Genomic DNA, 57,671 nt, shown 5'->3' on the forward strand with positions numbered 1-57,671 from the left:
GTTATAGAAAATGACTTCTACGAATCTATTATAAATTCAAACTATAGACTAGTCTATGATGATGTAAATGCATATTTGGATGATGGTGATGAAGAAGTTTATGATGATAATTATTTAAAAGAAGTTTTGACAGACTTTAATGAACTAAGGAAAATTCTTGCAGCTAAGAGAGAAAAACGTGGGTCTATCGACTTTAATTTTTCAGAAAGCCAAATAGACATATCTGAAGATGGTAATGTCCTAAATATTTCTAACCTCAATAGGGGAAGTGGTAACAAACTCATAGAAGAATTTATGCTTGTGGCTAATGAAACAGTAGCAAGCCTATTTGCCTATATGGATTTTCCCTTCTTGTATAGGGTCCATGAGAAGCCAAGTGAAGAAAAGATCGATGGCTTTAAGTCAGCCTTGGCTGCTATGGGCTACACCCTCAAGGGATCAAGCCTCCACCCAAAGGACTTCCAACAAATCCTAAAAGATATTGAGGGGGAGAATGAAGAGTCTATTATAAATATGCTCATGCTTAGAACTATGCAAAAGGCTAAATATTCTAAGGATAGGGGCATCCACTTCGGCCTATCTACAGAATACTACACCCATTTTACATCACCTATTAGAAGGTATCCGGACTTGATTGTCCATAGACTTGTCAAAAAATATATAAATAATAAGTTAACTTCTACGAGTCAAATCAGTCTTGAAAAGAGTCTTGATAAGAAGGCAGATCATCTGTCAATGACAGAGAGAAGGAGCGAGGATACTGAAAGAGATGTAGAAGATATGCTAAAGTGTAAGTATATGAAGAGGTTTATAGGGGATGATTTTTATGGGAATATTTCCTCTATTACAGACTTTGGTATCTTTGTAGAGCTTGACAATACAGTAGAAGGATTATTTATGTACAAGTTTTCACCTAAGAGATATGAATTTCTTGAGGATAAGTTAATGGCCATAGATGTAGATGACAAGATCTACTACAGGATAGGGGATAGGGTAAAGATAAGAGTACTAGACGTTGATATTTATCAAAGAAATATTGATTTTGACTTGGAGGTAAGAGATGAAATTATTAGCTAATAATAAGAAAGCCTACCATGATTATTTTATAGAAGATAAGTTTGAGGCAGGACTTTCCTTATTAGGTAGTGAAGTAAAATCCATCAAGGCTGGGAGGGTTTCAATCAAGGAGTCCTTCATAGGAATGAAAAACGGAGAAGTTTTTATTTATGGAATGCATGTAAGTCCCTATGAACATTCCTATGAAAAGGAAATTGACCCAACCAGGACAAGGAAGCTTTTGCTTCACAAAAAAGAAATAGATAAATTAAATAAGGGTAAGAGCCTTACTGGCTACACAGTCCTTCCCCTTAAGGTATATGAGAGAGATGGCCTTGTTAAGCTTGAAATTGCCCTAGCCAAGGGTAAAAAGCTATATGACAAGAGAGAATCTATCAAGAAACGTGAAGATAAGAGAAAAATAGACAGGGCATTAAAAAATTATAGGTAAGACAATGACAAATTCAAAACTTAAAGTTAAATTATTAAACTACACTCCAAATGGAGAAGAGACCATAGCAGAAGCTGGTAAACTATGCTATAGTAGAGTGGGAGTTGATGAAATATCAGAAAAACTAGACCAAGAGTCAATAGAAAAATATGTAAAGATGCTTGCTAATATGGGCCACCTATCACCAATAGAGCATATTTCCTTTACCTTTGCAGTTGAAGGAGTATCTAGGGTCCTTAGCCATCAACTAGTCCGCCATAGACTAGCATCCTACTCCCAACAATCACAAAGGTATGTAACCTTAGACCAATTTGACTATATAATCCCTCCTGAGATAGAAAAAAATCCTAGGACTAGGGAAATATTTGTAAAAAAAATGGAAGATGACCAAAGGGCCTATGATGAGCTAACAGATATTCTTTATCAGAACCACTATGAAAAATTCATAGATGTAGGTGTGGATGAAGCCAAGGCCAAGAAAGACGCCAATAAAAGGGCTATAGAAGATGCAAGGTATGTCTTCCCAAATGCCTGTGAAACAAAGCTAGTCTTCACAATGAATGCCAGGAACCTCTTACACTTCTTCTCCCTTAGGTCTTGTCTTAGGGCCCAATGGGAGATAAGAGAGCTCTCTGATGAGATGGTTAAGATCGTTAAGGGTATTTATCCAAACCTCTTTGCCAAAGCCGGTCCGTCTTGTATCCACGGCCCTTGTCCAGAAGGAAAGATGACTTGTGGTAAGATCAATGAAGTCAGGGAGAAGTTTAGTAACATCTAAAGAAAGGATAGAGTATGGCATATATTGAACTAGTTGACTTAACCAAGGAATTTAAATCGGGAGATTCAAAAATTCTTGCAAATGATCATATAAATTTTAGCCTAGATGAGGGGAAACTCCTAATTATAGTAGGGGCATCTGGAGCAGGCAAGACCACCCTCCTTAATATGCTTGGAGGTATGGATACAGCAAGCTCAGGAAAAATTATAGTCGACGGTAAAAACTTAACAGAACTTAATGATAGGGAACTTACAGAGTATAGGAGAAATGACGTTGGTTTTGTCTTCCAACACTATAACTTAATTCCCAACTTAACAAGTCTTGAAAATGTAGAAATGGCTTCAGAAATCTCAGATACATCCCTAGATTCTAAAGAAATATTAAATGCGGTAGGACTTTCTAAAAGACTTAACAACTTTCCCTCCCAACTATCGGGTGGGGAGCAACAAAGAGTTGCCATAGCAAGGGCAATATCCAAAAATCCAAAGCTCCTACTCTGTGATGAGCCAACTGGGGCCTTGGACTACGAAACAGGTAAAAACATCCTAAGGCTCTTGCAAGACTCTAGTAGAAAGCTTGGGGCAACGGTCATAATAATAACCCACAACAGCGCCATTAAGCCTATGGCAGATCAGGTAATAGAGCTAAGAGATGGTAAAATCGTAGAAAATTACGAAAATGACAAGCCTAAGCCAATAGATGAGATAGAGTGGTAGTATGAATAAAACATATATAAAAAATATTATCAGGGATATCAAAAAAACTAAGGGCAAGGTGATTTCTATCCTGGTAATGGTAGCTCTGGCAACAGTTGTAGTTGTGGGCTTGTTATTGTCAGGCTCTACAATGAGAAAGTCCTTGGATACTAGCCTTAAGACCTACAAGCACCCAGACATTATAGTAAGGTCGACCTACGGTCTTGACTATGAGGATGAGGTCTTACTCAATAAAGATAATTTGATTGAGACTATTAATTTTACAAAAATTGCTGACCTTAAGCTAGATGATAAGATTATTAAAGTACGATCCTTTGATGAAAATATCCCCAAGGGAGGGCTTACTGAAGGAAGATTTGTAGAAAATCCCAAGGAAATTACTTTAAATCAAGAACTAAAAGACGACTACAAAATCGGCGATAATATTACCTTCTCCTATACGAATGATGATCAAAAAGAAGAAGCCCCTATGGCAGAGATGGAATATGAGGTTGTAGGCTTTTATGAAACAAGTGATCATTTCCTAGATGATATGAAAGAGATGTCCCTTACAGCAAAAAGTGAAGTAGGTGGATATGGCCTAGTAGTAGAATCTAGCTTTAGTACAGATAAGTATGGGGAAGCCAATATCATCTACAAGGACATAAAAGGGCTTGATAAAACTTCCAAAGACTATAGGACTAAGGTAAAGGAGAAAAAACACCACTTAGAGGACCTTATCAAAAACCGACCTGAAGAAGTCCTAGCTGATATAAAGGCTGATGCTAACCAAGAAATAAAAGATGCAGAAGAAGAAATAGCAGATGCAGAAAATCAGCTAGAAGATGGAAAGAGGCAAATCCTAGAGGGAGAAGAAGAACTAAGGCAAGGCTTCAAGGACTATGAAGAGGGAAAAATAGAATACCAAAAAGAAATTAGCGATGGTGAGGCCAAACTTAAGGATGCCTACAACAAACTTTTAGAAGGTGAAAATAAACTCGACCAAGGCAGGAAGGACTATGACCAAGGACTTGCGACCTTTAATAGTGAAATAGCTAAGGGCAAAGAAGAAATCAAATCAAATGAAGAAAAGATAAAGGCTGGCAGAAGAGAACTTGAAGCTGGCAAGAAACTCTGGCAAGAAGGGTCTGATAAATTAGAAGAGACTTATGAAGAATACTCTACAAAACTTGGTAAGGCCTATGAAAAGTTGTTACCGGTTAAAAATGCCATGGAAGAAAAGCAGGAGCAAGTAGAAGATTTAAAAAAGGCCCTAGGTCAATCTTATGAGGGAGAGGATAGTAAAGAAGACCTCATAGATGATGATAACAAGGCTCCTATAAAAATAGAAGAAGAAAAGCCAGTAGTTCCCTATAAACTAGTAGGAAAAGATCAGGAAGTTCAAGGAGGAATTAAGGATAAAGAATTAGGGGCTTTAGCTATAGAAGGACTTGGTAATGACTTAGACCTAAAGGATAAGCTAAACCCAGAAACATTATCCAAGCTTCAAGCAGAGTTTGAAAAGGCCAAGGCAGTTTTTGATAAGGCCTATGGGGAATATGAAAAAAATAAAAACCTAGTAGATACTACCTACAAGGAAAAAAGATCTGAACTCGATAAAAAATATAAGGAAATAGAAGAGGGCCAAGCCAAGTTAGACAGGGGATCTTCTGAAATAAAAAAGGCGAAAGACCTCCTAGCTAGTAAGGAAGCCGAGGGCAAGGCTGAGTTAGATCAGGCCTTAGTTGAGATAAATAAGGGCCAAGCAGACCTAGATGAAGGATGGGCATCTTATAATGATGGCTTAAGTCAATTAAACCAAGGAAAAATTGATGGAAGAAATGAATTAAAAGAAGCCTATGATAAGCTTCTAGATGGTCAAGCAGAATTAGAAGAAGCCAAGGAAGAATATAATTCTAAGAAGGATGAGGCAAAGGAAGATATTAAAGAAGGCAAGGAAGAGATAGCAAATTCAAAAGATGCTATACTTAGGCTTCCTGATCCTGAATATGAGGTAGAGAGTATATTCGATAACCAAGGAATTGACACCTACTATGAAGATTCCTTAAATATCGATAAGCTCTCCAAGGTCTTTCCTGCCTTCTTCTACCTAGTTGCCATGCTTGTAACACTTACAACCATGAAGAGATACATTGATGAGCAAAGAAATATCAACGGAACCCTCAAGGCTTTGGGATATTCCAACTCTGATATAGCCAATAGATTTTACTTCTATGGACTTGTTCCTACAATATTGGGGTCAATAATAGGGGCCTTGGCAGGTAGGTTTATCCTCCTAAAGGTCATAGTTGTGGCCTACTCCACTGGCTTTAATGTGGATGGTATCCGTGTACCAAGTAGTTTGCTTGTTATGGTTGGTTCTATCCTAGTTTCATCACTCCTAATAGGATTTACAGTCTTTATCAGCTCAAGAGATACTGTCAAAGAGCTACCTGCAAGTTTACTAAGACGTAAGTCTCCAAAGATTGGAGGAAAGATCCTACTCGAAAAAATAGATCCATTATGGAAAAGACTTTCCTTCGTGACCAAGATTACCTTCAGAAACATCTTTAGGTATAAGTCAAGGATGTTTATGATAATCTTTGGTGTGGCAGGGTGTACTGCCCTAGTATTCTTTGGTTTTGCTATGATAGATTCTGTAAAGGATACTTCGATTAAGCAAAACAGCGAGATAAGTAATTACTCAGCAGTTGTTTATCAAAATACCAATTCCTCTGAAGAAGAAAAGGCAGAGTATAAAAGAGAAATTGATAAGTTTGATAATATAGAAGTATACTACGAAAATGCGACTCTAATTAACGATGACGATGAGAGAGATATAACTATAGTATCTCCAGAAAATGATAAGGCCATAAAGGACTTTATAGCCCTCCGTACTCCATCCAAGGAAGATTTGGACCTAGCAAGTGTTAAGGCCATTCTAAGTGAAGGAGTGGCACGTGACCTAGACTTATCAGTTGGGGATGTAATTAGGATTAACCTAGATACTCGTGATATGGACATAGAAATAGGTGGGGTAAATGAAAACTATGTAGGTGACTATCTCTACATTTCTAACCCATACTTTAAGGACCTCCTAGGAGAAGAAGTCCCATTAAATGCCAATTTTGTAAATGGGGATGTCGACCAATTAATCAAGGAGATGAAACAATACGAGGGAACTGGGGCGATTTTAAATACCAAGAGTGCCTATGACTCAATGGATGCCTTGATGGAAAATTTAAACCTAGTTATGACAGTAATAACCCTCATGTCAGCCATACTAGCTATGGTAGTCCTCTACAATATAACTAGCATAAATATTGGCGAGAGAAGAAGGGAACTTGCTACTGTAAAGGTCCTAGGATTTTACCCAAGGGAAGTAACAGCTTATATTTATAGGGAAATATTTACCCTAACTATACTGGGTATCTTTGTTGGCTATATTCTAGGTTATATGATGTTTAGGTATATCTGTTATGTAGTAGCTCCTGATGGGGTCATGCTATCATACACAGTCCACTCTAAATCCTTTATAATAGGAGCAGGACTCACTCTAGCTATTTCAATAATAATCCTAGTGTACTTCAATAACAAACTTAAAAAAATTGATATGGCAGAGGCTATGAGCTCTGGCGATTAAGGCTAAAGGCTATGGGAAATATCTCATAGTCTTTTCTTAATTTAAAATAAAGGTAAAATTTGTTATAATTTTATATGAGGTGAATATGAAAATAATTATGGTAAGACACGGCCTAACGACAGCTAATATTGAGGGAAGATTTTCTACCCCAGATACCAAGCTATCTGATAAGGGCCTATATATATTAGATAAAACAAAAACTTTATTAAAGGACTACGAAATCTCAAAGGTCTTTACATCTGAGCTTGCTAGGAGTCAAGAAACTGCAAGGCTACTAGGCTTTGATGACTTTACTCCTGATGAGAGAATAAACGAGATCAATTTTGGATCCTTTAGGGGAAGACTCCTAAAAGAAGTCAGAGAAAATGAGCAGGACTTCTACCAAAGAGAAGGAGCTGACTACTTCAATACATCTTTTCCTGATGGAGAATCAAGGAGTGATCTAATAGAAAGAGTGGGAGATTTCTTGGATGAAGTGTCAAGGACTTATGAGGGTAACATTCTCTGCATATCTCACGGGATAGCTATAAGGGCGTCTTTATTTTGGGTCCTAAAAGACCTAGCTAATTGGAATTCTTTTTGGATAGATAACGGAGCTCTTACTGTATTTAATATAATAAACGATAAAAGACTAATAGAAAGTGTTAACAAGATATGAAATTTATCCACTTGGCTGATGTCCATCTAGGAGATAAGTTTGATATAACTAGCAGCCTTTCTAAGAGGGTGAGGGGGCTTTCTTGGAAGAGTCTTTCCAATATCCTTAATGCGAATAAGGATGTGGACTTTGCCCTTATAGCTGGGGATCTTTTTGAGAGGTCTTATTTTTCATCCAAAGACTTTAAAAGGCTCTTTGAAATATTCGAGAGCTTTGGTAAGGATATCTACTATGTAAGTGGCAACCACGACTACTTTGATGGTTACACAGATATATTTTTCGCTAATGGACCAGCTAACCTCCATGTATTTCCTAGTGATAGGCTAGGAGTCTATGAGGATAATTCTACAAGGATATATGGGATATCCTATAGGGATAGGGTTTTTAACCAAGAAGTTGACCTTGGCATAGACTTGGATAAGAATTTTTTCAATATCCTTCTTATCCACAGTGATGTAGGTAGGGAGGGGTCAAAGTATTGTAATTTAAATGAAGAAGACATAATCTCTTCAGACTTTGGTTATATTGCCCTAGGCCATATCCATAAGGCGCAGGCTATAGCTAAGGCCTTCTATCCTGGAAGCATAGAGCCACATAGCTTTACTGATACTAATAATTATGGCTACATCCGATACGATGATGGGAAAGTTTCCTTTGTTGATTCATCTATTACCAAATTTGTAGATATGAAAGTCAACTTAAGTGATTTTTCTTCAGCCAAAGACTTATTAGCCGTTGTAAATAATAAATTATCCGAGGATAAGAAGAATTTCCTAAGACTTACTATAAGTCTTATGGAGGATATAGACCTAGGTCAACTAAAAAAATATATCGATGCAGACTTTGTAGAAATCATTAAGAAAGAAGACTTTGATTTTGATAAGATAATCTCCCTCTACCCAAACTCCCTCTTGTCCAAGTATTATGATAAGTTCAAGGGAAAAACTAGCGAAAAAGACAAGCTTGCGAGGGATATGGGCCTGGATGCCATACTTAGGAGCCGTAATGACTAGGGTTTATATTAAGAGATTAAATATTATATCCTTTGGGAAGTTTGAAAATCTAATAGTGGACTTTGACTCAGGTTTTAACCTAATATATGGTAAGAATGAAAGTGGAAAATCCACCCTGGCATCTTTTATAGAGGGGATACTTTATGGCTTTGATGAAGGGAAGACCAAGACTAATTTTTCCTACAAGAAAGAAGCCTACAAGCCCAAACTCTCCTATAGGTATGGAGGATCAGTTATTTTTAATAAGGATGGCTATGATATAGAAGTCTCTCGTAATTTTGATGATGGGTCATATAGTATTAGAAATCTTAGCCTAGGAGAAGATATAGAGGGAAAGAAGAGTAACCTAAATTACCCAGGAGAATACCTCCTAGGTCTAGATTACAGCTTATACAAGGCCTATATTGCAAACTTTACCTTTCAAAAATCAGAAGTTATGGCCAAGTCCTTGATTTTAGAAAAACTATCTTCTAAGGACATAGACTTTAACTTTTCACCAGTTAGAGCCATAGAATATCTAGAAAAAAAAGACAGTAACCTAGGAAGTGGAAGGGCCTATACTAGACCCTATGCCAAGACCAAAAAGGAACTAGATGAGGTAAATGATAAGCTCTATGAAATTAATCTAGTTAAGCAAAGATATTATGAGGACTTCAAAAAACTAAAGGAGAATAAAGATAGGCTAAAGGACTTAGAGGCTTCATACCAAGCTCAAAAGAATAAGGTCGACTACTATAGGAATATTAGGGGATCTTCTAACTTTAGAGATTATCAAAAATGGACTAGGGACCTCCAGGCAACTAACGAAGACCTAAAAGAATATAGAGACCTAGTAGGCCTAGATGATAAGTATTTTGAAGATTTAGAAAAAGAAGTCAAGACTACTAAAGAAGATAAATCTTTGATTGATAAAATCATCCACTATTCTAACTATATTTTACTAGGTCTAGTGCCGATACTTGGAATATTAGTCAATAAGTATTTCTTTTTGTTAATAATTCCCATCCTTTATTTGATCATAAGAAATAATAAGGGAGATTCTAGAGATGCTGATGATATGAGGTTCTATAAGAATAAGAGAGCGAGGTATCTAAAGTATAAGGCAATACTAAAGGAGAAGGAAAAAATTGAGGAAGTCTTAGCTATTTTAAAAAAACAAGATCTTATCTACGAGGAAAGTCTAATGGGCGAAGAGGTAGACTTTGATGCCTTGGATATAGAAAAAGAGGAGGAGAGGCTTTATTCTATATTAGAAGATATAAACACTAGTAAAGATAAGATAGCCTCTAGCGAAAAGTCCTTGGTTACTATAGAAGAAAAAATATCTAATGAGCTAGATATCCTTGATAGAAAAAACCAACTTGAAAAGAGACTTTCAGATATAAAAAGACAAAAAGAATCTATAAGGCTCGCTATTTCCACTATAAAAGAAATTTGTAAGGAAAACGAGGGAGATATTGGAAAGATTAATCAGAGGGTAAATGACCTAGTTAGGATCCTTTCGAAAGATAAGTATGAAAGTATAATATTTGATAAAGATTTAAATCCACAGATTAAAAGTAAGGATTCATATTATTTGGACTTAGATCAATTATCAAAGGGTTTTATGGACCAATTATATTTTGCCCTAAAGCTTAGCCTTAATGATGAGGCTTTTTCTAAGATTTTTATGGTATTTGACGATAGTCTAATTAATTATGATATAGAAAGACTCAGATCTGCTATCTTGTTCTTACTAGACACTTCTGAAGATAGACAGGTTATCTACTTTACCTGCCACAAGAGGGAGGAAGAATTTTTATCTTCAGAGGGGATTTCTATTAACTATTTAGATATGGAGAAGTTATGATATATGCACTAGGAGATTTACATTTAGATTATACAGGTGAAAAATCCATGGAAGTATTCGGCGAGGGGTGGAGCAATTACCAGGAAAGAATCTTCACAAATTGGAATGAGATAGTAAGTGAGGAGGATACTGTCCTAATCCCTGGTGATATTAGCTGGGCGATGGATCTAAAGACGGCCCTAGTAGACCTAGAAAAGATTGATAAATTAAATGGTTCAAAAATCTTGATGAGGGGTAACCACGATTATTGGTGGGCATCCCTAAAGAAGATGGAAGCCCTTGATCTAAGGACCATGTCCTTCTTACAAAACAATTCATTTGAAGCCGAAGGCTATGGTATATGTGGGACACGTGGATGGATAGCCAAGGACAGCAATGATTTTAGTGACCATGATCTTAAAATATATACAAGGGAACTTATTAGACTTGAAAATTCTCTAAAGGCTAGTAAAAATAATATGAGAATAGTCATGTTACACTACCCACCCCTAAATGCTGATGGAAGCTTTAATGACTTTTTTGATCTTTGTAAAGACTATGGGGTGAGTAAGTTGATATATGGCCATCTCCATGGAATAGGACATAAGTTAATTAAGGAAGGAAATATTGAAGGGGTCGAAGTAGCCTGTGTTGCAGGAGACTATATCGACTTCAAACCAATAAGGATTGTATAATGCAAAGAGAAATTGAAGTAAAAGTTTTAAATATTGATATTGATGAAATGAAGGAAAAACTTGAAAGTCATGGGGCCAAGCTTATTAACCATGAATTTCAAAAAAATTATACCTTTAAACCAGCTGGCGATAAGGGCTTTGACAATGGTTACCTAAGACTCAGGGAAACAACCTACGAAGACAAGGCCCATAAGGATAGGGAGCTTACCTTCAAGGAAGTTAAGGAAGTAAATGATGTTAGGATCAATAACGAATACACAGTAAATATTGATTCTGTAACCATGATGATTAAAATTTTTCAATTCTTAGGGGTTGAGCTTGAATACGAAGGCCACAAGGAGAGAATATCTTATTCCTACAAGGGTCAAAGATTTGATATAGACATTTGGGATGATAAGACCTACCCTGACCCATATATGGAAATAGAGTTTACCAACCAAAGTAAAATTGATGAAATTATAGATGACCTAGATATTGATAGGTCAAATGTTACAAATAAGTCAATAACTGAGCTTAGAGAAAGCTTATAAATTATAGGCAAGATAAGTTATTGGATGGGGTAGAAGTAAATTATTTAGGAATTTATTATGAGTAATATGAAAAAGAAAAAAGGCTTATTTAAAAACATATTAATTAATTTTACCCTACTTCTTTGCTTATTTGCTTTTCTAACCATAAATAGGGTCCTTGGTTCAGAAAGTAAAAGGGACTTGATGTACTATGGTCTTGAAAAGATAAACCGTAAGACCTTTGAGCTTTATGATATGAAGAAATTAAGATTTGAGAAACTTAGGAAAGATCTGGACCAAGCACGCCAAAGTTCTATGAACCATGTATCTAAGGACTCAGATTTTTACCTGTTAAAGCCTACTCCCTTTACCGTTGAGGAATTAGACAGCGCTCTTATAGGTACTGGTCTTGAAGGTCTGGGTAAGGATTTCAAAGAAGCTGAAGAAAAATTTGGGGTAAACGCCATCCTTCTAATGGCAATGGCAAAGCATGAAACTGGCAATGGAACAAGTGAGCTTTTTAAAGACAAGAACAATCTTTTTGGCTTTAATGCCTACGATGACGACCCATACAACAAGGCTACACATTTTAATAGTCCAGGGGAGTCAATAAATACAGTCGCAGACCACCTAAAGAAGGAATACCTAGCAAAGGATGGAGACTATTATAAGGGGGTTAGCCCTGATGCTATAGGTAAGTCCTATGCTACAGATCCTGACTGGGCCTCCAAAGTTTCTAATATGATGGAAGAAGTAGCTTCTAATATGATAAGTGAATATGAAAGATTAAAGTAAGCTTAATTATTAGGCTTTCTTTTTTTATATAAGCTAATAAGTATAATGATTTAAAGGAGATTAGCATGAGTACAAGAGATTATTTACAAGGAAAATCAATAGATGGATACGAATTTTTCGGAGCCCACAAAAAGGATAAGGGTTATATATTTAGAGTCTTAGCTCCAGAAGCTGAGGAGGTTTTTCTAATAGGAGACTTTAATGACTGGGAAAAAACTCCTATGAGAAGGTATAAGACTGGAGTATTTTCTCTTACAGATAACAAGGCAAAGGTAGGGGACCGCTACCAATATTTGATAAAAACAGATAAGGAAGAGGTAAAAAAAATAGACCCCTTCTCTAGGTCTGTAATCTATGAAGATGATTCTTCTGAAATAATTGATGATACTTATAAATTTAAAAATAAAAAAATAAAGGAAGTTCCTAAGAACATCCTCCAAGTTCATCTTGGTTCTCTTTTTAAACAAGATAAGGATTCTAAGACTATTTTTGATGAACTTATAAAATATGCCAAGAATTTTAATTATACCACAATCTACCTAATGCCTATTAATGAATACCAAAATTATAAGTCTATGGGCTATGCTCCCCTTACTTTATTTTCTTATTCCAAGAGATATGGCTCTATAAAAGACTTTAAAAACTTTGTTGATAAGGCGCATAAAAATAATATCGGAGTCATTGCTGAAATTGATATTAGCGAATTTGATGGAGATAAGAAGGGGCTAATTAACTTTGATGGGTCAGATATATACAATTATCAATATGATGATATACTATACAACAATTATGGGTCAGTTAACTTCGATATAAGTGAAGACACAGCCAAATCATATGTAAAATCTGCTATAGGTATGTACTTGGATGACTATAAGCTTGATGGGGTAAGCTTTCCGGATATAGATAATGTCATTTACTGGCAAGGAGAAAGTACTAGGGGAATAAATAACAAGTGGTTCGATTTTCTTAAAGAGCTAATTGAGCTAATAAGGGATAAAAAAAGCTTGTCCCTTGCAAGTTTTAATTGTTATAGTGGCGATATTGACCTAGAATTCGATATGATCTTTGATAATAGGTCAAAGACCCTAGTTAATTTAATAAACGACCTACCAATAAACAGGGAAAATTATAAGAACCATATCTATAATATCCTAGAAAACTCTTCAAGTGAGAATATCCTTGGCTTTTCCTTTGCCGATTCAACCACAAATGAAGCAAGCCTTGCTATGAAGATATATTCAGATGGCAAAAAAGCCAAACAAGAAAAGGGACTTTTGACATTCTTGTACACCCTAAAATCCCCTAAAATCCTCTTTATGGGAGATGATAGAGGAGACCTCAAAACATTCTCAATCTACGAGGCCTTTGATCCAAATAATATCGAAAATAGCTTGGAAGATGTAGAATCCTACTACAAGGACCTAACCAGCCTATTCCTAGCAAGTAAGGCCCTAAATAATAGGGAAAGTAGCCTAGAGCTTTTAGATATAGAAGGTTACAGCCTATATGCCTACAAGAGAGCATACAAAAATGAAGAATATCTAGTCATAATCAACTTCACAGATATAGACTACCAAATCAAAAGTCCATACAATCTAGAAGAGGTATTAAACATCGATGACTTAAAATACCATGGATCTGGCAATATCAATGGAAAAGTCACTAAGGGAGAAGAAATAAATATAGAAGCCTTTGGGGCAGGAATTTTTGAAATTTTATAATAAAAAGACTGGTACAAGAATAACTACCATCCACCAATAGAAAGACAAGTGGAAGTGACTTCTTCCTCTGAGAAAACTCTCAATATGGTTTATAGGTTTTGTACCAGTAATTTTTAATTATTTTTTTTCTAACTTGTATAATGTGTCTATGTTATGAGCAATATAAGTGAATCTCTCTAGGGCAACCTTTCTTGGAATTATCCCTAGGAAGTAACCGTCATCATGGGCTATACATACAAAGTTGTTATTTATGAGAAGTCTTAAGACATCTTCAAGTTCGTAATTATCAAAAAGAATCGGTGCTACCTGATTCATTACTTCTTTTACCTTTATATTAGAAAGTTTTTCCTCATCGAAGAGCGATAGGTCATCAAAGCTTGTTACTATATTTGAAATTGAAATTAGTCCCCTAATATGGTTATCATTATCTACTACTGGTATAACTTGATAACCAGAATTGGATAAGACTAATACTGCATGGAGGAGACTATCTTCTTCATTGCAGGTCGCAACTTCTGATGCGGGTATCATTAAATTTCTAGTTGGTTGATAGAATAAATCTTTAATTTCTTCGTTTATCATAATTTACCTCTACTAATATTATAAACGACTTAGCCAATAAAATAATGTATAAAAAAAGTAGCTAGGAAAACCTAGCTACAAAATATGTAAGCACACCCAACTTTGTTCTTAGAAGCTCTTAAAAGTGTCATAAGTATTCGACTCATGTCAGGTGACCTCACGACACATAGTAAGTACTGCTTAAAGCTGCTACGTTCCCGTCCTGACATGGTTCACAGCTTGCTATTGCGTAAGACCTGACAATCAACACCAAATCCTCATGTCTTAATGAAAGCTCTAAGCCCTCTGTTGGGGATTAAACCCTGCTGTAGCGGATTGCAGGTTACAAGGCACCGCTAACTCCCCGTCTAGTGCATGGCGGAGAGCATGGGATTTGAACCCATGATACGCTTAAAACACGTATACACGATTTCCAATCGTGCTCCTTCAACCACTCGGACAGCTCTCCTCGCTACATTTATAGACTATACTTCAAAAATTTCATAAAGCAAAAAAATATTTTCGCCTATCATTTATTATTCAAAATAAAGTATGATATAATAGAATTATTAGAAAGGAATTACTATGGCTAAAGCTTTGTATAGACAGTATAGGCCCAAGACCTTTGATGAAGTCCTAGGTCAAGATAGGGTAGTAAATGTCTTAAAAAACCAAGTTAAAAATAAAAATTTTTCTCATGCCTATATTTTTGCTGGTGAAAGGGGAACGGGTAAGACGACCTGTGCTAAAATTTTTGCCAAGGCTATTAATTGTCTTAATCCAAAAGATGGTTCACCCTGCTTAAAGTGTGATAATTGTAGGTCCATAGATGAAGAAGCTACAATTGATATTATTGAGATGGATGCAGCTAGCAATAGGAGGATAGATGATATTAGAAATTTAAAGGACAATGTTATTTATCCACCCAACAATTTAAAATATAAGGTATATATAATCGATGAGGCCCACATGATTACTAGGGAGGCCTTCAATGCCTTGCTAAAGATTATGGAAGAGCCACCAAGCCACCTTGTATTTATCCTAGCTACAACAGAGATTGAAAAAATCCCAAATACGATATTGTCTAGGGTTCAAAAGTTTGAATTTAACAAAATAAACTCTAAGGATATCAAAAAACAAATAAATATCATCCTACAGGATAAAAATATTACCATGGAAAATGAGGCTATAGATCTTATTATCAGAAAGGCCAAGGGGGCCATGCGTGATGCACTATCAATCCTAGACCAGGTTATTTCGACAGAGGAAAGCTCATATAGCCTACCAGATGTGGAGAATTTGCTAGGAACAGTAGACTTTTATGATATAGACTCCCTTACCAAGTCAATCTTTGCCTATAATCAAAAGGGAGCCATAGACAAGGTCTTCTCTCTTAGGGATCATAATAAGTCCAATAAGGATATAGTAGAAGCTCTGGCATCCTATATGAGGGATATTATGTTGTATAAGCTGACTGGCGATAAGGTCGATTTTGAAAATGAGGATAGAGCAGACTTTATTGAGGAGAGATCAAGGGAAATTGACCTTGATAGGTTAATAGATATATTGGATCTTGTGGGAGACTACGAGATAAAGCTCAAAAATACAGACAATACTGACCTAATTACTGAGCTTATGGTTATTAGGCTAATCAATTCTAAGGATATTAATTCGCTAGATGGAAGGATTAGGGCCCTTGAAGGGAAAAATGAAATTAACCTAGTAGAACTTGTAAATAAGGCTATAGAAGATAAGCTTTCTAATATAGACTTCTCAGATAAGTATATTTCTAAGAGACCTAGTAAAGAGAATGAGTATGATAAGTATCCTAGCATAATTAACCTAGAAGAAGATACCTATGACACAGAAGAAATAGAAAATATTGAAGATTCAATACCAGAAAAAATAACTACTGATGTTCCTAAGGAAGAAGAAGCGAAAAATGAAGAAGCCTTGACTCCTGAAATCAAGGAAGAACCCGCAAGTTCTTGGACAGAGCTTTCAACCTACCAAATCGATGACATCAAGGAGATGTTTGTAGCAACAGCAGGTAGGAGTCTCAAGGGGATGTTCGAGAGTGAAGGATTTAATTATTCTTTTGATGGTCATAACTTTACCCTCTACTTAAAGGATAGCTTTTATGGAATCTTTATCCAAACCAAGATAGAGGAAATCACAATCAAGCTATCTGAAATAATAGGGAGTGAAGTATATTTCGAGACAGATGATTTTGAAAATTATCAAAAAAAAACTCCAAATCTAGGTAAAGAGGGTACAATTAAAGAAAAAGACTTAGTTGAAGAAGTCAACGAGTCGGATAATATTGATGAAAATGAAGAAAAATTAAGAGAAATCTTAGGTGATTTATTAATTGTAAAATAAAGGAGATATGTATGGCAAGAGGCGGATTTAGACCAGGCGCACCAAATATGAACAATATGATGAAGCAAGTAAAGAAGATGCAAGAGCAAATGGAGAAAACTCAACAAGAAATTGAAGAGAGAGAATTTTCTTCAACAGCCGGTGGTGGAGTAGTAGAAGCAACTGTAAATGGAAGAAAAGAAGTTGTAAATATCAAGATTGACCCAGATGTAGTTGACCCAGAAGATGTAGATATGCTGGAAGATTTAATCATGGTAGCTATAAATGATGCCATGGGCAATGCTAATAAGTACAGCGAAGATGCTATGGGTAAACTCACAGGTGGAATTAACATTCCTGGACTAATGTAATGGCACTTTTTCCAGAGTCATTAGCAAATTTAATTGAAAAATTCCAAAAGCTTCCAACTATAGGCAGGAAAAGCGCCGAGAGGCTAGCCATGTCTATAGTGGAAGATGACAAAAAAGATGTCGAGGATTTTGCCCAAAGTCTTATAGATGTCAAAAATAGAATCCACTCATGTGAAATTTGTGGAAATTTAACCGAGGATGATATTTGTGATATATGTAAGGATATAAGCCGTGATAACGAAACAGTTTGCATAGTTGAAGATATCCAAGATCTTATAGCTATCGAAAAGTCTGGAGCTTATAGGGGGCGCTACCATGTTTTGGGAGGATTAATTAGTCCATCTGATGGTATTGGGCCAGACCAATTAAATGTTGATAGGTTGTTAGAAAGAATTAATAAGGAAGAGATTAAAGAGGTTATCTTGGCTATATCTTCAACCATAGAAGGGGAAACTACAATTTTGTTTTTGCAAAACCTTTTGGCCAATAGAGACGTTAGGGTTACAAAGCTAGCCCAGGGTATCCCAGTAGGATCATCACTCGAATACTTTGACCAACTAACCTTGGAGAGAGCCTTGGAAGATAGGAGAGAAATAAATGACTAGGAGAAAATCTGTATTTCTTATCTTCTTCCTTTCTTTAATCCTTATATCTTGTACTGATGTAGCCAGAAAAAAAGAAATAGTAAGCGAGCAAAAGGAACCCTCAGATCCTAGTATATATAGCTCACTTGATGTAAAAACTACTAGCTTTTCATCAACAATCCTCATGGATACCATAAAGGAAAATAGTGAGCTTCCTATAGAGTCAACCTACATAAGCGATACTAAAGATCTCTATGATGGAAACTTTGATATTGCCATAGTAGATGCCCCAATGGCAGCTAATCTCTATAAGGATTCAGAGGTACATATAAAAATAGCAGGAATTAGCCTAGTAAATAATTTATACCTACTAAGCGATGGCGATATTAATAAATTTTCTGATATATTTGGTAAAACGATTTTTGTTAAAGATTTAGGGAATGATTTTAGGCAGAAGATAAGTAAAAAAATTGGACTGTTACAAAAGTTTATAGGTATCAATATTATCTATTATAAGGATGCTGATAACCTTAATAGGCTAATAGGAAGTACAAAATCCTTTGTAGCCTTGGCAAGGGAACCCTATATTTCTATAATTAACGATGATAAGACCTATAAGAAATATAAAATAAATGAAGCCTTGTCTGCTATATCTCCTGATTTTGACGATTCTTTTGATATGATATCAGAAGTTATTATAGTAAATGGGGACGTCCTTAATAGCAAAGAAGATGCTTTAATCAAATTTTTAGATGAAATTAGTCAGAAGAAAGACTCTGAACCTATTATATCTGATAGGCTTGTAAATACTTTTGATATAAGTAAGGATGATGCCCTTGAAATTTATAAGAACTTAGATAAGGTTTTTATAGAAGGGGACACTATGAAGGGGATTTTTAATGTTTTATATGACAATATAGAAAGGTTGAAGCTAACTTCAATATTTGGTCAAAGACCAGCTGATGATTTTTATTATGTGAGGTAATAAATGTTTAAGATTAATAATTTTTTAGATAATGATGACGTTAATATTTTAGATAAGAAGGGTGCCTTTACAGTTTTTGAATACAAGAGAGACCTATCTGTAACCAAGGATAGGGCTATGTATGAGTACTTTGCTTCTCAAATGAATGTTAAATTAAAGCAAGTAATGTGTGACCTAAGTGTAAGCCCTATTACAATCCAAAAGGGCAGTATGCAATGGATGGTTGGTAATGTCAATACTACTACTGGAATTAAGGGTGTGGGAGACTTTTTTGGCAAGTCAATTAGAGGAGCAGTAACCAAGGAAGCAGCTATAAAACCAGAATATGAAGGAGATGGGGTAATTGTCCTTGAGCCTACCTACAAGCATATAATCCTAATAGATCTTGCTACATGGAATAATAGCCTGGTCTTAGAAGATGGATACTTCCTAGCTTGTGATAGTAATCTAAAGCAAAAACTTGTAGCAAGAAATACCCTGTCATCAGCAACCCTTGGTAATGAAGGCTTCTTTAACCTCGGAATCGAAGGTAGTGGTGTAGTAGCCCTAGAATCTCCTGTACCAAAGGAAGAGTTAATAGAGATAGAACTTGACAATGACCAAGTTAAAATCGATGGCAACTTTGCCATAGCCTGGTCCAAATCCCTAAAGTTCACTGTAGAGAAATCTAGTAAGTCCTTAATCGGATCTGCTGCATCTGGTGAAGGACTAGTAAATGTCTATAGGGGAAGTGGTAAGATTCTAATGGCTCCTATTAAGAGCGACCTAACAATTGGAGAAGAAGTTTAAGGTTTTGAAGATTATCAAATTAGATTTCCGAGAATGTAAGTAAATATAAAAGCTTGCTATCGACCTGTATTGTAAGTATGGGTCGATTTTTTGCTTATTTGCTTTTATAGACTTTTATCATATAATAAGACAGTAAGAGTCGGAGGACTTTTAAAGTCTATAAAGAAGGTGATTTTTTGAATATTTTAGAAAAGCTTACAATTTTAACTGATGCTGCCAAGTTTGATGTATCATGCTCCTCATCAGGTTCTAATAGAAAAAATAAAAGTGGAGGACTAGGAAACGGCCACCTATCAGGGATATGCCATTCATGGAGCGAAGATGGTAGATGTATATCCCTTTTAAAAATTTTGTTTACCAATGCTTGTATCTATGATTGCAAGTATTGTATTAATAGGTCTTCCAATGATGTAAAAAGGGTGGCCTTTACTCCAAGGGAAGTAGCAGATTTAACCATGAATTTTTACAAGAGAAATTATATAGAGGGACTCTTCCTATCATCAGGTATTATCAAAAACCCTGATTATACCATGGAGATGCTTATAGAAACTGCGAGAATTCTAAGGCTTGAATACAATTTTAATGGCTATATCCACATGAAGGCCATCCCAGGGGCAAGCTATGACTTAGTAAGAAATATGGGCCATCTTGTTGATAGGATGAGTATCAATGTAGAGCTTCCTACTGATGAGTCTTTAAAACTTTTGGCTCCTCAAAAGAAGACTTCTGAAATAGAAAATTCTATGGCTGTTGCCAAAAATTCTATTATTCAAAGGAAAAATGAGATTAAAGTCTATAAGCACACACCCAAGTTTTTGCCAGCAGGTCAAACAACCCAGATGATAATCGGAGCAAATAAGGAGAGCGACCTAGAGATAATGTCAAGATCGCAAAATCTCTACCAAAATTTTGACCTAAAGAGAGTATTCTATAGTGCCTTTGTACCAGTTGTAAAATCTGATCTAACCAAGGACATAGATAGGGTTCCCTTGCTGAGAGAGCACAGGCTTTATCAAGCTGATTGGCTTATGAGGTTCTATGATTTCAATGCAGAAGACCTAGTCAATTCATCTAAGCAAAACCTGGACCTCGACCTTGACCCCAAAACATCCTGGGCCGTAGACCATATAGACAAGTTCCCTATTGAAATAAACAAGGCCTCCTACAAGGACCTTATGAAAATTCCTGGCATAGGCAGAGTTTCAGCAAGGAAAATCATCAATGCCAGAAAGTATAGAATGCTTGACTACGATAACCTAAAGGCTCTAAATATTTCAACCAAAAGAGCCAAGAATTTTATCCTAGTCAAAGGAAAATACTGGGGATCCAAGTTTTCAAACAAGAAAGAGCTTAGGATGCGTATGAGTCTTTCTGACAATAAGTCCCATGAGCAACTTTCCTTCCTCTAGGAGTTCCTATGATTGTAGTATATGATAAAACTTTTGATGGATTTTTGACAGTCGTTTTTGATTATTACAAGGACCTATTTGAGATCGAAATCAGAAGTGAAGACGACCAACTATCCTTTCTTCATATGGTTAGGGTTAGAACTGATATAGTTAAGGCAGATAGGGTGAAGGCTTCTATCAAAAAGAACCTCTCAAAAGTCTTCTACAAGGATATAATCACAGCTTTCAATTCTTTCTACAAAGATAAGGATATAATCATAGCAAGGCTTATAAAACTTTCCTTTATAAAGGGCGTAGAAGTAGTTTCTTCTGCCAATAAGTATGCTATAGGCTTTAACAAGATGGTTAAAAATTACCGTAGTGAGGCTCATTGCTTGAAGGGACTCTTGAGGTTTAGAGAAATCCAGGAAGGTTATCTCTTTGCAGAATATGAGTCAAATAATTTTATCTTGGGAGATTTATCCTATCATTTTTTAAAGAGGATGCCTGATGAGAAATTTATTATCTATGATAAAAATAGGGCCAAGGCCTTTGTTTCTATTTATAGCAACTTTGAAGTAGTTGATATAATTGATCTAAATATAGAAGAAAATTCCGAGGAAGAATTTTTTAGATCCTTGTGGATAGTCTTTTATGATGCGATATCCATTAAGGAAAGGAAAAATAAGAAACTTATGATTTCTAATATGCCCAAGAGATATTGGAAGTACTTGCCTGAGAAAAATAGGTTAAAATAGTAATATGAAGAAAGAAAGGACAATGAAATGAAGGGAGAATACCAAACAATAACCCACCCACTTAAACCCCTATATGATAAGGAATCTAAGATATTAATTCTAGGATCCTTCCCATCAGTTAAGACTCGTGAGTATGGATTTTTCTATGGCCATCCACAAAATAGATTTTGGAAGATTATGGAAGGACTTTTTGGAGTAGAATTATCAAGAGATATAGAGGAGAGAAAGCAATTTATCCTTAGTAACCATATAGCCATGTATGATTCAATTTATAAGTGTGATATCATAGGATCAAGCGATGCTAGTATAAAAAATGTTATACCATCGCATCTTGAAGAAGTGGTGGAGGCTTCAGAAATCAATCAAGTCTTCTTAAATGGTGCCACATCCTACAAGTATTACAAAAAATTCCACTATCCAAAACTTGGCATCAAGGGAGTTAAATTAACATCAACTAGCCCTGCCAATGCCAGGTATAGGCTTGATGACCTTATAGAAGAATGGAAGATAATCCTAGATTACCTATAGGCACCTCTTAGCAAGGTGCTTTTTGTATGCATAAAAGTATAGCTATTTCTATAGTAGAATTTACCAAATCAAATTTTTTATTTATCAAAATTTTATATATTTTTACTTCTATAAACACAAGTAATGCTATCTTTTTAACAAAGTGTATTTTATTTTGAATTACTTATAATATTTGCAGCATATTTTTATTGACGTAGAAAAAATTTGTTGTACAATATAAAAAGCAAATGCAAGTAATTTGCATTTAGCCCATGCTTTTATTTAATAAGCTATATTTTAATAATTGGAGGAGATTTAATATATGAAAAGTAGAATTTTAAGGAGAATTTCATTTTTATTTATTAGTTCTATCTTATTATTTACTGGATGTAATTCAAATAACACAGATGAGGCAACTCCTGCTGAGACTTCAACAGAACCTAGCCAAAGTGAAAATGTTGATAATGAAAAACTTACAGTATATACATCATTTTTCCCTGTTCATGATTTGACAGAGAAGATTGTTGGCGATAAATGGGATCTAAGAACTATTATAAGAAATGGAGAAGAGCCACATGGTTTTGAACTAAAAACTAAGGATATGGCTGAAATAACAGATGCCGACCTAATTATCTACAATGGTGCTGGAATGGAAAGCTTCATAGATGACTTGAAGGCAACAGTTAATGATGATGATAAATTCTTAGATCTATCACAAGGTTTGGTATTACTAGAGACTGAAGGATCTGACCTAGTTGAAGAAAATTCTAATAGCCACGACAATGTTAACCCTCACACCTGGTTATCAATAAGAAATGCCATTGAGGAGCTAGATACAATATATCAAATGGCAGCAGCAATAGATCCAGAAAACGAAGAATTCTTCAAGGCAAATCTAGAGAAGAGTCAAGCTGAATTTGAAGAACTTGATAAAGAATTTGAGGAAACCCTAAGTAATGTTGACGATGAAGATAAGTATTTTGTAGTTAGCCATGCAGCATTCAATTACTTGGCTAATGATTATGGTCTTCACCAAGTAGCTGTAACAGGTCTTTCACCAGAAGATGAACCATCCGCTAAGCAACTTAAGAAAATAGCAGACTTCGTAGAAGAAAAAGGTCTAAAGACTATTCTTTTTGAAGGTAAGGCTACACCAAAGGTTGCAGAAACCTTGGCCAACCAAACTGGTGTAAAAACAGATACTATCTACACAATGGAATCAGTATCAGAAGAAGAGGCTAAAGAAGGCTACACAGGACTTATGAAGAAGAACCTCGAAGTTTTGATGAGAGTCTTTAATGAATAAGATTCTTGAAGTTAATAACTTAACTTTCGCCTATGAGGATAGGGCTATACTAGATGGCTTTACTTGCTCGATGAATGAGGGAGACTTTGTCGGTATTATTGGTAGAAATGGTGCCGGCAAGACAACCCTATTGAATTTAATCCTCGGCAATTTAAAAAAGTACAAGGGTGAAATTAAGTTATTTGGTGATAATATTAAAGGCAATAACCACCTTGATGATATTTCTTACATTAGTCAAAGTGCAGTAAGTGCATATAAAAATTTTCCAACTACAATTAGTGAATGTCTAAAAATTAATTTAAGAAGACTTAAGAAGAATATAGATGCGGATCAAATGCTCAAAGACCTCGATCTCTATGACCATAAGAATAAGAGGTTGAGTGAACTATCTGGTGGTCAATTACAAAAATTAGGAATTCTGCTCGCTTTAATTAAGGATTCTGACTTTATAATTCTAGATGAACCAACAAATAATATTGATCCAGCTTTTACCTATGAGCTTTTGGAAATATTGACCAAGTTAAAAAACGAAGGCAAGACAATCCTTATGGTAACTCATAATATGGAAATTACTAATAAGTATCTTGATTATGTATTTAAGGTAGAGAAGGGAAGGTGTGAAGTTATAGATGCTAGAAATGTTTAAATATGATTTTATGACTAGGGCCTTTATAGTGGCTGGCTTCTTAGCCATCATCCTTCCTTGTGTTGGTCTTACCTTGTTGTTAAAAAGACTTTCTACTATGGGAGATACCTTGGCCCACTCTTCCTTGGCTGGCCTATCCTTTGCCTTATTAATAGGGGTCAATCCTCTTTTAGGATCAATTGCGTCATGCTTATTGGCTGGATTTGGAATTGAGATATTAAGGAGCAAACTTAAGGCCTACCAGGAAATATCTACAGTAATTGTTTTAGCTGGAGCCATAGGTTTGGCTGGAATATTTTCATCCTTTACTGGAGCTAGTAATTCTGTAAGCTCCTACCTATTTGGATCAATTGTTACTGTAACAGATGCTGAATTTTATATAACTATAATTATGTCAGTGATCGTACTACTTGTTTATCTAGCTATATATGACAAGCTATATTTGAGTGTATTTGATCCACAACTAGCAAAATTATACGGGATTAAGAATAATAGATTGAACCTATTATTTACTCTAATTGCAGCTATCACAATATCAATTTCTGCAAAGACTATTGGTTCCTTGATAGTTTCATCACTTATTGTAATCCCAGTAATTACAGCCATGCAATTTGCTAAGACCTACAAGATGTCACTAATCATTGCCATGGTTTTATCCTTTATTTATATGTATGTAGGTTTATTCTTATCCTACATTTTTAACCTAAAACCAGGGTCTGTAATTGTACTAATATCAGTAATAGTTTTAATATTAGCCATGATTTTTAAGAGAAATAAATAATTTAAGAAAGGGGAAATTATGAACAAAAAAACTGGTATAAGCGTAGCGTTAGTATCAGCCTTGGCTGTTGGTATCGGAGCTTTTGCCTATGCAAACAACGAAAACCAAGCTAGCAAGGGAAATACTAATTCTAACATCGAAGAAAAAGTTGCTAAAAATGACAAAACTTTTGAATTCGTAAAAAAAGAAACAAAATATGCAACAGATAAGACAACAGATGTTCTTATAGATAATGAAGTAAAAAAAGAAGATATCGAAAGAGTTGTAAAACACGGTGACCACTGGCACGTATTTACCAAAGACGGTAGGGAAATTATAACCTATACTGACCCAGCTACATTAGGAGATAATGATGAAGGTGGACTTGCCTTTGTAAGCGTAGTATCACTAGACCAACTTAAGGGCAAAAATATCACATCAATTAAACTCCATGGTGACCACTACCACGTTTATGATGCTAATGGTAATGAATTCCTAACCTACGAGGATCCTTCAAGCCTCTTCCCAAACCTTACTATTGGCCAATATGTAGGAAGTCACGCACCAATAGGTGGATCTAGCTCAGGATCATCTCTATCAGCAGCAGCTGCACCAGTAAGAAGCTCAGATGTAGTAAGAATTTTGGTACACGGTGACCACTACCACATATACACCAATGATGGTAGAGAATTCATATCTTATGAAAACCCAAGTGCCCTATATCCAAATGCAGAATTTGGAGTTTACCAAGGTACCCATAGCAATCCACAAAACGGTAATGTTACAAACAATTCTCCAAAGTATGTAAATGTATCAAACCAAGGACCAAAAGTTGCTAACGTGGTTAGCCTAGATCAACTAGAAGATGAAGTAAAGAAAGCTCCATCTAGCAATACCAGCAACACTGTACCTTTCTCAGAAAAAGATATAGTAAAAATTGCAGTCCATGAAGACCACTATCATATCTACACAAAAGACGGTAAAGAACATATCATCTATGAAGATCCAAAACAATACTACCCAAATATTCCTATAGTAGAATTTGAATTACCACAAATTGCAGGAATGATTGATAAGATAGTAGATAAAAAAGATGGACAATATATTGTAAATGATGGTAGAGATACCTACAAATACAATGAGAAAGACCTAGATCTAACAAATAGGGCCTTTGCAGAATTACAACTATCTAAGGTTAAAGATAACTATCATTATGAAATAGTAACACCTAAGAATGGAGAACTAGAACCACAAAGACTAGTTAATAATTCAGACCTACCATTCCATGCTGAAAATGCAACAGTAGATACAGGTACATCATTCATAATCCCCCACATTGACCATATCCACATAGCCTATTATGATGATATGTCCAAGGAACAAATAGCAACAGTAAAATACTTGATGACTCACCCAGCAGAAAGACCAGCTCCATGGGTTGATGCAAGTCACACCAAAGAAGATGAAAAAACACAAGCTGCACCAGACTTCATTGCCAATGTAACACCAAAAGAAGAACGTAAGGGCAAGAAAAACTGGCAAATAATCTACTCGGTAGAAGAAGTAGCTAAGGCTAGAGAAGAAGGTAGATATGCTACAAACGATGGATACATCTTTGACCCAGAAGACATAAGAGATCCAAACGTAACAATATTTAGTTTCGATAACTCTTTCAACATTCCTAAGGCAGGAAAAGATGGAGAATTTAGAAATATAATGGTATCAGACCTATCAGAGTCAGAACAAAAGGCTGCTGAAGCTATCATCAAAGAAAGAAAAGAAGCTGAGAAAAAAGCTGAAGAAGAAAAAGAAAATAACAAAAAAGATAAGAAAGAAGAAACTTCTGATAAAGCAAAAGAAGACACAAGCAAAAAATCTTCTGAAAAACCATCAGAAAACAAAACTCTTGAAAAAGAAGAGAAATCTGATAAAAAATCTTCTACCAACAAATCTTCAGATAAAAAGGAAGCTAACAAAAAAGATTCTGATGAGACATATTCTACCAAGGAAAGCAAAGTAAGCAAAAAAGCTAGAAAAAAAGACCTTGAAAATGCCGAAAAGTCTATAAGATCAGAAAAATCCGAAGTAGCTGATGAAAAAGAAGATACAACATCTTCTGATAGAGATGAAGTAACAAATAAATAATAGATAAGAAAAGGGTGATGGTGAGACTGTGTAAAATTTTGTGTATAGAAACCTCCTGATTAGGGTAAGTACAAACTAATCAGGAGGAATTTTTATGCCAAGAAAAAGACCGGAGACAAAAAGAAGCAAAATAGCAAAAATGTTAATTGAAGAATATCAACCTCAAAGCGCACAAGATATTCAAGAAGCACTAAAAGATCTTTTAGGCGATACAATGGAAGAACTTTTAAAAGCAGAACTTGATGAACATTTAGATTATGAATACGGAGAAAAGCCCTTATCGCTTAACACAAGAAACGGATCAAGTAAAAAAACAGTTAAATCATCATATGGAAATATAGATTTAAGCATTCCAAGAGACAGAGAAGGAACATTTGAACCTCAGTCTTTAAGAAAATATGAGAAAGATATTTCTAACATAGAAAACCAGATAATATCAATGTATGCAAAAGGGATGACAACAAGAGATATATCATCTCATATCAGAGATATTTATGGATTTGGAATATCCGAAACAATGGTAAGTAAAATAACAAATAAAATACTACCAACCATAGAAGAATGGCAAAATAGGCCATTAGAAAGAGTGTATCCAATGGTGTTTCTAGATGCTATCCACTATCACGTAAGAGAAAACAACATAGTAGTCAAAAAGGCCGTCTACATTGCTCTAGGCTACAACATGGAAGGATTTAAAGAAATACTTGGGATGTACCCAAAGGGCAGACCCTGGGTAGGAGAAAACGAATCAAGCAAATACTGGCTTTTAGTATTAAACCAGTTAAAAGAAAGAGGACTGGAAGATATACTAATAGTTTCAACAGATAACTTACCTGGCTTTACTCAAGCAATAGAAGCAGTATATCCAAAAGCAGAAATCCAAAAGTGCATAATACATCAAATTAGAAACTCCACAAAGTATGTATCCTACAAAGACATAAAAGAACTAATGAAAGACCTAAAAGCAGTATACAAGGTACCAACAGAAGACTTAGCCCTAACAAATCTAGGAATCTTTGAAGAAAAATGGAATAAAAAATATCCAATGTGTGTAAGTTCTTGGAAAAACAACTGGGCAGAACTATCAACATACTTTAAATATCCAGAAGGAATAAGAAAGCTAATATATACAACAAATGCTATGGAAAACTTTAATAGGCAACTAAGAAAAGTAAGAAAAAATAAAACAATATTTCCAAATGATTATGCCCTTCAAAAAAGCTTGTATCTAGCAATGGTAGATGCATCAAGCAAATGGACATATAGAATACGTGGCTGGGATCAAATCTTATCCCAATTATCAATATATTTTGAAGGGAGTTTTTAATTAAGATAAAAACCCAGTATAAAATCGGCTGCAAATTTTCATGAAAATTTGACAGTTTATTAAAGTCGTATAAAATTAAGTTAAGCTCCATTTCTATAGAAATGGACATCTATTGATACATAAAAAATGTATCAACCCTTACCCTTTTATCAGGATTTAGGTTGATACACAAAATTATTTACATACCCGGTGATGGTAAAAATCAAATAACCATCACCCTTAAATATTGTTTACTTAGGTCAATCTATTGATAAATTCATTTTCTAATTATAAGTTAAAATATCAGTAAAATAAATCAAATATTTTTTGTTGAATCTCTTATTACAAGTTTTGTTGGCACAGCAACTTCAATAGGAAAGTCTCTTCCTGATAACCTAGAGTCAATAAGATAGAAAATAGACTCAGCCATATTTTTTATATTAAGGTCAAGACTTGTAAGTGATATAGATGAATATGAAGCTAGATTTGAATTATCAAAAGAAATTATTTTAACATCTTCTGGTACTCTTAAATTATTATCAATTAAGGATTTCATTGAGCCTATTGCCATTTGATCATTGGCAATTATATAAAGATCTGCCATATCTCCCTTTTTTATAAGATCATTCATAAGTTTATAGCCACTTTCCATATCATAACTTCCATTGGCGACATTCTCTATATTAAATAAGCCTTCTTCTTCTGCCAAAACTTTAAATAACAGGTATCTTTCATTTTTTACAAAATTTCCACTCTTATTTTTAGACCACTTTTTAGCATTTGCTCCTATAAATCCAATTTTATCAATATTTAATGACTTTATATGATCAAATATTTGGTGCATACCATCCTGAAAATTTGGAACTATAGAATCATATTTTGTAGGTGGTGGAGAAGATCCTACAAATATTATATTATCAGTATAATCTAAAATTTCTTGTATTTGTTGATCCTTTATATGGCCCATGATTAGAAAGTAATCAAACTTATCTTTCATATCTTCAATATCTACTAAGGAAAGGTGACAATATTCTACTAGGTAGCCTCTTTCATTTAAGGAATATTTTATATTTTGCCAAAGCTTTAAAAAGTAAGGATTAGATATTTGATTTTTATTAGACACTCCTGTTACTAGACCGATTTTTTTATTAAAATTTTCTTTATTTACTTGTGATTTTTTACTTTTAACTTGGTAATTGTTTTCTTTAGCTATTTTCTTTATTAACTCTTTTGTTTCATCTTTTACCTTGAAATTTTCATCATCTTTTAAAACCCTTGAAACTGTAGCTATAGAAACATTTGCTAATTTAGCTATATCTTTTAATGTTGTCATAATTATTCTTCTTTCTATTATAATATTTTACTCTTATTAATAAATTAATAAATGTAAATTTTTATATTGTCAAAAGTATATTGTGATTATTATCATTATTAGCAATTATTCTTAAAAATAAATAAAACAACTATTGACTAAAGGAAAATGTTTTAGTAAAATCTTACTAAGAAGATTTAAAATTTTACTAAAATAACACAAATATTTTACGTAAACATAATAAAACTTTATTATACTTGCAATGTAAAAAAATATTTAATAAGGAGTAGATTATGAAAAGTAAAAAAGTTTTGGCTTTAGCCTTGATAACTCTATCATTTGGGCTAGTAGGATGTCGTTCTAATAATACTGATACAGAAGCTTTGAATAGTAATCAAGAATCAAGTGAAGAGGTTAAAACTCCATCTGATGATACTATAATAGTTTATTCTAATGCTGTAAGTGATGGTCGTGGAGATTATTTTAAAGAAGAAGCTTCTAAATCTGGATTTAAAATTGAATTAGTAGATCTTGGGGGAACTGACCTCATTAATCGTTTATTGGCAGAAAAAAATAAGCCAGTTGCTGATATTGTTTTTGGTTTAAATGAAATGAACTTTAACAAGTTGGCAGAAGAAGATTTACTTGAATCATATAAACCTAATTGGCTTAATAAGGTTGATGAAAGTGTAAAAATCAACGAAGAAAACTTATATTCTCCTATGGATATAGCTAGAGTTTTTCCCATCTATAATAAGGAATTTGTAGAAGAGAAAGACCTACCTAAGGATTGGTCAGATTTATATAATGATGAAAAATATAAAAACTTATATAAGGTACAAAACAAACTAGGTGGAGCTACAGATACAGCCGCTATGTATATACATCTTATGGATTACAAAGATGAATCTGCTGAACTAGGTGTAAAGGATGAAGCTTGGGATGACTTAACAAAATGGTTTGAAAATGGATATTCAACTCCACAAGGAGAGGATTGGATTCAAAACTTTGTAGATGGTAAGGTTCCTTACGCTTACACCTATATGGCAAAGCCATCAGAAATAGAAAAAGAATATGGAGTAGATATTGGAATAATAGATCCATCATCAGGAGTAGTTCAAACTGTTGAACAAGTTGGTGTTGTTAAGGATGGAGAAAATAATCAAAAAGAAAAAGAATTTATCGATTGGATGGGATCCACAGAGATAATGAAGGGATTTGCAGAAGGATTTAATCAAATACCAGTAAATAAAGAAGCTCAAGATAGTGCCCCAGAAGGTCTAAAAGAAGTAATGGAATCTACTCACCCTGCTGATATAGATTTTGACTTTGTAGGCAAATATATAGACCAATGGGTTGAATATGTAGAATTAAATATAATGCAATAAAGTTTACTCGGTGAAGTTATGATTAAAATAAAAGATTTACAAATAAAATATGGTGATTTTGTAGCAATGGATAATATCAACTTTGAAGTGAAAGAAGGAGAATTCTTTACCTTCTTAGGTCCTTCAGGATCTGGTAAATCGACTCTTTTAAGAGCTATAACTGGCTTTTTAAATCCTTCAAGAGGAACTATTAAAATAAATGATAAGATAATTAATGATGTTGCCATAGAAGATAGACAAATAGGTATTGTATTCCAATCCTATGCTCTTTTCCCATCTATGAGCGTATATGACAATATTGCTTTCGGATTAAAAGTTGAGAAAAAGGATAAGACATATATTGATAAGAGAGTAAAGGAACTATCTAGACTTGTAGATCTTACAGATGAACAAGTGCAAAAAAATGTATCTGACCTTTCAGGTGGTCAACAACAAAGGGTGGCTATTACTCGTGCTATGGCTAAGAAACCAAAAATACTTGCCATGGATGAGCCTCTATCAAATCTTGATGCTAAACTTAGAAAGTCATTAAGACAAGAACTTAAAAAAATTCAAAGAGACCTAAATGTTACAACTCTCTATGTAACCCATGACCAAGAAGAAGCCCTAACCCTATCTAATAGAATAGCTGTATTTTCTAATGGTCATTTAGAACAAGTTGGAAGTCCAAAGGAAATATATGAGCATCCAAAAACTGAATTTGTATGCACCTTTATAGGGGAGTCTAATAAAATTGATAAGAATTTAATTAAAAAAATTGCATCCAATTTCGATACTAATTATTATAGTTCATTTTATATAAGACCTGAAGATATCAAAATTTTAGAAAACGATGAGATTGTAGGGCCTAATGAAATTTTACTAAAGTATGAAGGAGAAGATTATTATGGAACCCACTATATTTATCATCTAGTTGATATTAATACTAATACGAGACTTACAGCTAGAGAATATAGGTCTGCGGAGAATATTATTTCTAAGGGTGATTATGTGAAGGCGAGGTTTGATATAGGAAAGATTCTTGCCTTTAAGGAGAGATAGATGGAAGCTAAAGCTAAAAAATCAAAGTTACTAAATATCTTACTCATAATATCTGTTGGGGCAGTCCTATATTTCTTAATAGCTTTTGTCCTATTACCAAATATATCTGTCCTTAAATCTTCATTTGTAGTCGATGGAAGTCTAAGTTTTTCTTCTATAAATAAGATAATAAAATCAAAAAGAGTAATGGATGGACTCAAAAATTCATTTTTAATGGCACTAACTCTCCCTGTAACAGTATCAATTGTAGGAATAATGTAAGTACTCTTTATAGACTATTTTGATATTAAAGGCTCAAGATTTTTGACCTTGACTTATTTAACACCCTTAGTATTTGGAGGACTATTGATTAACAATGGTTATGTATTTGCCTATGGTCCTAATGGAATATTTACAAACTTAGCATCACAAGTTAATCCTGATATAAATAGGTATTGGTTTTTGGGATACAAGGCAGTTATTACTGCTATGACCTTTGGTTGTACTACAAACTACATGCTATTTTTTAGAAATGCCTTATCCAGTATAGACTACCATACAGTTGAGGCTGGTAAAAATCTAGGCGCTAGTCAATGGACTATACTTAAAAAGATTGTATTTCCACAAGTCATGCCTATGATTATAACTTGTATAATATTGCTATTCCAACAAGGACTTACTTCCTTTGCAGCACCATTAATTCTGGGTGGTAAAGACTTTCAAACAATAATGCCCCTAGTACTAACTTTTTCTGCAAGACCTAATTCAAGGGATATAGCAGCTATGCTTGCATTATTTCAGGGTGTATTCCAAATAGGTGTATTGTTCGTAGTTCAAAAGTTGACTATGGGCAAGAATTATATCTCTATATCAAAAACTAAGGCTAAACTTAAGAAACAAAAGATTAAAAATCCAATTGTAAATGTAGTTTCCCATATATCTGCTTATTTATTGGCATTCCTTAATCTAATACCGTTTTTATGTGTAATAGTATTCTCATTTACAGACTACAAGACCATAGGAAGCGGAAAGATTTCCCTATCATCATTTACCTTAGAAAACTACAAGAGAGTATTGACAGACCAATCTGCATATGGACCATTCTTAACATCAGTAGCGTACGCTGGGGTTGCTGCCCTTATTATATCTATTATATGTATATTAGTAGGAAGACTTTCACAAAAAAAGAATAACATCTTTACAAAAGCCACAGAATTACTAATTTATATACCTTGGGTTTTACCTGCTATACTCTTTGCAATAGGACTAATAAACCTTTATAGTGTGCCACATTTTTGGGTTGGTTATAAAATACTTACTGGAACTTTGGTTATTATGCTTATAGCCTATATAGTAGTTTCGTTACCTAATACCTATAGATTTATAAGATCAGCTTACTTCGGTGTAAACCAAGAACTGGAAGATGCGGCAAAAAACCTTGGAGCAAGTAGATTTTATACATTCTTTAAAATAGTGCTTCCTGTAATAATGCCAACAGTCCTAGCCATGTTTGTTTTAAATTTCAATGGAAAAATAAGTGAATATGAGATATCAGCCTTCCTTTATCATCCATTAAGACCTACACTAGGTATAGTAATAAGGTCAAATGCAGATCCTACTGCTGCCATAGATGCTAAGGCCATAAACTTGGTATATTCAACTATTCTTATTATGATTTCTATACTAGTTGTATGGCTCGTACGTTATGACGGTGTTAAAACAATAAAAAATAAAATAAAAAAAATTAGAGGTGGTGAATAAATACTTTGAAAGAAGAATATAAAGTTAATAACAGCAAACTCATAGAAAAAATAAAAGAGAAAAAATTTCTTATAACTGCTCATAGGGGAGTATGGGGTGGCAATATTTGCCAAAATACCTCATATTCATCTAAGCTTGCCAAAAAAATGGGAGCTGATATTGTAGAAATTGATATAGGAAGAAGTAAGGATAATAAATACTATGCCTTTCATACATCAGAAGAAAAAAGCATTTTCAATGTAGATCAAAAGTTTGAAAATCTTGAATCTGAAGTAATAATAAAACATCCTCTATTAAATCAGCAGTATGATAATTCTGGTTATAGGGTGGAAGAATTTAAAAATATTGTAGATGGGTCTGATGAAGATGTTTTATATCAAATAGATAGATCACAAAACTATTTTCCTGAATTTTTAGATTATCTTTATGATAATTTTGATAAAGAAACACTTAAAAGGCTAATGATAAAATGTTCTATAAATGATAAAAATTTAGAGATTTTTGAAAAGTATCAATATAAATTTATGTTAATGCCTATAATAAGAAAAAAAGACGAAATTAAAATTTTAGAAAAATATAAAAATATAAATCTTATAGGACTAGAAGTAATAGCAGAAGATAAAAAGTCAGATACTTTCGGAAAAGAATTTATTGATGAAATTAAAGAAAAATTTGGTGTACTAGTTCAAATAAATTCCATAAGAATAAGCGGAAAGTTCGACCTATACGCTGGCTTAGATGATGATATATCTTTAATTAAAGATCCTAAAGAAGGCTGGGGAAAACTAATTCAATTTGGTGCCGATATGATACAAACAGACTGGAGCTTAGCTCTAGACTTGTATAGAAAAATATATAGTTCACTTTTTTCTTAAAAAACTCCATTAATTTGGGGTTTTTTATTGATTTGTACACTTAAGTGAGTTGAGCGAACGAAAGAGAACGAAATAATAAACCACCTGCTATGCAGGTGGAAGAAATTATCTTTAGCTTCAAGCACCAAGAAAACCTCCTTAAAGTATAATTGTGATAGTCACATGCACAATTAAACAAGGAGGTAATCTTGGATAAAAATACTTTATCACATAAAGCCTACGATGCAAATATCATATAGTATTTGCACCAAAATATAGAAGGCAAGTAATATATAGACAACTAAGGAAAGATACAGGAAGCATACTTCGAGAATTATGTTCAAGAAAAGGAGTAAACATAATAGAAGTAGAGCTATGCCCAGACCATGTCCATATGTTCGTAGAGATACCACCGAAATATTCAGTATCAGAAATAATGGGATATTTAAAAGGAAAAAGCTCATTAATAATATTTGATAGGCATTCAAACTTGAAATATAAATATGGAAACAGACATTTTTGGTGCAGAGGCTATTATGTTGATACAGTAGGAAAAAATGAGAAGAAAATAAAAGAATATATACAAAATCAATTACAAGAAGATTATTAAACAGATCAAATAAGTATAAAAGAATACTATGATCCCCTTACGGATAAGTAAGTCAAACAAAAATAAAGGAAACTCTAAAGCAGTAGTTTGGATAGTGGTGCATGTGAAAAAATATTCGACAGCCCCAATAGGGGCGTGTCGGTATTAGCTCATTTAGGCGCTGTGGTAACTTTAAGCTTTGCTGGTAGTTTTGATTTACTAACTAATATCTTATATCCACACTAAATAAACAATAAAAATTCATCTGGGACGTAACTTATTAATAGCTAGTCTTTAGTGCAATAATGTTGCAGTTTAGACTATGAAATATTTGTGTACAAAAACCTCCTGATTAGGGTAAATAAAAACTAATCAGGAGGAAATTTTATCCCTTGAATTTATAATCTAAGTGCAACAAAAAAATGATTCATAGTTTTCTGATAAAATAGTGTTTGCAAATACAACTAAAAATCAGGAGAGACTATGAATCATTATAATCATTTTACACTAAAAGAACATGAATTGCTTAAACATTTTCTTGATATAGGCAAAAACCAAACAGAAATTTCAATTTTGCTAGGAAAAAATAAATCTTCAATTTCAAGAGAAATAAGAAGAAATAGCCAAGATGGCGAATACATTCCTTGTGAAGCTCACGCTATATACGAAAAAAGACGACTTCATTATAGACCAAAGAAAAAATTAGATAATCCAATTTTATTTAATTGTGTAAAGGATTTATTTTTAAATCATCAATGGCCTCCAGAACAGATTTCAGCTAGATTAAAATATGAAAGTTCTAACTTTACTATATATATAACTAAATACAAAAGTCTTGATTTATATACGTTTTGAGGATATAAAACTGGCTTCTTTAACAATTTATCACTTACTAGTATCTATTTTCATTGTTTATTCTTATTATACCTATTCTCCCAATGTTCTAGTATAGTGTTGTAGACATATTCTCCTTGATTTTTAGCGATTTCAAGAGATTTTTTTATATATTTTTCATATGAAAGACCTAAGTCTTCCAGTATCAAAGCTTTTGTATAAAGAATTACTGGAGAAGTATGGGATTTAGAATTAGAACTAAATGATTTATTTATATATTCCAAAGCCTTATCTTTTACACCCAGTATATAGTAATCAGCAGCCATGTTATGGAAAACTAGATATTCTATATTATTGTAAGTAGAATTGGACTTTTCTATAAACTTATATACATTAATCCTATCTGTTGGTCTTTCTAAAGTTTGAGCATAGTTCATCAAAATTCTATAGTCAATATAATCGTAATAATTATTATTAAGATTATCAAAATCAAATTCCCCACCAATATTTAAAGCCTCAAGAATTAATTTTTTTCTAATATAATTATCTTTTTCTTCTATACTTTTTAAGAATAGAATTAGCTTATTAGCCTTAGTTTTTATAATTTTTCTTTTAGACTTTTTTGAGATTTCAGTCAACCTATCAATTTCTTCAGTCATCAAAGATCCATTAATTCTATCTTTTTTATTTATAGAATTTATAATGAAATCAATTTCGTTAGCATCTTCATAAAAAATATTAAAATAGCACTCAATAAGATCAACTTTATATATGTCTGATAAAATATCAAGCTTATCAAAATCATAGGAATCTCTTCCATTCTCCATCCTAGATATGGTATTAATGTTAATATAGCTTATTTCAGATATGTCTTCCTGGCTAAAGCCTTTTTTTAGTCTGATATTTTTTAAAGTTTTAGCAAATAATAATTTTTTATCATTCATAACACAACTCCTAATTTATTATTATATCATATTTATTGATAATAGTGTATATTAAATTTTGATATGGGAAAGTCCTATCTGATTTGATACAATATATTTAATAAAAACAGAAAGAGCTGAGGTAATGAAGAAAATATTGAAGTCATTAATTTTGTTAAGTTGTATTTTTATTATCTCATTATCAATATCAAAACGATTTGATGATAAAGATAATGATACAATATATTTATGTACAAGAATAACTTGGAATATACATAATGTTAACTATTTATATGAATGATTAATTAATAAAGGATGAAAATACATAGATAATTATAAGTAATAAAATAACAGGAATAGACAAAATATAAAAAATATAGGAGTATATAATGGATGAAATAAAAGAAATAAAATTTGAAGAAATAGAAATTGAAAATAGTCTAGAAAAAGAACTTAATGAGCTTGAAACTGAACTTTCTTCTTGTGGTAAAGCTTGTGGAGGAACAAAAAATACTGAGGATTAATATAATATAAGGCTATAAGAAAAAGAATAAGTCTATTCCTGTTATTTTATTATGTATATTACTAATTTAGAAATAATAATTAATATTTTAAATCAAAAAATAAACAAAAATAAGTTGCTTGAATATGGATATTTTATAGCTGTAGAAAATATTGATGGTAATTATAAAATAAAATTTATAAATGAAATTAAAAATAATAAATCATATTCATTAGAAAATCCAAAGTTATTTATTCCCAAGGAAGATAGTTACTATTTTTTAATGTGGTGTAAAAAAAATTGCTATATACCAATGGTTATACATACTCATCCTTGCTATCATAAGGAAATCTGTATTTCTTTTTCAAAACAAGATTATCGTTTTAATGAAAGTCTTATGAGGTTAGGTAAAAAAATTGGATTAACAGAGTATATTTTTATGGTTACTAATTGTAAAAAGTATCAAATGGATTATTATGATAAAAATTTGAAATATAGAAAATTAGGAGATCTTAGCGATGATAGAAAAAAATGACTTTTTGATTGAGAAGAATAACGAATCTTACTACATATTTTATAAAAAAAATTTACAGTTTAAAAAAGTAGATCAAATAAATTTTGATAAATTTGAATTGCTTTTAAGTAATTTAGAACATATGCCTGAATCTGAATTAAAAAAAACCGAAAATTATTTAAATAAGATATTTATATCAAATAAAAATAAGAGATTTAAAAGTTTATTGAAAACTAATAAAATCTCTAAATTAGAAATTATTCTTAATAATAAGTGCAATTTATCATGTAAATATTGCTATGCTAATGGAGGAAGCTATAATCAAGAAATAAATGCTATAGATTCTAAAAAAATAGAAAATTTAATATCTAAAATTATTCCAAAACATTTTAATGATATAGGAACTGTAATGTTTTTCGGAGGGGAGCCGTTAATAAGCTTCAAAACTATAGTGAGGATAGTAGATAAATTCGAATATCTATATAGTTCAGGTCTTATAAGGAGGATACCTCAATATACTATTGTTACAAATGGAACTCTTATAACCGATGAAATAGCAAGGTTTTTTTATGAAAAGGATTTTGGGGTAACCATAAGTATAGATGGCGAAGAAAATGTACATAATATATTGAGGCCATTTAAAAATGGTGATGCAAGTTTCGACTATGTAGATAAAGCAATTTTTTTGTTGAAAAAATATAAAGTTAATATTCAATTACTTGAAGTAACATATACTCTTCTACATAGAAATAAAAATATTTCTAAAGATGATCTCAAATTCTATTTAAGTAATAGATATGGAGACATTAGTATCTTTATTTCTGATTGTATTGGAGACAGTGAACTATCTTTAGCTGATGATCTTAATTTAGATGAAAATATTAATTATGAAAAACAAAGCAAATTAGCTACTCTAAGAAATATTATAAATAGTAATTATGATAGCAATTATTGTGATGCAGGGAGAGAATCTTTTGCAATAAGTCCATCTGGTAAAATGATTCCATGTCATTTTTTTATGGGGCATAATGAATATATAATTGGTGATTTAAACAAGGAAATAATATTTAATAAAAACTATAATAATTTATTAGAATATTTCAATTATTTGAAAGATTATCATATAAAAGAGTGTTCTAATTGTTGGATAAAAGATATTTGTAGCGAATGTCCAGCTTCTTTACTAATTTATAATAAAGATAATCTACTAAAACAATGTAATATAAGAAGGAAGCAAAAAGAACATATTATTAGGGATCTAATAAAAAAAGGGGAGATTTATTAATGAAAGAGTACATATTAAAAAATAAGATGAATTTAATTTTATCAGTATTATTTGGAATTTTTGAAGTGTATTTTATATATTTGTTCACAATAGATAGTTCTAGGCTAGTGAATATATTTGTTGGGAAAGAGGCCACCAGTCCTAATGGTATTGTAATAAGAGCTTTGGTTTATGTTGTTACAGCTTGTTTTTGTTTTTATGTATCTGAAAAAAACTCTAATGCTTTTACAAAAAATATATGTATAGATTTAAGGCATGACTATATTGATGGACTTTTTTTATCTAAGACTTCATCATTTTACAAGAAAAATAAGGGTGATTTTTTAGCGGATGTTGACCAAAATGTAGATCAGTTAAGGCTAGATTATTTGTCAAATCTTCCTAATGCACTTACTGGGATAGGAAGAAGTATTGTTTATATAGTTGGATTATATATTATACACCCCTACATATTATTATCTACTTTGCTTTTTGTTGTTTTACCAGGATTAGTAAGTTCTAAGTTTTCTAAATACATATCAAAACTTCAAGTATCAAGATCAAAAAAATATTCTAAATACATAGATATACTAAATGAACTATTGGATGGATACCTTCTTATAAAGCAATCAAATAATAGGGAATATTTTTTACATAACTTTGACAAGAATAATGAGAACTTGCTAGAAGCAAGAAACAAACTCAATATTACAAATTCAATGTTGTATGAGATATTGTTTGTTCTAAACCTCCTATCTTATTTATTAATAATATACATTGGTAGCATTTTGGTTAAGAATAATTTTATAGAACTTTCAGATTTACTAGCATCATTAACTTTAGTATCAATTTCAACCAATGCTATGGCAGAGGCCTTTAGGGATTTGGCTCAAATTTTATCTACTAGAGAAATTAAGGATATGGTAGTAGGAAATATACCGAGTAAAACTAAAAACCTAAAAATAGAAAAAATTCCTATGCTTGATATAGAAATTAGAGATTTATCGTTCTCTTATGGGGATAATAAGATATTTGAGAATCTAGATTTAAATATTGAAGAAAATAAATCATATGCTATAATAGGAAAATCTGGGTCAGGAAAGTCAACATTAGGTAAAATTTTAATCAAAATAAATGATGATTATTTGGGAGAAATTAGTTTTAAAAATGGAGACTTTAAATCTTTTAGAGAAAATGAGATATATTCATTGATTTATTACATACCACAAAATTCAATAGTATTTAGGGACAGTTTGGTTAAAAATATTGCTATGGGAGATAGGGATATTGATTTAGAAAAAATTGAAGAAATTATAAAAAAAGTTGACCTTAACTATGTATATCAAAGCAAAAAAGACACCATACTAGGAAATGATAGCTTATCAGGTGGGGAAAAGAAGAAATTAGAGTTGGCCAGAGCTCTTTATAGGAAAGCTCAAGTGATAATATTTGATGAACCTACAAGTGGCCTTGACCCTATAAGCGCTAGTACTATAGAAAAACTTATCGGACAGCTAGATGAGATAACTAGAATAGTAATTACCCATAATCATGATGAAGATTATCTTAAGACTTTTGATAAGATTGTAAATATTGAAAATTATAAATAAACATATAACCTGATAGAAAAAGTCAATTATAATCTAAAATTAATTTCAGATTATTTTTTGTCAACTCAAGTGATCTGAACGAACGGATGTGAGTAAAACAAAAACCACCTACTATGCAGGTGGAGAAATTTAGCTTTAGATTCAAGCTAAAAAAATTCTCGCTAGATATATATAATTGTGATAACCACATGCACAATTAAAACAAGAAGAATTTAATGGACAAGAATATTTTATCACACACCAAATGGCGATGTAAATGTCATGTAGCATTTGCACCAAAATACAGCGTATCAGAAATAATGGGATACTTAAAAGGAAAAAATTCATCAATAATATTTGATAGACATGCAAATTTAAAATATAAATACGGGAATAGAGACTTTTGGTGCAGAGGCTATTATGTGGATACAGTAGGAAGAAATGAAGAGAAAATAAAATAGTATATACAAAATCAATTAAAAGAAGATTATTACACTGATCAAATAAGTATAAAGGAATACTATGACCCCTTTACGGATAAGGAAGTCAAACAAAAATAAAGGAAACTCTAAAGCAGTAGTTGGGATGGTAGTGCATGTGATGGAATACTCGACAGCCCCAATAGGGGCGTGCCGGTATTCGCGCCTTATAGGCGCTGTGCAAATTTTAAGCTTTGCTGGTAGTTTTGATTTGGTAAATTAATGTTTAACAACATAGTTTGGAAAAGAGACATCTTAGAATAGAAGATAGTCCAATAGTTTTGAGGGTATAGATTAAATTATTAATATTATTTTGTCATATAAAGAATGAACAAAATAATACCAGTCAATACTATAGTTATACCTACAGATAGGATAACAGTTTCCAAACCATTTTCATATGTTATTGGTTTAAAGCTATTATTACTCTTTTTATAAAAGATTATAGTCTCAATAGCAGACATTTCTAATATTATAGTAAGAATATACCAAATATTTAAAGAAGCCTGTAGTAATTTTATTGATATAGCAAAACAAACAAATAATATTAAGTTTGAGATATAAAGTTGTGTTACTGATATATTTTTTGGTCTTTTCATAATAATTTCATTTACTCTTATAAAATTTTATTTGATTTTTATATTCTCTTGGACAAAGTTGACAAACTGTTAGGTTAACGTTAACACATAATTTTAATTAATCAAAAGTACTTTCTTATTAAGAATATTACCCAAAAAAAATTTTAATAAACATCTAATTCATAAAAATATATATGGATATATTATAAAGAATATATAAAACAACAAAAGTTAGATAAAGACCTAACTTTTGAAGTTTTTTACAAGATTATTTACTTTTATATTGATATTACTATTATCTTTTATAAGATTAGATATAAGGCTTGTTATAGAAAGGGCAAGGGCAGTTGGCACTAGCCATGAGAAGCCGTATTGGGCAAATGGCATTTTTTCTAATATGATTGTTAGAAGGTTTAGACCTGCCTTTGCTAAGTTCTCAACAATAGGAATTATTATAGCAAAAGATGCTGATACTACATAGGATAGGTGGGTGTAGTTCATTCTATTGTGGCTTACTCCCATAAATATTAGTAGCATAACTACTGGATATATCATATTTAGTATAGGTACTGATATAGAAAGGAGTTTGTTTAGGCCAAAGTTTGCTATCAAAAATGAGAACAAGGTCCATATTCTTACCCAGTTTTTGTAGGAGATTTTGTGTTTGAAGTAGCCCTCAAAGTACTCACAACCACTTGTTATAAGGCCTACACAAGTTGTAAGGCAGGCAAGGGTAAAGATTGCAGCAAGTAGTAGCTCTGTAAAAGGACCAAAGACAAATCTTGCTGTTTGGGTTAGGATAATAGCACCGTTTTCTGCATTAGGAAAGATGTTGGAGCTTATTTTTCCTACATAAGATAGCATATAGTATATGGTAAATAATATGGCTCCAGCTACAATTCCAGATTTTATTGTGTAGTTGGTTATACCCTTATCATCCTTGATATTAAATTTCTTGAGGGATAGGTTTATTACTAGTCCAAAGTTCAGGGCTGCTATGGCGTCCATGGTGTTGTAACCTTCAACGATTCCCTTGGCAACAGGGCTTTTCTTATAGTCTAAAATAGGTCCTCCTATGTCAGGTTTTACAAACAAAACTCCAACAATAATAATATTATTAGTCCAATAAGGAGAGGGGTCAAGTATTTACCGGTTCTTTTTAGCAGTTGGTTAGGTTTGATACACAACATATAGGCTATTAAAAAGAAGGTAAAGGTATAAATGATCCTCGCCATAAGGATTGGGAAATCACTAGGGATATAGGGAGCTACTGCCATTTCAAAGGGTACAGATCCTGCCCTTGGTAGTGTGATGCCAGGTCCTACTGCAAGGTAGATTAGTGGGGTAAATATTAGGGAAAAGAGGGGAGATACTCTACTTGCAAGGTTTTGTAGGCCATCTGCCTTACTTACAGCTATAACTCCCATTACTGGAAAGATTACTGCGGTTATAGAGAAGGCCAATAGACTTATTAATGTCTTATCTCCTGCTTGGTTTCCCAAAAGTGGGGGAAATATTAGATTTCCAGCTCCAAAAAATAGTCCAAATAACATAATACTTAGTGTAATAAATTCACTTCTTGATAATTTTTTCATTTCTTCCTCCATAAATTATGTTTGCGTTTGATAGGAGAATAAAATAGATATTAAAAAAGCCCCTTATCCAAATCAATGAATAAAGGGCGAAATATCTTCCGTGTTACCACCTTAATTCCCGAAAAATCGAGCTCTCATAACATCAAACAATGTCTGGTTTTCTTAACGCAGACCTCTGCGACAACCCTTACTTACTTTCACGGTTGCAGTAAAAAAGACTACCTTCCATATATCATTCCCATAAACTTACACCTACCGTTTACTCTCTGAGCGAAACTTTATATGTACTCCTTCTTTTTATAACTTTTATTTAATGATATTTTACTAGGTTAAAGAGATTCTGTCAAGTCTAATTATAATTATTTTTGAAAATTTATTATATTTGTAGATATCATAGTTGATAGAGCCTTAATAATAGCTAGCCAGATAAAAAGTAATTTATTTTATTGCAAAGAAAATCCTCCAAGATTATTTATCAAGGAGGAGTCTATAATATTTTTATTCTTTATGCCTATTTTCTTTTAGATAAATCAAAAATCCACACAAGACTGTTAGAGAGTTTGATAGGAGCATAGCTATCCAGATTCCTGTTGATCCTAGGTTAGTTAGATTTTTGAGGACTAATATTATAGGTATTCTAAATATCCAAAGTCTACCTAATGATAGGTACATGGTGTATTTGGTATTACCTACACCTTGGAAATAACCAGTTATGGCCGAGAAATAACCCATAAAAAATGTTATTACTGCTGAGTAGTACATATATTCACTTGCCTGACTCCATAGGTCTATATCGGACTTATCCTTAATGAAGATTGATAATAATTGATCTTTAAAGACAAGGAGGATTATAGCTGCAATGAGGGAGAAAATTGTTATTATAATATTTGCTCTCTTAAATATATCCCTGGCTCTTTTCTCCTTCCTTGCTCCTATATTTTGTCCTATGATGGATGTAAGGGCCATACCTACACCCATGGATGCTTGGTTAGTGATATCTGATAGTCTATTACCCATAGAGAAGGCAGCAAGGGTTGTAGTTCCGTAGGATTGGATAAAGCCATTAAGGAAGATAAATCCAATAGCCTCACCAGAAGATCCGAGGGAAGCAGGAATTCCTAGGCTAAATAAATTCCTAATAATCTTTGGATTAAATTTGAAGTTCTTAAATTCTATGTCTATTTCTGATTCCTTGTTTAAGACCCTGATAGCAATTATTACTAGCAGAACCTTTGAAATAACTGTAGCATATGCAGCTCCAGCAAGTCCTAAGTTTAGTCCAGGAAGGCCTAAGACATTATCAAAGATAAAAAATGGATCCAAGATTACATTAACCAAGGAAGATATAATTGATATAACTGTTATTGGTCTAGTAAGACCTTGGGCATTTAGGATGGCCTGGTAACCAAAAAATATCAGGTCAAATATTAATCCAATGGAGTTAATTGCCAAAAATATCTGAGACTTGTAGGCAAAGGAACCTTCTGCTCCCATCCACCTCACTATGTATGGAGATATAGCATAACCTACAATGGAAAATATAATTCCCAAGATAGCAGTTAATACTAGAGTATGTCTGGCGTAGACCTTGGCTTCTTCATTTTTTTTGCCTCCTAGTAACTGGCTCATAATAGATGTAGCTGCTACATTGATACCAAGTCCTATGGCTATAAATAAGAAATTTATAGGCCAAGTAAAGGAGGTTGCAGCATAGTCCTCAGATGAAAGCTGAGCAACGTAGATTCCGTCTGTTATACCGTAGAGGGTCTTGATAAGATTACTAATCATCAGAGGAATAGATATCCTAAATATTACCTTGTTGATGTTTCCGTTTGTTATAAATTGAATGTTACTTTTCTTTTCTGTCATAATTAATCCTTATATAATATTTCTCAAGTAATTATTATATCTTTTATCTATGGTTATCTGCAAATTTTAAGGAGAATTATTAGATAGTAATTAATAGAAGCCTTATAAATAATTCATTCGTAAAAGTTTATAATTATATGATAAAATAAAGGTAAATGGAGGGATTTATGAAATTTGATGAAGTTTTTAAAGGCTACGATAAATTTAATAAGGACTGGGCCTTGGCCAGTGCAGGAAGTATAGAAGATTTTAATGGCTGTACTATAGGCTGGGGCTCTCTTGGATCTATATGGGATAGCGGTGGGATAAGAAGAATTATCACTATTTATATCCACCCAGCCCGTCTAACTTGCAAGTATCTCTTAGAAAATGACTACTTTACTATATCATTTTTTGATAAGGCAGATAAGGAGAAGCTTGCCTATATGGGTTCACATTCTGGTCGTGATGATAAAAATAAGGCAGAAACAGCTGGCCTTAGTCCAATAAAGATAGGGGATAGTGTGGGCTATGAGGAAGCAAGTCTTACCTTACTTGTAAAAAAACACTATCAAGGTCAGTTTTCTAAAGATGGTCTTAGTGATGAGATCAAGAACTATTATAGCAAAAGTCCCGAGGTGTACCCTGATTTTGACGGTGGTTGGCAGGCCCACTATGTCTTTGTAGGAGAGATTGTAGAAATTAAAGAAAATTAGGAGGATAGATGAAAAATATTGGAATTTTGGTGGTTGAAGTTGATTCGGTTACTAGAAGATACAAGGACAGGATAGACCATCAAGTAGTAGGTGGTTTTGATACTTATAAGATAGAATTAGGAGACTATAAGCTAATTTTTGCTCATACAGATTATGGCCTTATAAGGGCTGCTGCTTGCTCACAAATGCTTATAGATAAGTTTGATATTGACTTGCTCATAAACTATGGAGTGGTTGGATCACTAAGAGCTAACCTAAATGTTGAAGATATATGCTTTGTAGATAGGGTAGTTCATTATGGGATGGATACATCTCCTGTCGATAAGGTCGAAGTAGGTAGGTATATGTCCTATCCAGATGTCTATTTAAGAACAAGCGAGGATATTTTAAATAAGGTAAAAAATATTTATAGCCATATACCTCTTCTTACTGATGGTTGTGCAGATAAATTTTTGGACAAGAAAGAAGATAAGGAAGCCATAGCTAGGACCTATGATGCTGATATTTGTGATATGGAAAGTGCAGCGGTTGTTATAGTTAGCGATCTAAACCGTATACCAAATCTAATTATAAAGATAGTATCTGACTCCCTAAGTGGGGGAGCTGATGAGTATAGCAAGAGCTTCCAAGCTGCTTCTGATAAGTGTCTAGAAATAGTAGAAGAAATTATCAAGGAGCAAATAATTTAACCTAGCTATGGAGATGAGGTAAGGGATTTTATTTATTGGAGAAAATTATAAACTTATTTCTCATAGGTTAAAAAATCTAACAAATTAATTGTCTTTTTTGTGAAATACAAAAGGCATATAATAAATTTTACCAAAACTTTACCATTAATTTCTAAAATATGATAAAATGAGTATGTAAAATAATTATTAAAGGAGTGATTTATATGGCAAAAAATTTTAGAGGAAAATCTTTCTTAAAACTATTAGATTTCTCATCAGATGATATTAGATATTTATTAGACTTATCTAAAAACTTCAAGGACTTAAAGAGGGCAGGAGTTCCACATAAGTACCTAGAAGGAAAAAATATCGCAATAATTTTCGAGAAGACATCAACAAGAACAAGATGTTCATTCGAAGTTGCTGCCCACGATCTAGGAATGGGAGTTACATATCTAGATCCAACAGGTTCTCAAATGGGCCACAAGGAATCAGTAGCAGATACTGCAAGAGTTCTAGGTAGGATGTTTGATGGTATCGAATTTAGAGGATTCAAACAAGAACACGTTGAGACTCTAGCAGAATACTCAGGAGTTCCAGTATGGAATGGACTAACAGATGAATGGCACCCAACACAAATGCTTGCAGATGTCCTAACAATCGAAGAACACTTTGGTCATTCTAAGGGACTAAAATTCGTTTACTTTGGTGATGCTAGAAATAATATGGCAAATTCCCTAATGGTAGTTTGTGCTAAACTCGGTATCAACTTTGTAGCTTGTGCTCCAAAAGAACTCTTCCCAGAAGAATCACTAGTAGAAGAATGCAAGAAGATAGCAGCAGAAAACTTCTCAACTGTAACCCTAACTGAAGATGTTAAAGAAGCAGCAACAGGTGCTAATGTTATCTATACAGATGTATGGGTATCAATGGGTGAACCAGAAGAAGAATGGGAAAGAAGAATTAAGATCCTTAAACCATACCAAGTAAACAAAGAAGTTATGGAAATGGCTGATAAGGAAGCTATCTTCCTCCACTGTTTGCCAGCCTTCCACGATAAGGAAACAACTGTTGGTAAGGAAATATTTGAAAAATATGGCCTAGATTCTATAGAAGTAACTGATGAAGTATTTGAATCTAGTCAATCTTATGTATTTGATGAAGCAGAAAACAGAATGCATACCATAAAAGCTATTATGTATGCAACCTTATGCTAAGGATTGTAGGATAAGACAAACTTCCTATAAATTATATAGGAGTAGGATGGGGAGGGTTAATCATGAGGATTTAACTATGGTCCTCATCATCACCCTCCCATATATAAAAAAGGAAATATTATGAAATTTATAATAGAGGGTATATCACAATTAACTGAATGGTTCTGGAGTCGGCCTATCCTTATAGTGCTACTAGGAGGAGGCTTACTAATTTCTATTAGAATAGGGTTTGTTCAGCTAAGATATTTACCCTTCATACTTAAGCAAACTTTTGGCAAAATGTTCTCATCTGATGTTGGAGGAGAAGGATCGGTTTCGCCTTTCCAAGCAGCATCAGCAGCCCTAGCTTCATCCATAGGTGCAGCTAATATTGTAGTAGCTCCAGCTATTATTTTTACTGCAGGCCCAGGAGCTATATTTCGGATGTGGATAGCTGCCATAATAGGAGCAGGCACCAAATTTGCTGAGATAGTTCTTGGTATCAAATACCGTGAGACTAACGAAGAAGGAGAGTATGTAGGTGGACCAGCCTACACCTTTAAAAAGGGAATAGGTGGTACTTTAGGTAAGGTAATGGGATATTTGGTAGCGTTTTTCTTTATGATAGAAATTTTACCATCAATTACCCTACAAACAATATCTGCAGCAGGCCCTATAGAACAATTGGGTATTAGCCGTATATTTTCAGCTCTCTTAATAGCAGTCCTTGTAATTTTGGTAGTCTACGGTGGTATCAAAAGAATTGCTCAAATCACAGAAAAAATGGTACCACTAATGGCAGCTATTTATATTATCGCAGGATTAATAGTGATATTTATGAATATTGACCAAGTTCCAAATGCCTTTAGGATGATTTTTGTAGGGGCCTTTAATCCAAGAGCAATTGGTGGAGGTTTTGCAGGAGCAGGTATTGCAGCCTTAATCAAGGCCGGAGCTGCCAGAGGTTGCTATTCTAATGAAGCTGGTATGGGATCAGCTCCCTACGCTCATGCCACAGCAGTAACAGATCACCCATGCCGTCAAGGTATGTGGGGGATATTTGAAGTAATCTCAGATACTATAATAGTATGTACAATTTCTTCACTAGTAGTCCTAGTAACTGGACTTTATGAGAATCCTGATATGAAGGATATAGGGGTTGAGAGGGCTTTTAATTCTACTTTTGGAAATTTTGGTACTTTTCTTGTATCCCTTTGCTTGTTCCTCTTTGTATTATCAACTATAATAGTAATAGTATTTTATACTGAAAAATTAGGAGAGTATTTATTTGGAATAAAGGTAGGCAAGATTGTAAGGTCTATATCTTGTTTCATGATTGTGTTGGGAGGGTTTGTTTCTTTTGATAATGCAGGAGTTTTCCTGGATGCGACCTTGGGACTTGTAGTATTTGTCAATATGATAGGAATGATTTTACTTAGCGGTGAAATTAGAGAATTAGTAGATGATTTTTTCAAAAATCCGAAATTTTATCACAAGGGTAAAAAGTGATTAGATAGAGTTATCTACGGAAATATCCAGTGTAGGGCTGGATATTTTTAGTTAAAAAAGATTTTAATAGTTTAATAAGATAAAATAGGCAGACAAGTAGCCTTATAAAAAATGGTGGTAATATGGATTTTAAGAAATATAGTCAGTCATCTGTAAACATAATAAAGGAAGCTAACAGGCTCGCTATCAAAAATAACAATGTAGAAGTAAGTGACCTTCATTTATTTTATGCAATAATGACCTTGGAAGAAAATTTAATAAGGACCTACTTTAAAGACCTGGATATCTCTTACCATAAGCTCACAGAAGCCATAGAAGCTTCTATTAGTAAATTGAGGTCTGCCAAGGGGGTCAATTCCCTTTACTTATCGAGGTCTTACCAAAGAGCCTTAATAATATCTGAAGAGATTGCTAGAAATAATTATGAAGAAAAAATCGGAGTCGAACACTTGCTCTTAAGCCTTCTTCGTGAGGAAGATATGCCAAGTGCTAAGCTCGGCCAAAGTTACAAGCTAACTTATACCAATCTCCAGAACCTTATAGCCAAGAACTTAAACCAATATTTGATCCAAGGCATAGACAAGGAAATAATTATAAAACTTTCCAAGTATGGGGAAGTTTTAAGTCAAAAGTCCCTAGAAGGTAAACTTGACCCAGTCGTAGGTCGAGAAGAAGAAACAGCTAGTGCCATAAGAGTCTTATCAAGGCGTATCAAAAATAATCCTGTCTTAGTAGGTGAAGCTGGTGTTGGTAAGACAGCCATAGTAGAGGGGATAGCTCAAAGGATCACTCGTGGTGATGTGCCTGATAATTTGAAAGACAAAATTATCTTCTCCTTAAATATGACTTCCCTTGTGGCAGGGGCTAAGTATAGGGGAGACTTTGAAGAAAGACTCAGGAAAATCTTAGACCTTATAATAGATTCCAAGGGCAAAATCATATTATTTATTGATGAAATCCACAATATAATAGGAACAGGTGCCACTAATGGAAGTATGGATACAGCCAATATGCTTAAACCCATGCTTGCAAGGGGAGAGATTCTCACTATAGGAGCTACTACCCTTGAAGAGTATAGGAAGTATATAGAAGTTGATAAGGCCCTAGATAGGAGATTTCAAAAAATCCTTATAGAAGAACCCTCGATAGATAGCTCTATTGCAATAATGAGGGGGATAAGGTCAAAATATGAAGCCTATCATGGGGTAAAGATAAGTGATGGGGCATTGATTGAAGCAGTCAAGCTCTCTAAGAGGTTTCTTCCCGAGAGAAACCTACCGGATGTGGCAATAGATGTTATAGATGAGGCCTCTGCCTTGGTAAAAACACTACGAGATCAAAAGCCACAGGCCATTGACACCATCCATAGGGAAATAGTTCAATTGGAGATGGAGATTATAGGGCTTGAAAGGGAAAAGGACCCTATAGCAAGAAAAACGATAGAGGATAAGAAAAATCAAATTCTTAATCTCGAGGCAAGGCTAAAAGACGAAGAAAAATTGTATAATCTTGAAAAAGACAGGCAGGCCCAAATAGTAAAAATAGAGAGTGAAATAAATCTAACTAGCTTTGAAATAGAAGAGGCCAAGGAAAAAAGAGATTTTGATAAGTTAAATGAACTTATAGGTATCGAAAATAAATTAAAAGATAGCCTAGAAGACTTAACGACCATAGAGCCTTACTACGACCTAAAAACCAAGGTTACAGTAAATGAGGTAAAGGAAATAATTTCCAAGATGACTTCCATGCCCAAGTCCAAACTTACAATAAATAAGCTCGATTCCATTAACAAGATAAGAAACCAGCTCAAGGAAGAATTTATAGGTCCGAGTGAGATTATTGATAAGATTATAGATACCTATATCATATCTTTTGGAGGGGTCTTCGAAAAAGATGGTCCTGTACTTAGCTTTGGAATTGGAGGTCCTGACACGTCAGCAATTGATTACTTATCAAGGCTTCTAGCTGACTATCTCTACGATGGAGACAAGTCTCTCCTAGTCTTTGATATGAATGAATTTAGCGAAAAATCATCTATTACCAAGCTCATTGGAGCCCCACCAGGTTATGTTGGCTATGAATATGGTGGTGGCTTAACTAATGCTATAAGAACCAAACCCTATAGTGTCCTTGTCTTCGAAAATATAGATAAGGCCCACATCCAAGTCTTTAACTTGATCCTTCAGATTTTACAAAATGGAAGCATCAAGGACAATAAAGATAAGAATATCAACTTTAAAAACACTATAATTATCTTGACCATGACTCTTGATGAAAATGAAGACATGGGAGAGCTTATTGATAGGAAATTTGGAGTAAATATCGAATCATACGTCGATTATCTCTTCAACTTAGCCAAGGCTAATGATGAGGCACGTAAAAAATTAATTGTACTAGAGTTATCTAGGATTAGTAATATCCTTAATGATAAGCATATAGCTATAAGCTATGGAGATGATTTTGTAGGGAAGTTTTTAACCCTAGCCAAAAGGGAGGCTATGGGAGTAGAAGAAATTAAAAAATATATTGAACAAGACCTATATTTCTTAATTAGTGAACAAAATCTAAGGCAGCCAATCGAAGCCTTTAGTACAATTCATATAGATTTTGATAAAGATTATAAATTTACTATAAAAATAACGAAAAAGGAGTAGGAAATGGAATTTAAGTTACCAGTTTTAGAAATGCCAGACTTTTCTGATGAAAAGTATAATGGGGCCAAGGACATTAAGACTAGTGAAGCCCTCCAAGATGGGGTAGCACCAGATGGATTTTTTCTTACAAGACACATGCCAACATTTTATAGGTTTGATGGAGAATGGCTCTTACCTGACCATAATAGCCTAAACTGTGTAGGCGTTCTTGAAGATAAAAAGATTATTATAAAAGAAATAAGACAAATCAAAAAGGGAGACAAGGTAGTCCTTGGAAAGGAAGGAAGCCTTGATGAAGGAATCTTTGTCCATGAAGAAGGCTTTGCTAATGATATATATTCAAGACCAGGCAAGGCTGTAGAGACTTCTTTTTCTAGAGACTATGATTATCTCTTCGACTTACTTACTCATGAAAGAGATAGCGAAGATGGCTATATAGTTTGGGTACTAGGACCATCAGTTGTCTTTGACTATGATACAAGAAGGGCCCTCAACCAACTAGCTGAAAATGGCTATATAAATTGCCTATTGGGTGGAAATGCTATGGCAACCCACGATTTAGAAGGTGGCTTCTTAAATACTGCCCTCGGTCAAAACATTTATACCCAAGAAAATGTCCCTATGGGCCACTACAACCACCTAGACCTCTTAAATGAAGTAAGAACTTCTGGTTCAATTAAAAACTTCATAGCAGAAGGCAATGTAAAAGATGGTATCATAAAAACTTTATCAGATATGGATGTTCCGTTTGTCCTATCTGGATCAATTAGAGACGATGGTCCATTGCCTGAAGTTATAGGAGATACTGAAAAAGCTCTTAGCGAAACAAAGAAAGAGCTTGATAAAGCTACAGTTATTATTTGTATAGCAACCATGCTTCATTCCCTATCAGTTGCCAATATGGCATCATCATATAGAGTAAGGAAGGATGGCTCAGTAAGTCCAGTTTACCTATACTCTATAGATGTAACAGAAAATGTAGTCCACAAGGTGGGAGCTGCGAGAGAGCAACTTGCCTTTGTTCCAATGGTTACTAATGTCCAAGACTTTGTTGTAAACTGCGAGAAGGCTTTGATTACACCTGCCAACAAGGTTTTAGCAGAGGAGATGGAAATACCTGAAGAAGAATATGTAGAAGTTTACCAAAAGGAAAGTAAAAGTGAAGGAGAAATAGATGATTAAATTAGAAATACCACAATATCACCATCCTGATTTTGACAAAGACTTCTTAAAAAATGCACCAAATGTTACCCTAGAAGAAGTTAAAGAAGATGGTCTAAGCCCTAGAAACTACCATGCCTTATCTGTTTATCCTGAATATTTTAAGATAAATGGCAAGTGGGTTTTGGCTGCTGAATCCAGAATGGATACTGTTTGCGTAGCCAACGATACTCCAGGAGAAGAAAGCGTAAATATAGTAGAATTTAGAAACCTAAAAAAAGGCGATAAGGTAGTTATCGGTCGTACAGAAGATGCTAGCGAAGGAATATATGTATGGACTCAAGGATTTTTGCAAGGAGATGACCACAAGGATACCTTTGCTTTTAGGTCGGGAAGATCAAGAGAGACTGCCTTTTCTATGGATTACGACAACCTCTACCAAGTATTGGAACACGAAAAAAATAATGGTGGCTATGTAACTCTTGTAGTAGGAGCTGCCCTTTCACTAGATAGGGACTCAAGAAATGCCCTCGAAAGACTTGTAAGAAATGGCTATGTAAATGCAATCTTCTGTGGAACAGAGACAGCTGCCTTCGACCTAGAAAGAGGAATTTTTGGTACATCTTGGGGTCAAGACCACTTTGAAAGAGAGCAAAACACCACAAGAAACCTATTTGAGACAATAAATCTTGCCAGAAAGTACGGATCAACAAAGGCCCTTGTAGATGAAGGCTTAGTTAAAGATGGCTTTGTCAAGGCTTGTATAGAAATGGACGTTCCTCTAGTTATCTGTGGAACTATCCGTGATAGACTTGGCCTTCCAGAAACTATCAATAATGTCTACGAGGCACAAAATGAGATGAGAAAGCACGCTAGAAAGACATCAACTATGATAATGATGTCTGCTATCCTTTATACTATAGCAACTGGTAATATGACCCCATCCTACAATGTCTTTGATGGCTTGGTTAGACCAGTATATATGTACACAGTAGACATTCAAGAGTTTGCAGTTAACAAACTATCAGATAGGGGAACAGTAACAGCAGTTTCAATGGTAACCAACGTTCAAGACTTTATAAGAAATGTTGATAGGGCATTGAACAATTAATAGATAAGAGGACTAATATGAGTAAAATTGTAATAGCCTTAGGAGGAAATGCCCTAGGAAATACTCCAACAGAGCAAAAGAAGGCTGTAGAAGTGACAGCAAAATCTATAGTAGACTTGGCAGAGGAAAATGAGCTTATAATATCCCATGGCAATGGTCCCCAAGTTGGTATGATCAATCTTGCCATGGATATGTATTTACAAGCTAGAGATGATATGGATGGGATGCCCTTTGCAGAATGTGGAGCCATGAGCCAAGGATATATAGGCTACCATCTACAAAATGCTATCGAAAATGAACTTAGCAAAAGAAACTTAGACAAGATGGTAATTTCTATAATAAGTGAAGTTTTGGTAGACAAGGACGATAAGGCCTTTGAAAATCCAAGTAAGCCCATAGGATCTTTTTATTCCTTGGAAGAATCCCAACAGATAGCCCAAAAATATGGTTTTACCTTCAAGGAAGATGCTGGTAGGGGCTACAGGAGAGTAGTTCCTAGCCCAAGGCCAGTAGATATCCTTCAAAAAAGAGCGATAAAAGACCTATATAATGCAGGTGCCTTAGTAATAGCTGGTGGAGGAGGAGGTATACCTGTAGTTAAGGAAGAAGGCAAACTAAGAGGAGTAGATGCTGTAATAGATAAGGACTTTACAGCAGCAAAACTTGCAAGTCTAGTAGGGGCTGACCTCTTGATAATCCTAACAGCAGTAGATAAGGTAGCTATTCATTTTGGCCAAGAAAACGAAGAATGGATCAGCAAAATGAGTGTAGCAGAAGCAGAAAAATACCTAGCTGATGGAGAATTTAAAGAAGGATCAATGAAGCCTAAAATCGAAGCAGCTCTCAGTTTTGTTAATGCAAAAGATGGCAATAAGGTGCTAATAACATCCCTAGATAAGGCCATAGATGGCTTAAAGGGACTAACTGGAACCTATATAGGATAATTACAAGGAGCTTAGTCAATGATGGAAATATCTGTCGCTAAGCTCTTTTTATTTGTTTTATAGTTATTATAAGAATCATTTAATTATAAGATATATTATCCTATTAGTTTACAAATAATATATTTTGGTATAAAATGTAACAATGGAAAATAAGCGATTTTCAAATAAAACAAAAGGAGTGTAAATGTATTTAGCACTAAAAGAAATGAAAAAGGAGAAGGGGAGGTTTGTTCTTATTATAGGAATAGTTATCCTGATAAGCTACCTTGTATTCTTCTTAACAGGACTCGCCTATGGACTTGCTAAGGATAATATACTTGCAGTTGAGCTATGGAAGGCAGATAAAATTGTCCTAAAGGAAGGCTCTAACAAAAATATCTCATCATCAATGATGGAAAAAGAAGCTATTGATGACTTTAAGGATTATGAGATATCACCAGTTAACTTATCCAGATCTTCTGCCTATATTAATGGAGATCAAAGCGAAAGTAAGACTGTAGATATAGTATTGATGGGACTAAACCAAGATAGCAAGGCCTATCCAGAAGTAATAGAGGGAGAAAAGCCTGCCAACAAGGACGAAGTTTTGGCACCTGTATCTTTTAAGGAAGAAGAGGGCTTGAGCCTGGGAGATGAGCTAGAGCTTAGTATGAATGAGAGGGTATTTAAGGTTGTAGGTTTCACTGAAGATTCAAAATATAACGTGTCACCTGTAATTTATACAGACCTTTATGAGGCATCCCCTGCCTTTTTATCCTACAAGGAGCAAGTAGACGAGGCTAAGGAAAATATGGAAGCTGATGGAGCTAGCGGTGCAACAGTTAGCATACCTGAGAGAATTGCTGGAATCTTGGTCCATGGAGATAGCGACCTTTCATCAGACGAAAACTATGATGTAATTCATATAGGTGATTTTATCAAAAAAGTCCCAGGATTTTTGGCACAAGTATTGACCTTTGGACTAATGATTATATTTTTGATTATGATTTCTACTATAGTTCTAGGTGTCTTTATGTATATTATAACCATGCAAAAGAAGCAAACTTTTGGCATTATGAAGGTTCAAGGTATTTCTAATTTCTATATTTCAAAGTCAGTAATAATGCAAACTTTTATAGTTAGCTTGACTGGTGTAGTTATTGGATTGCTACTTACTATAGGATCAGAATATGTCTTGCCTGCCAGTGTTCCATTTAGGTCATCCTATGTGTTCTATGGAATAATTTCGGTACTGATAATTTTTATATCTATGCTAGGGGCTATATTCTCAGTAAGGTCAGTATCCAAGGTAGATCCTTTGGAAGTATTAGATTAGGAGGTTCTTGTGAGTGAAATAATTAGATTTGAAAATGTAAAAAAAGAATTTAAGGACGGGGAAGAAACCATCCAAGCTATTAAAGAAACATCCTTTTCTATAGAGGCTGGACAATTGGTTGCCATAGTTGGTCCATCAGGATCTGGTAAATCAACCCTCCTTACTATGATGGGAGGACTCCAAAGTCCAAGCTCTGGCACAATTTATTTTAATGGCAAAAACCTAAGCGAGATGGATCAAAAATCCAAAAACAAACTTAGGTTTAAGGAAATTGGATTTATCCTACAAGCCTCAAACTTGGTGCCATTCCTAACTATATCTGAGCAATTTGAGCTAGTAGATAAGTTTAATGGGACAAAGTATGACGAGAAAAAGGCAGAAGAAATTATGGAAGAATTTGATATCCTAAAGAGAAAGAACCAATACCCAGGTGATTTGTCAGGAGGAGAGAGGCAAAGGGCAGCCATAGCCAGGGCCTTATATCCAGATCCCTTCCTTATCTTGGCAGATGAACCAACAGCAAGCCTCGATACCAAAAGAGCGATAGATGTAGTAGAAACCTTAGAAGAGATAACCAAAAACTCTAATAGGACAACTGTTATGGTTACCCATGACACTAGACTTCTCAAGTATTGCGATAGGGTATTCAAGATTACTGATGGAGAAATGAGTGAAGAAAAAATAGATAAGTAAATTAAAAACGGCAGCGGGATTTTCCTTGACTGCCGTTTCTCTTTGATTAAAATTAGTTATTAGTGAATTTATTTAAGAAAGCTTCATAAGCCTTGTAGGTCATGTAGGCATCAGCCTTGGATAGGAGTTCTACTGGTGCGTGCATTGATAGCATAGCTGTTCCCATATCTACAACTTCTGCTCCATATTCAGCAAGGATGTAGGCGATTGTTCCTCCACCACCTTGGTCCACCTTTCCTAATTCTCCTGTTTGCCAGATAATATCATTGCTATTGAAGAGGTCTCTAATTCTTGCTATATATTCTGGGTTTGCATCGTTAGATCCCCCCTTACCTCTTGATCCTG

The 57,671-nt window shown here is 33.7% G+C and carries 52 protein-coding genes, 1 tRNA gene, 1 other RNA gene, 2 pseudogenes and 1 other annotated feature (2 of these 57 cut by a window edge); of the genes and pseudogenes, 47 read left to right on the forward strand and 9 right to left on the reverse strand.

The features are described from left to right. From rnr to MUN42_RS06055, 12 genes are all read left to right on the forward strand, one after another. A protein-coding gene (rnr, locus tag MUN42_RS06000; protein WP_243343657.1) for a ribonuclease R crosses the window boundary here: on the forward strand, positions 1-1,077 show its 3' portion. Its footprint begins 1,044 nt before the window's first position; the window shows 1,077 of its 2,121 coding nt (coding positions 1,045-2,121); the start codon falls outside the window, past its left edge; the stop codon is at positions 1,075-1,077. Beyond that, on the forward strand, positions 1,061-1,507 hold the full coding sequence (smpB, locus tag MUN42_RS06005) for an SsrA-binding protein SmpB (RefSeq protein ID WP_243343658.1): 447 nt from the start codon (positions 1,061-1,063) through the stop codon (positions 1,505-1,507). Before rnr ends, smpB begins: the two co-directional genes overlap by 17 nt. Before the next feature lie 4 nt (positions 1,508-1,511). Then, the gene (gene thyX, locus MUN42_RS06010; RefSeq protein ID WP_243343659.1) at positions 1,512-2,285 is read left to right on the forward strand and encodes an FAD-dependent thymidylate synthase; all 774 of its coding nucleotides are present in this window, start codon (positions 1,512-1,514) and stop codon (positions 2,283-2,285) included. A gap of 14 nt (positions 2,286-2,299) precedes the next feature. Next, on the forward strand, positions 2,300-3,001 hold the full coding sequence (locus MUN42_RS06015; RefSeq protein ID WP_243343661.1) for an ABC transporter ATP-binding protein: 702 nt from the start codon (positions 2,300-2,302) through the stop codon (positions 2,999-3,001). A gap of 1 nt (position 3,002) precedes the next feature. Further along, a complete protein-coding gene (locus tag MUN42_RS06020) occupies positions 3,003-6,623 on the forward strand; it encodes an FtsX-like permease family protein (RefSeq protein ID WP_243343662.1) in 3,621 nt (1,206 codons plus the stop codon). Positions 6,624-6,708: 85 nt separating this feature from the next. Next, positions 6,709-7,281: a histidine phosphatase family protein gene (locus MUN42_RS06025; RefSeq protein WP_243343663.1), complete on the forward strand. Its 573-nt coding sequence runs from the start codon at positions 6,709-6,711 to the stop codon at positions 7,279-7,281. After that, positions 7,278-8,294, forward strand: coding sequence for a metallophosphoesterase (locus MUN42_RS06030; protein WP_243343664.1), 1,017 nt, complete (start codon positions 7,278-7,280; stop codon positions 8,292-8,294). Before MUN42_RS06025 ends, MUN42_RS06030 begins: the two co-directional genes overlap by 4 nt. Then, positions 8,287-10,143: an AAA family ATPase gene (locus tag MUN42_RS06035; RefSeq protein ID WP_243343665.1), complete on the forward strand. Its 1,857-nt coding sequence runs from the start codon at positions 8,287-8,289 to the stop codon at positions 10,141-10,143. The genes MUN42_RS06030 and MUN42_RS06035 overlap by 8 nt, the downstream gene beginning before the upstream one ends. Further along, a complete protein-coding gene (locus MUN42_RS06040; protein ID WP_243343666.1) occupies positions 10,140-10,817 on the forward strand; it encodes a metallophosphoesterase in 678 nt (225 codons plus the stop codon). The genes MUN42_RS06035 and MUN42_RS06040 overlap by 4 nt, the downstream gene beginning before the upstream one ends. Then, positions 10,817-11,347, forward strand: a complete 531-nt coding sequence (locus MUN42_RS06045) for a class IV adenylate cyclase (protein WP_243343667.1) — start codon at positions 10,817-10,819, stop codon at positions 11,345-11,347. The genes MUN42_RS06040 and MUN42_RS06045 overlap by 1 nt, the downstream gene beginning before the upstream one ends. 57 nt (positions 11,348-11,404) lie before the next feature. Further along, a complete protein-coding gene (locus MUN42_RS06050) occupies positions 11,405-12,121 on the forward strand; it encodes a glucosaminidase domain-containing protein (RefSeq protein ID WP_243343668.1) in 717 nt (238 codons plus the stop codon). A gap of 65 nt (positions 12,122-12,186) precedes the next feature. After that, positions 12,187-13,842: an alpha-amylase family glycosyl hydrolase gene (locus MUN42_RS06055; protein ID WP_243343669.1), complete on the forward strand. Its 1,656-nt coding sequence runs from the start codon at positions 12,187-12,189 to the stop codon at positions 13,840-13,842. Between the two features lie 117 nt (positions 13,843-13,959). Here MUN42_RS06055 and cbpB read toward each other — a convergent pair whose 3' ends face one another. The 3 genes from cbpB to MUN42_RS06070 all read right to left on the reverse strand — a co-directional run bounded on the left by cbpB (position 13,960) and on the right by MUN42_RS06070 (position 14,872). Continuing rightward, entirely contained in the window at positions 13,960-14,424 is a 465-nt protein-coding gene (gene cbpB, locus MUN42_RS06060) for a cyclic-di-AMP-binding protein CbpB (protein WP_243343670.1), read from the reverse strand. 88 nt (positions 14,425-14,512) lie between these two features. Next, positions 14,513-14,780, reverse strand: an RNA gene (ffs, locus tag MUN42_RS06065) — signal recognition particle sRNA large type. After that, positions 14,780-14,872 (reverse strand) — tRNA-Ser (locus MUN42_RS06070). Before MUN42_RS06070 ends, ffs begins: the two co-directional genes overlap by 1 nt. Before the next feature lie 116 nt (positions 14,873-14,988). On the opposite strand from MUN42_RS06070, the gene dnaX reads away from it, so the two are divergent. The 13 genes from dnaX (at position 14,989) to MUN42_RS06135 (ending at position 28,330) form a co-directional block, all read left to right on the forward strand. Further along, complete coding sequence (gene dnaX, locus MUN42_RS06075) at positions 14,989-16,785, forward strand: DNA polymerase III subunit gamma/tau (RefSeq protein WP_243343672.1); 1,797 nt, start codon at positions 14,989-14,991, stop codon at positions 16,783-16,785. Between the two features lie 11 nt (positions 16,786-16,796). After that, on the forward strand, positions 16,797-17,135 hold the full coding sequence (locus MUN42_RS06080; protein WP_243343673.1) for a YbaB/EbfC family nucleoid-associated protein: 339 nt from the start codon (positions 16,797-16,799) through the stop codon (positions 17,133-17,135). Then, a complete protein-coding gene (gene recR / locus MUN42_RS06085; RefSeq protein ID WP_243343674.1) occupies positions 17,135-17,740 on the forward strand; it encodes a recombination mediator RecR in 606 nt (201 codons plus the stop codon). The genes MUN42_RS06080 and recR overlap by 1 nt, the downstream gene beginning before the upstream one ends. Beyond that, positions 17,733-18,704 (forward strand): hypothetical protein, encoded by a 972-nt coding sequence (locus tag MUN42_RS06090; RefSeq protein WP_243343675.1) that lies wholly within the window; start codon positions 17,733-17,735, stop codon positions 18,702-18,704. The genes recR and MUN42_RS06090 overlap by 8 nt, the downstream gene beginning before the upstream one ends. Positions 18,705-18,707: 3 nt before the next feature. Then, positions 18,708-19,493, forward strand: coding sequence for an AIM24 family protein (locus tag MUN42_RS06095; protein WP_243343676.1), 786 nt, complete (start codon positions 18,708-18,710; stop codon positions 19,491-19,493). A 176-nt stretch (positions 19,494-19,669) separates the two neighbouring features. Further along, a complete protein-coding gene (locus tag MUN42_RS06100) occupies positions 19,670-20,902 on the forward strand; it encodes a putative DNA modification/repair radical SAM protein (RefSeq protein ID WP_243343677.1) in 1,233 nt (410 codons plus the stop codon). An 8-nt stretch (positions 20,903-20,910) separates the two neighbouring features. Beyond that, on the forward strand, positions 20,911-21,639 hold the full coding sequence (locus tag MUN42_RS06105; RefSeq protein WP_243343678.1) for a TIGR03915 family putative DNA repair protein: 729 nt from the start codon (positions 20,911-20,913) through the stop codon (positions 21,637-21,639). A 27-nt stretch (positions 21,640-21,666) separates the two neighbouring features. Further along, positions 21,667-22,167: a DNA-deoxyinosine glycosylase gene (locus MUN42_RS06110; RefSeq protein WP_243343679.1), complete on the forward strand. Its 501-nt coding sequence runs from the start codon at positions 21,667-21,669 to the stop codon at positions 22,165-22,167. Between the two features lie 301 nt (positions 22,168-22,468). Beyond that, positions 22,469-23,452, forward strand: coding sequence for a zinc ABC transporter substrate-binding protein (locus MUN42_RS06115; protein ID WP_243343680.1), 984 nt, complete (start codon positions 22,469-22,471; stop codon positions 23,450-23,452). After that, on the forward strand, positions 23,445-24,098 hold the full coding sequence (locus MUN42_RS06120) for a metal ABC transporter ATP-binding protein (protein ID WP_243343682.1): 654 nt from the start codon (positions 23,445-23,447) through the stop codon (positions 24,096-24,098). Before MUN42_RS06115 ends, MUN42_RS06120 begins: the two co-directional genes overlap by 8 nt. Further along, entirely contained in the window at positions 24,082-24,879 is a 798-nt protein-coding gene (locus tag MUN42_RS06125) for a metal ABC transporter permease (RefSeq protein ID WP_243343683.1), read from the forward strand. Before MUN42_RS06120 ends, MUN42_RS06125 begins: the two co-directional genes overlap by 17 nt. An 18-nt stretch (positions 24,880-24,897) precedes the next feature. Further along, a complete protein-coding gene (locus MUN42_RS06130; protein WP_243343684.1) occupies positions 24,898-27,003 on the forward strand; it encodes a pneumococcal-type histidine triad protein in 2,106 nt (701 codons plus the stop codon). 94 nt (positions 27,004-27,097) lie between these two features. Next, on the forward strand, positions 27,098-28,330 hold the full coding sequence (locus MUN42_RS06135) for an IS256 family transposase (RefSeq protein WP_279323808.1): 1,233 nt from the start codon (positions 27,098-27,100) through the stop codon (positions 28,328-28,330). A gap of 295 nt (positions 28,331-28,625) precedes the next feature. Here the strand turns inward: MUN42_RS06135 and MUN42_RS06140 are convergent, their stop codons facing one another. Further along, entirely contained in the window at positions 28,626-29,642 is a 1,017-nt protein-coding gene (locus tag MUN42_RS06140) for a LacI family DNA-binding transcriptional regulator (RefSeq protein WP_243343685.1), read from the reverse strand. A gap of 272 nt (positions 29,643-29,914) precedes the next feature. Here MUN42_RS06140 and MUN42_RS06145 point away from each other — a divergent pair, with 272 nt between their 5' ends. The 7 genes and pseudogenes from MUN42_RS06145 to MUN42_RS06175 all read left to right on the forward strand — a co-directional run bounded on the left by MUN42_RS06145 (position 29,915) and on the right by MUN42_RS06175 (position 36,088). Next, positions 29,915-31,009: an extracellular solute-binding protein gene (locus tag MUN42_RS06145; RefSeq protein WP_243343686.1), complete on the forward strand. Its 1,095-nt coding sequence runs from the start codon at positions 29,915-29,917 to the stop codon at positions 31,007-31,009. An 18-nt stretch (positions 31,010-31,027) separates the two neighbouring features. Then, positions 31,028-32,050 (forward strand): ABC transporter ATP-binding protein, encoded by a 1,023-nt coding sequence (locus tag MUN42_RS06150; RefSeq protein WP_243343687.1) that lies wholly within the window; start codon positions 31,028-31,030, stop codon positions 32,048-32,050. Then, complete coding sequence (locus MUN42_RS06155; RefSeq protein WP_243343688.1) at positions 32,051-32,311, forward strand: hypothetical protein; 261 nt, start codon at positions 32,051-32,053, stop codon at positions 32,309-32,311. Between the two features lie 48 nt (positions 32,312-32,359). After that, positions 32,360-33,790 (forward strand): ABC transporter permease subunit, encoded by a 1,431-nt coding sequence (locus tag MUN42_RS06160; RefSeq protein WP_279323809.1) that lies wholly within the window; start codon positions 32,360-32,362, stop codon positions 33,788-33,790. A 5-nt stretch (positions 33,791-33,795) separates the two neighbouring features. After that, entirely contained in the window at positions 33,796-34,665 is an 870-nt protein-coding gene (locus MUN42_RS06165; protein WP_243343690.1) for a glycerophosphodiester phosphodiesterase family protein, read from the forward strand. A gap of 188 nt (positions 34,666-34,853) precedes the next feature. After that, positions 34,854-35,305 (forward strand): annotated as a pseudogene (gene tnpA, locus MUN42_RS06170) (IS200/IS605 family transposase). 411 nt (positions 35,306-35,716) lie between these two features. Then, on the forward strand, positions 35,717-36,088 hold the full coding sequence (locus MUN42_RS06175; RefSeq protein WP_243343691.1) for a helix-turn-helix domain-containing protein: 372 nt from the start codon (positions 35,717-35,719) through the stop codon (positions 36,086-36,088). Between the two features lie 50 nt (positions 36,089-36,138). On the opposite strand, the gene MUN42_RS06180 is transcribed toward MUN42_RS06175, so the two are convergent. Then, on the reverse strand, positions 36,139-37,011 hold the full coding sequence (locus MUN42_RS06180) for a helix-turn-helix transcriptional regulator (RefSeq protein ID WP_243343693.1): 873 nt from the start codon (positions 37,009-37,011) through the stop codon (positions 36,139-36,141). 368 nt (positions 37,012-37,379) lie between these two features. Between MUN42_RS06180 and MUN42_RS09795 the strand changes: the two genes are divergently transcribed. From MUN42_RS09795 to tnpA (MUN42_RS06200), 5 genes and pseudogenes are all read left to right on the forward strand, one after another. Beyond that, complete coding sequence (locus MUN42_RS09795) at positions 37,380-37,514, forward strand: hypothetical protein (RefSeq protein WP_279323810.1); 135 nt, start codon at positions 37,380-37,382, stop codon at positions 37,512-37,514. 51 nt (positions 37,515-37,565) lie between these two features. Continuing rightward, complete coding sequence (locus MUN42_RS06185) at positions 37,566-38,027, forward strand: hypothetical protein (protein WP_243343695.1); 462 nt, start codon at positions 37,566-37,568, stop codon at positions 38,025-38,027. Continuing rightward, entirely contained in the window at positions 38,011-39,291 is a 1,281-nt protein-coding gene (locus MUN42_RS06190) for a radical SAM protein (RefSeq protein WP_243343697.1), read from the forward strand. Before MUN42_RS06185 ends, MUN42_RS06190 begins: the two co-directional genes overlap by 17 nt. Beyond that, positions 39,291-40,880 carry an ABC transporter ATP-binding protein gene (locus tag MUN42_RS06195; RefSeq protein ID WP_243343698.1) on the forward strand — a complete coding sequence of 530 codons (1,590 nt, stop codon included), beginning with the start codon at positions 39,291-39,293 and terminating at the stop codon, positions 40,878-40,880. Before MUN42_RS06190 ends, MUN42_RS06195 begins: the two co-directional genes overlap by 1 nt. A gap of 215 nt (positions 40,881-41,095) precedes the next feature. Continuing rightward, positions 41,096-41,419 (forward strand): annotated as a pseudogene (gene tnpA, locus MUN42_RS06200) (IS200/IS605 family transposase). Between the two features lie 740 nt (positions 41,420-42,159). On the opposite strand, the gene MUN42_RS09840 reads toward tnpA (MUN42_RS06200), so the two are convergent. The 3 genes from MUN42_RS09840 to MUN42_RS06210 all read right to left on the reverse strand — a co-directional run bounded on the left by MUN42_RS09840 (position 42,160) and on the right by MUN42_RS06210 (position 45,380). Further along, positions 42,160-43,011 carry a branched-chain amino acid transport system II carrier protein gene (locus MUN42_RS09840; protein WP_347708760.1) on the reverse strand — a complete coding sequence of 284 codons (852 nt, stop codon included), beginning with the start codon at positions 43,009-43,011 and terminating at the stop codon, positions 42,160-42,162. Further along, the gene (locus tag MUN42_RS09845; RefSeq protein WP_347708761.1) at positions 43,002-43,511 is read right to left on the reverse strand and encodes a branched-chain amino acid transport system II carrier protein; all 510 of its coding nucleotides are present in this window, start codon (positions 43,509-43,511) and stop codon (positions 43,002-43,004) included. The genes MUN42_RS09840 and MUN42_RS09845 overlap by 10 nt, the downstream gene beginning before the upstream one ends. Before the next feature lie 79 nt (positions 43,512-43,590). Beyond that, positions 43,591-43,821 (reverse strand) — a binding site (T-box leader). A gap of 188 nt (positions 43,822-44,009) precedes the next feature. After that, on the reverse strand, positions 44,010-45,380 hold the full coding sequence (locus tag MUN42_RS06210; RefSeq protein WP_243343699.1) for an MATE family efflux transporter: 1,371 nt from the start codon (positions 45,378-45,380) through the stop codon (positions 44,010-44,012). A 167-nt stretch (positions 45,381-45,547) separates the two neighbouring features. On the opposite strand from MUN42_RS06210, the gene MUN42_RS06215 reads away from it, so the two are divergent. From MUN42_RS06215 to MUN42_RS06260, 10 genes are all read left to right on the forward strand, one after another. Then, a complete protein-coding gene (locus MUN42_RS06215) occupies positions 45,548-46,075 on the forward strand; it encodes a flavin reductase (protein ID WP_243343700.1) in 528 nt (175 codons plus the stop codon). 8 nt (positions 46,076-46,083) lie between these two features. Further along, a complete protein-coding gene (locus MUN42_RS06220; protein WP_243343701.1) occupies positions 46,084-46,764 on the forward strand; it encodes a 5'-methylthioadenosine/S-adenosylhomocysteine nucleosidase in 681 nt (226 codons plus the stop codon). Positions 46,765-46,967: 203 nt separating this feature from the next. Beyond that, a complete protein-coding gene (gene argF / locus MUN42_RS06225; RefSeq protein WP_243343702.1) occupies positions 46,968-47,960 on the forward strand; it encodes an ornithine carbamoyltransferase in 993 nt (330 codons plus the stop codon). A 120-nt stretch (positions 47,961-48,080) separates the two neighbouring features. Then, positions 48,081-49,448 carry an amino acid carrier protein gene (locus MUN42_RS06230; RefSeq protein ID WP_243343703.1) on the forward strand — a complete coding sequence of 456 codons (1,368 nt, stop codon included), beginning with the start codon at positions 48,081-48,083 and terminating at the stop codon, positions 49,446-49,448. 122 nt (positions 49,449-49,570) lie between these two features. Continuing rightward, on the forward strand, positions 49,571-52,102 hold the full coding sequence (locus MUN42_RS06235) for an AAA family ATPase (RefSeq protein WP_243343704.1): 2,532 nt from the start codon (positions 49,571-49,573) through the stop codon (positions 52,100-52,102). Between the two features lie 3 nt (positions 52,103-52,105). Beyond that, positions 52,106-53,284 (forward strand): hypothetical protein, encoded by a 1,179-nt coding sequence (locus tag MUN42_RS06240; RefSeq protein WP_243343705.1) that lies wholly within the window; start codon positions 52,106-52,108, stop codon positions 53,282-53,284. Continuing rightward, positions 53,280-54,374, forward strand: coding sequence for a hypothetical protein (locus tag MUN42_RS06245; protein WP_347708764.1), 1,095 nt, complete (start codon positions 53,280-53,282; stop codon positions 54,372-54,374). Before MUN42_RS06240 ends, MUN42_RS06245 begins: the two co-directional genes overlap by 5 nt. A 17-nt stretch (positions 54,375-54,391) precedes the next feature. After that, positions 54,392-55,318 (forward strand): carbamate kinase, encoded by a 927-nt coding sequence (arcC, locus tag MUN42_RS06250; RefSeq protein WP_243343708.1) that lies wholly within the window; start codon positions 54,392-54,394, stop codon positions 55,316-55,318. A gap of 184 nt (positions 55,319-55,502) precedes the next feature. After that, positions 55,503-56,633, forward strand: a complete 1,131-nt coding sequence (locus MUN42_RS06255; protein WP_243343709.1) for an ABC transporter permease — start codon at positions 55,503-55,505, stop codon at positions 56,631-56,633. Between the two features lie 9 nt (positions 56,634-56,642). Then, positions 56,643-57,326, forward strand: coding sequence for an ABC transporter ATP-binding protein (locus MUN42_RS06260; RefSeq protein ID WP_243343710.1), 684 nt, complete (start codon positions 56,643-56,645; stop codon positions 57,324-57,326). Positions 57,327-57,378: 52 nt separating this feature from the next. Here MUN42_RS06260 and MUN42_RS06265 read toward each other — a convergent pair whose 3' ends face one another. Continuing rightward, positions 57,379-57,671, reverse strand: partial view of an aminopeptidase gene (locus tag MUN42_RS06265; RefSeq protein ID WP_243343711.1) — the 3' end only. It continues 1,093 nt past the right edge of the window; 293 of the gene's 1,386 nt are visible here — the last part of the coding sequence; its start codon lies beyond the right edge, outside the window; the stop codon is at positions 57,379-57,381.

Source organism: Anaerococcus sp. AGMB09787, assembly GCF_022808955.1.
Taxonomy (GTDB): domain Bacteria; phylum Bacillota; class Clostridia; order Tissierellales; family Peptoniphilaceae; genus Anaerococcus.

Excerpts from the sequence above, each read along its gene's own strand:
- smpB (WP_243343658.1), top strand. The coding sequence starts at position 1,061 with ATGAAATTATTAGCTAATAATAAGAAAGCCTACCATGATTATTTTATA.
- thyX (WP_243343659.1), top strand. The coding sequence starts at position 1,512 with ATGACAAATTCAAAACTTAAAGTTAAATTATTAAACTACACTCCAAAT.
- MUN42_RS06015 (WP_243343661.1), top strand. The coding sequence starts at position 2,300 with ATGGCATATATTGAACTAGTTGACTTAACCAAGGAATTTAAATCGGGA.
- MUN42_RS06020 (WP_243343662.1), top strand. The coding sequence starts at position 3,003 with ATGAATAAAACATATATAAAAAATATTATCAGGGATATCAAAAAAACT.
- MUN42_RS06025 (WP_243343663.1), top strand. The coding sequence starts at position 6,709 with ATGAAAATAATTATGGTAAGACACGGCCTAACGACAGCTAATATTGAG.
- MUN42_RS06030 (WP_243343664.1), top strand. The coding sequence starts at position 7,278 with ATGAAATTTATCCACTTGGCTGATGTCCATCTAGGAGATAAGTTTGAT.
- MUN42_RS06035 (WP_243343665.1), top strand. The coding sequence starts at position 8,287 with ATGACTAGGGTTTATATTAAGAGATTAAATATTATATCCTTTGGGAAG.
- MUN42_RS06040 (WP_243343666.1), top strand. The coding sequence starts at position 10,140 with ATGATATATGCACTAGGAGATTTACATTTAGATTATACAGGTGAAAAA.
- MUN42_RS06045 (WP_243343667.1), top strand. The coding sequence starts at position 10,817 with ATGCAAAGAGAAATTGAAGTAAAAGTTTTAAATATTGATATTGATGAA.
- MUN42_RS06050 (WP_243343668.1), top strand. The coding sequence starts at position 11,405 with ATGAGTAATATGAAAAAGAAAAAAGGCTTATTTAAAAACATATTAATT.
- MUN42_RS06055 (WP_243343669.1), top strand. The coding sequence starts at position 12,187 with ATGAGTACAAGAGATTATTTACAAGGAAAATCAATAGATGGATACGAA.
- cbpB (WP_243343670.1), bottom strand. The coding sequence starts at position 14,424 with ATGATAAACGAAGAAATTAAAGATTTATTCTATCAACCAACTAGAAAT.
- dnaX (WP_243343672.1), top strand. The coding sequence starts at position 14,989 with ATGGCTAAAGCTTTGTATAGACAGTATAGGCCCAAGACCTTTGATGAA.
- MUN42_RS06080 (WP_243343673.1), top strand. The coding sequence starts at position 16,797 with ATGGCAAGAGGCGGATTTAGACCAGGCGCACCAAATATGAACAATATG.
- recR (WP_243343674.1), top strand. The coding sequence starts at position 17,135 with ATGGCACTTTTTCCAGAGTCATTAGCAAATTTAATTGAAAAATTCCAA.
- MUN42_RS06090 (WP_243343675.1), top strand. The coding sequence starts at position 17,733 with ATGACTAGGAGAAAATCTGTATTTCTTATCTTCTTCCTTTCTTTAATC.
- MUN42_RS06095 (WP_243343676.1), top strand. The coding sequence starts at position 18,708 with ATGTTTAAGATTAATAATTTTTTAGATAATGATGACGTTAATATTTTA.
- MUN42_RS06105 (WP_243343678.1), top strand. The coding sequence starts at position 20,911 with ATGATTGTAGTATATGATAAAACTTTTGATGGATTTTTGACAGTCGTT.
- MUN42_RS06110 (WP_243343679.1), top strand. The coding sequence starts at position 21,667 with ATGAAGGGAGAATACCAAACAATAACCCACCCACTTAAACCCCTATAT.
- MUN42_RS06115 (WP_243343680.1), top strand. The coding sequence starts at position 22,469 with ATGAAAAGTAGAATTTTAAGGAGAATTTCATTTTTATTTATTAGTTCT.
- MUN42_RS06120 (WP_243343682.1), top strand. The coding sequence starts at position 23,445 with ATGAATAAGATTCTTGAAGTTAATAACTTAACTTTCGCCTATGAGGAT.
- MUN42_RS06125 (WP_243343683.1), top strand. The coding sequence starts at position 24,082 with ATGCTAGAAATGTTTAAATATGATTTTATGACTAGGGCCTTTATAGTG.
- MUN42_RS06130 (WP_243343684.1), top strand. The coding sequence starts at position 24,898 with ATGAACAAAAAAACTGGTATAAGCGTAGCGTTAGTATCAGCCTTGGCT.
- MUN42_RS06135 (WP_279323808.1), top strand. The coding sequence starts at position 27,098 with ATGCCAAGAAAAAGACCGGAGACAAAAAGAAGCAAAATAGCAAAAATG.
- MUN42_RS06140 (WP_243343685.1), bottom strand. The coding sequence starts at position 29,642 with ATGACAACATTAAAAGATATAGCTAAATTAGCAAATGTTTCTATAGCT.
- MUN42_RS06145 (WP_243343686.1), top strand. The coding sequence starts at position 29,915 with ATGAAAAGTAAAAAAGTTTTGGCTTTAGCCTTGATAACTCTATCATTT.
- MUN42_RS06150 (WP_243343687.1), top strand. The coding sequence starts at position 31,028 with ATGATTAAAATAAAAGATTTACAAATAAAATATGGTGATTTTGTAGCA.
- MUN42_RS06155 (WP_243343688.1), top strand. The coding sequence starts at position 32,051 with ATGGAAGCTAAAGCTAAAAAATCAAAGTTACTAAATATCTTACTCATA.
- MUN42_RS06175 (WP_243343691.1), top strand. The coding sequence starts at position 35,717 with ATGAATCATTATAATCATTTTACACTAAAAGAACATGAATTGCTTAAA.
- MUN42_RS06180 (WP_243343693.1), bottom strand. The coding sequence starts at position 37,011 with ATGAATGATAAAAAATTATTATTTGCTAAAACTTTAAAAAATATCAGA.
- MUN42_RS09795 (WP_279323810.1), top strand. The coding sequence starts at position 37,380 with ATGGATGAAATAAAAGAAATAAAATTTGAAGAAATAGAAATTGAAAAT.
- MUN42_RS06185 (WP_243343695.1), top strand. The coding sequence starts at position 37,566 with ATGTATATTACTAATTTAGAAATAATAATTAATATTTTAAATCAAAAA.
- MUN42_RS06190 (WP_243343697.1), top strand. The coding sequence starts at position 38,011 with ATGATAGAAAAAAATGACTTTTTGATTGAGAAGAATAACGAATCTTAC.
- MUN42_RS06195 (WP_243343698.1), top strand. The coding sequence starts at position 39,291 with ATGAAAGAGTACATATTAAAAAATAAGATGAATTTAATTTTATCAGTA.
- MUN42_RS09845 (WP_347708761.1), bottom strand. The coding sequence starts at position 43,511 with ATGAAAAAATTATCAAGAAGTGAATTTATTACACTAAGTATTATGTTA.
- MUN42_RS06210 (WP_243343699.1), bottom strand. The coding sequence starts at position 45,380 with ATGACAGAAAAGAAAAGTAACATTCAATTTATAACAAACGGAAACATC.
- MUN42_RS06215 (WP_243343700.1), top strand. The coding sequence starts at position 45,548 with ATGAAATTTGATGAAGTTTTTAAAGGCTACGATAAATTTAATAAGGAC.
- MUN42_RS06220 (WP_243343701.1), top strand. The coding sequence starts at position 46,084 with ATGAAAAATATTGGAATTTTGGTGGTTGAAGTTGATTCGGTTACTAGA.
- argF (WP_243343702.1), top strand. The coding sequence starts at position 46,968 with ATGGCAAAAAATTTTAGAGGAAAATCTTTCTTAAAACTATTAGATTTC.
- MUN42_RS06230 (WP_243343703.1), top strand. The coding sequence starts at position 48,081 with ATGAAATTTATAATAGAGGGTATATCACAATTAACTGAATGGTTCTGG.
- MUN42_RS06235 (WP_243343704.1), top strand. The coding sequence starts at position 49,571 with ATGGATTTTAAGAAATATAGTCAGTCATCTGTAAACATAATAAAGGAA.
- MUN42_RS06240 (WP_243343705.1), top strand. The coding sequence starts at position 52,106 with ATGGAATTTAAGTTACCAGTTTTAGAAATGCCAGACTTTTCTGATGAA.
- arcC (WP_243343708.1), top strand. The coding sequence starts at position 54,392 with ATGAGTAAAATTGTAATAGCCTTAGGAGGAAATGCCCTAGGAAATACT.
- MUN42_RS06255 (WP_243343709.1), top strand. The coding sequence starts at position 55,503 with ATGTATTTAGCACTAAAAGAAATGAAAAAGGAGAAGGGGAGGTTTGTT.